This is a genomic window from Rhodococcus sp. B10 (assembly GCF_011770055.1).
Lineage (GTDB): Bacteria > Actinomycetota > Actinomycetes > Mycobacteriales > Mycobacteriaceae > Rhodococcoides > Rhodococcoides kyotonensis_B.
In genome coordinates this window covers 1-52,500 of the sequence record NZ_JAAFYV010000041.1, presented here as the reverse complement: position 1 = coordinate 52,500, position 52,500 = coordinate 1, and the positions used below count along the sequence as shown (strand labels likewise).

Sequence of the window (52,500 nt, the reverse complement as noted above, 5' to 3'; positions counted from 1 at the left end):
TGTTGGGGTGGCGTGGGCGGGGAGTGGTCTATTCCACACTGATGTGCATGAACGAGTGGTTCTCCGAGGTTCCGGTTGGCCGGTGGCGTGTGTCGGCGGGTGCCGGCTGGTGTGGTGGGGGGTCGCGGGTATGAGTGGTGTGTTGGGTGGGCGGGTTGGTTCCGCGGGCCTGGTGGTGGTCGGTGCCGGTGTTGCTGGTTTGCGGGTGGTGCAGGGGGTTCGTCGTGAGGGTTATGACGGGCCGGTTTCGGTGATCGGTGCCGAGACGCATCTTCCGTATGATCGGCCGCCGTTGTCGAAGCAGGTGCTCACGGGTGAGTTGGGTGCTGTGGCGGCGGAGTATCACGGTCGCGATTATTTCCGGGATCTCGGCGTGACGATGCTGACCGGTGCCCAGGTCAGCGCGGTGGATGTGTCTGCCCGGGTGCTGTCGGTGCAGTTGGACGGATCGTCTGTGGCAGAGCAGGTTCCGTTCGATGCGTTGGTGGTGGCGACGGGGGCGCGGCCGCGGCGGTTGCCGTGTGCGGTGCCGCCTCGGGGTGTGCACGTGGTGCGCACTGTCGAGGATTCGGCGGCGCTGTATGCGGAGTTGCTGACGGGCCCGAAGGTGGTGGTTGTCGGTGGTGGTTTCATCGGTGCGGAAGTCGCGTCCAGTGCGCGGTCACTCGGTTTGGATGTGACGGTGCTCGAGGCTGCGCGCTCCCCGATGGAGCGGGCGATCGGACCGGTGGTGGCGAGGTCGCTGAGCGGGTTGCACGAACTCAACGGCGTGTCCTTGCGGTGCGGTGCCGGGGTGACCGGGATTGTCGGCGGTGATCGCGTCGAGGGTGTGGTCCTCGATGACGGGTCGGCGATTGCGGCCGACGTGGTGGTGGTCGGTGTCGGGGTGGTGCCGGACGTCGAGTGGCTTTCCGGTAGTGGTCTTCCGCTCGGTGACGGACTCGAGTGCGATCAGTTCCTGCGTGCTGGTTCCGATGTGGTGTTCGGGGTCGGTGATGCGGTGTCGTGGCCGAATGCGGCGGTCGGCGGGGTGAGGATGCGCTCGCAGCAGTGGACCACCGCTGGTGATCAGGGTGCGCACGCTGCCCGGGTGTTGGTGCACGGGTCGCAGGTTGCGGGACCGTTCGGGCACGACATGTATTTCTGGTCGGATCAGTACGGGGTGAAGATCCAGGGGGCGGGGGTGTTCGCGGGGGACGTCGAGGTTGTCGAGGAGCGGCCGGATCTGTCGCGCCTGGTCTCTGCGTATCGGCAGGGGGAGTTGGTGCGTGGTGCGGTGACGGTGAATGCGCCGAAGCAGTTCCGGCGTCTTCGGAAAATGATCGGTTCTAGAGAGCCGTGGAGTGAGGCGGTCGAGTTCGCCCCTGCTGCTGCGGTTCTTGGTGGAGGTGAGGTTCGGTGAGTTCAGTGTCAGAGATCGAGGTCGGTCTCGATCAGGCCGATTGCTGCGGTTCGGGGATGTGTGCGAACTTGGCGCCGGCGGCGTTCGAGATCGATCCGTCCGGGGTCGCGGTGGTGTTGCCAATGGCGTCGGGTTCTGATCGGGGACAGCTGTTGCGGGCGGCAAAGAGTTGCCCCACAGCTTGTATCACGTTGGTAGAGAACGGCGAAGAGATCGAACTCTTCTAACCAACAAACCACCGGGGGATTGCCAGCAATACCGCACATTAGACAGTTCGGCCACCGGCCGTTCGGCGAACGTGCGGACTTATCGCAACGGCTGAGTCGACCGGCCGCGCCCACAAGCATCATGTCGACAACCCATGCCCCCGGTCGTGAAGAATCGCGCCGGCCTGAAAGAGGAGTCACTCGGGATGGATCTAACTGCAGCGAAGGTATCTCAAATACCTGTTGTCACCGAAAAAGACGTGAAGGCAGCAACCTGGATTTGCTTCTTCGCCTGGACGTTCGCGGTCTACGACTTCGTGCTCTTCGGCAGTCTGCTCCCCAAGCTCGCCGAAGACCACGGTTGGACCGAGTCGTACTCGACCGGTGTGAACACCTGGGTCACCATTGGCACCGCGTTCGTCGCGTTCGGCGTCGGCCCGATGGTCGACAAGCTCGGCAGGCGGCGGGGAATCGTCATCGCCGTTATCGGAGCGGCACTCATGTCCGCGTTGACTGCCGCGGCCGGATGGGTGGTCGGCGTCATCGCCGGTGTCGGAGTGGTGATCCTCATTCTCGTCCGTTCGGTTGCCGGGCTCGGGTACGCCGAACAAGCAATCAATGCAACGTATCTCAACGAGATGTTCGCGCATGTATACACCACTCCAGCCAAGGCGCGCCGCCGCGGACTCATCTACTCAGTCGTGCAATCGGGCTTCTCGATCGGATCAGTCCTCGCTGTCGGCTCGATCTACCTGCTGTTCCCGATCGGCGGATGGGCGCTGTGTTTCGTCGTCGGTGCCTTTCCGGCGCTATTCATGGTCTGGGCCGCGAAGTACCTGAAGGAAAGCCCGCAGTTCACCGTCCGCCACGAGGCGAAAAAGCTCCTCCAGAACGGCCGATCAGACGAAGCCCACGCACTCGTCGAGGCCGCCGGGCTCGATCTGAAAGATCAGTCGGCCCCGCTCGTGTCCGCCTTCAAGCGTGAATCCCTGCGCTCAACTGTCGTCCTCAGCCTGTCCTTCTTCTTGATCTGGTTCGGTGTACTCGCTTTCAGCATTCTCGGAACATCGGTGCTCAACTCCGCTGACGGAAAGAACATCGAATTCGACGGAGCACTGCAAATTCTGATCGTCTCGAACTTCAGCGCCATCGCGGGCTACATGTTCTTCGGCTGGCTCGGCGACCGGATCGGGAGGCGCAACACCATCGCCATCGGATGGATCCTTTGCGGCGCGTGCTTCACTGCGATGCTGCTCACCCCGAACAGCGATTACGGCCTGATCGTAGCCCTGTACAGCCTGGGGCTGTTCCTCCTTTCCGGCCCCTTCGCTGCCCTGCTGTTCTTCGGCGGCGAGAGCTTCCCGGTTCACGTCCGGGCTACGGGCAACTCGATTGTCGCCGCTTCCGGGCAGCTCGGCGCGGTCGTCGCCGGTGCACTCATCACGATGACACTCGCCGGTGGAACTGGTTGGACCAATACCGCGCTGATGTGGGGAGCATTGCCCATCTTCGCTGCCGGCGTTGTCATCCTCGCCGCCCGAAACGTGAAGCCCGGCGAAGTGCGGATCTTCTAGCACCTCGATCGAGGGGCGGATGCACGGGAACGCCTCGCCAACGGGTGTTTCGTATTCGCCCGCGGTGACAGCGCTATTACGACACAAGCAGGAGATCTCATGACGAATTCCACACAAAGTGATCGCACAACATTTCTTCCGCAGAACAACGAAGACGCAACCCGGTTTCTCGACGCGTTCGCGACGATGTCGTCCTTCGGGGCCACCGAAGCCGGCGGCATCGAACGGCAGGCTGCAACCGAGGAACACGGACAAACCCGCTCCTGGTTGGCGGGCTGGCTCACGGAACGAGGATTCTCGGTCCGACGCGACCACGCCGGGAACATGTTCGCCTTGGTGGAGCTGACGCCGGGTGCCCCGTACGTGCTCGCAGGTTCGCACCTCGACAGCCAGCCCCGCGGCGGTCGATTCGACGGCGCTTACGGCGTCCTGGCCGCCGCACACGCTGCCGAACGCGTCGTGTCCCACTACCGCAGTTCCGGTGAGAAGGCCGCGCTGAACATTGCCGTGGTCGATTGGTTCAACGAAGAGGGTTCACGCTTCAAACCCAGCATGATGGGCAGCGCTGTCTTCACCGGCAAACTCGATCGCGATGTGGCACTCGGGACCACCGACACGGAGGGTACGACGGTCCGTGAAGCTTTGACGGCCATTGGCGAGATCGGAACCGAGGCAGTCTTCGGGGATTCCGAATCCGTCGCCTGCTACGCCGAGATCCACATCGAGCAGGGCAAGATCCTTGATAAACAGAGCGTCGAGATCGGGCTGGTTCCGTCGACGTGGGCGGCTAACAAGTACGAGATCTCGGTGCACGGCGCGCAGGCTCATACCGGATCCACGGAGATGGCAGATCGGCAGGACGCACTCTACGGCGCGGCCCTTGCCGTGGCTGCAGTGCGCGAACTCGCGGACCGCTACGAGCTCAAACTCCACACGTCCTGCGGACAACTCACCGTGTATCCCAACTCGCCGGTGGTGGTCGCCCGCGAAGTGCAGATGCACCTTGACCTGCGTTCTCCGGACGACGCCATTCTGGCCGAGGCGGACGACTTGCTGCGTCGACAGTTCGCCGAGATCGAGGTCAAAGCGAATGTGCGAATCGAGAAGCGCCATGCCCACACATGGAAGGCGAACTACTACCAGGGCGAGGGTGTGGAGCTCGCGCGTACCGTCGCCGACGACCTCGGACTGAGCAACATCGAGGTGCAGACACGGGCCGGCCACGACTCGACGAACATGAAGGATCTCGTGCCGACCGTGATGCTCTTCATCCCGAGCGTTGACGGTATCTCCCACAGCGAACTGGAATTCACCGAGGACAAGGACCTGTGCAATGGGGTCGAACTCCTCGCCGAGACCCTGTTCCGAATGAGCCGCGGCGCCCTGACCGGTAGCCCGGCGCAGTAGCCGTCAGCACCCAGAGCTGACCCGGGGTGCGTGCGCCAACGACATCGCACGCACCCCCGCCCATCAGGACATCGAACAGACAGACAGAGCGGACGCAAACCATGGGAAGAACACTGATATCGGGCGGCACGGTGATCAACGCCACCGGCACTCGCAAAGCCGACGTCCTCGTCGACGGTGAGACCATCACGGCCATCCTCGCGCCCGGCACAGACTCCGAACTGGTGAGCCGGAACACTGTCGAGCGGGTCATCGATGCGACAGGGAAATACGTCATCCCCGGTGCTATCGACGGGCACACCCACATGGAGATGCCTTTCGGTGGAACCGAAGCCTCGGACACATTCGAGACGGGCACCCGCGCAGCGGCATGGGGTGGCACGACGTCGATCGTCGACTTCGTCATCCAGAAGTCGGGGGAGAATCCCCTGCAACAGTTCGAGGCCTGGCACAAGAAGGCGGCCGGGAACTGCGCCGTCGACTATGGCTTCCACCAGGTGCTCAGCGACATCCAACCCTCCTCGTTGACAGCAATGGACGAACTGGTCAATGAGGGAGTGACCAGCTTCAAGTTCTTCATGGCATACAAGGGCGTCTTCCTCTCCGATGACGGCCAGATCTTCCGAGGCATGCAGAAGGCCGCGGACAACGGCGCGTTGGTCATGATGCACGCCGAGAACGGAAGCGTCATCGATGTTCTGGTGCAGCAGGCGATCGAGCGCGGCGACACCGCCCCGTACTTCCACGGTCTCACCCGGCCCTGGCAGGCGGAAGCGGAAGCGACCCACCGCGCGATCATGCTTGCTGATCTGACCGGAGCTCCGCTGTACATCGTGCACGTCAGCGCGAAGCAGGCCGTTGAGCACATCGCGGCAGCGCGCGACCGCGGGAAGAACGTGTTCGCCGAAACCTGTCCGCAGTACCTGTATCTCTCGCTCGAAGAGCAACTCGGGGCCCCCGGCTTCGAAGGTGCGAAGTGGGTGTGTTCGACACCTCTCCGGGCACGCGCCGAAGGGCACCAGGCGCACATGTGGCAGGGACTGCGCACCAACGACCTTCAGGTGGTCTCCACCGACCACTGCCCCTTCTGCATGAAGGGACAGAAGGACATGGGGATCGACGATTTCTCGAGAATCCCGAATGGATTCGGGGGTGTCGAGCACCGCCTTGATCTGATGTACCAAGGCGTCGTCATGAGGGAGATCTCGCTGCCGAGATGGGTCGAACTCTGCTGCACTACGCCAGCCCGAATGTTCGGAATGTACGGCCGCAAGGGGGTCATCGAACCCGGTGCCGACGCCGACATCGTCATCTACGACCCCAACGGGCACACCAGCATCGGAGTGGGCAAGACCCACCACATGAATATCGACTACTCCGCGTGGGAGGGATTCGAAATCGACGGCCACGTCGACACCGTCATGTCGCGAGGGAAGATCCTCATCGACGACGGCAAATACCACGGTCGGCCAGGCCACGGCGAGTACATCAAACGTGGTCTCAGCCAGTACCTCATCTAGCACTTACCCACTTGTGACATCGATACAACGTTCAGCACGAAGGGAAAGACAATGGAATTCGGTATAGTGGTTCAATGTAATCCGCCGGCATCGCGGACGATCGAACTGGCAGTTGCCGCCGAGAACCGCGGATTCGACTACTTCTGGACGTTCGACTCCCACCTGCTGTGGCAGGAGCCGTACGTCATCTACAGCCAGATCCTGGCGAACACCCGCAACATCAAGGTCGGACCGATGGTGACGAACCCGCTCACCCGCGACTGGACGGTCACCGCCTCGACCTACGCCACCTTGAATTCGATGTACGGCAATCGCACGGTCTGCGGTATCGGGCGCGGCGACAGCGCAGTACGGTCCCTCGCGGGCAAGCCGTCCACTTTGACGGATCTGCGTAATGCCGTCGGAGTGGTCGGCAACCTCGCCAACGGCCGTACCTCGGAGGTAAACGGCAGCACCGTTCGGTTGCCCTGGGCGGCGAAATCGCAGCTCGACGTGTACGTCGCGGCATACGGGCCCAAGGCGCTCGAGCTGACAGGCCAGGTCGCCGACGGGTTCCTGCTCCAACTGGCCGACCCCGCCATCGCGAAGTGGACCATCGAGCGGGTCAAGAACGCAGCCGCAGATGCCGGCCGCGATCCCGACGACGTCAAGATCTGTGTGGCAGCACCCGCCTACGTGGGCGACGACATCGAGCATCAGCGTGACCAGTGCCGTTGGTTCGGCGCAATGGTGGGAAACCACGTCGCCGACATCGTGTCGAAGTACGGAACCGACGAATCCGGTCGGACGGCAGGTGTTCCGAAGGAACTGACCGACTACATCAAGGGACGTCAGGGCTACGACTACAACGAGCATGGACGTGCGGGCAACTCCCATGCGTCCTTTGTTCCGGACGAGATCGTCGATCGGTTCTGCATCCTGGGCGGGGTCGACAACCACGTCGAACGCCTGAAGGAACTGCAGAAGCTCGGTGCTGACCAGTTCGCGATCTACCTACAGCACGACGGTCAAGATCAGACCATCGCCGAGTACGGCAACCGTGTCATCGGTGCCATCAACGCCGCAGAGAGCGCGATCCTGTGACACCTGAGGAGACATGACATGTGGTCTGTTCTGGTACCCGTCAAGCCGCTCACCGCGGCGAAGAGTCGCCTGGACGTCGGCGACATGCGAAAGCACTATGCGCTGGCTTTCGCCCAGGACACAGTCGCGGCCCTCAGCGGATGCCCGGATGTGGCTGTGATCTTCGCGATCACCGCCGACCCGGTCGTCCGCGAGGCGCAGTCCCATTCCCGAGTAGTTTTCCTCGATGACCTGCATGGGGACCTCAATCGATCGGTAGCGGCAGGGTTGGGTTTGGTCCGCCGCCTGGCGCCGGACACCCACACCGCCGTGGTGATGGCCGATCTTCCGGCCCTGACTCCCGAGGAATTCTCGGAGGTGTGCTTTCTCGCCTCACAGTGCGGCGAAAGCTACGTCTCGGATCGGGAGGGCTTCGGGACGACGGCACTGTTCAGCACCGGGGACCGGTTGCGGCCGAAGTTCGGTCCGGGCTCCGCCGGCGACTACGCCGCCGCCGGATACACCGAACTCGCTGTCCATTCGTATCCCGGTATCCGCCGAGACGTCGATACGGTCGAGCACCTCGAGGCGGCGGCGCGGCTAGGGGTCGGCCGCGCGACGAAAACGCTGATGTCCAAACAGCAACAGTATGTGACGGTCAATTCCTGAAGGTTGGTGCGCCCGCATGTGGGCGCTCCCAATAGCAGAACGCGGTAGTAGATGAATATGAGCGCTGAACCCAATCCGATCCAACCAAATGGATCGGCGATTCGCCGATCGTTGAATCGTGCCCGCAAAGGGCTGCCCCTCAACGTCGACGAGGCGACAGTGCTCCTCCACGCACGAGGTGACGATCTCGACGATTTGTGCACCTCCGCGTCGCGGGTTCGGGACGCGGGCCTGACGGCCGCGAACCGGCCCGAAACGGTGACCTACTCACGAAAGGTGTTCATCCCGCTCACACGCCTGTGCCGGGACAAGTGCCACTACTGCACCTTCGCCGTCAGCCCCCGCCGGCTCCAGTCCCACAACGAGTCCCTGTTCTTGGACCCCGACGAGGTAGTCGACATCGCACGGTCCGGCGCCGCGTTGGGGTGCAAGGAAGCCCTCTTCACCCTCGGAGACCACCCGGAATCCCGATGGCCGGAGGCGCAGGAGTGGTTGGCTTCACGCGGCTACGACTCGACCATCGACTACCTGCGGGCCATGGCGATCCGAGTGCTCGAAGAGACCGGGCTTCTCCCTCACCTGAACCCCGGAGTGATGACCTGGGAAGAGATGGCGCGACTCAAACCCGTCGCCCCATCGATGGGAATGATGCTCGAGTCCACAAGCCGCAGACTCTTCGACGTCAAAGGACAGCCCCACTACGGAAGCCCCGACAAGGATCCTGAGGTTCGTCTGCATACCCTGGCCGTCGCGGGACGACTTAACGTCCCCTTCACCACCGGCATCCTGGTTGGAATCGGTGAAACCCTCCGAGACCGGGTCGAGTCCATCATGGCAATCCGCGCCTCACACAAAGAGTACGGGCACATCCAGGAAGTGATCGTTCAGAACTTCCGAGCCAAGCCGGACACCGCGATGCGGTCAACACCCGATACGGATTTCGACGACTTCCGCGCCACGATCGCCGTCACCCGGCTGCTACTCGGCCCCGCAATGCGAGTGCAGGCCCCACCGAACCTGGTGAGCGAGCACGAATGCCGGGCCCTGCTCGCCGCCGGCATCGACGACTGGGGAGGGGTCTCGCCGCTGACGCCCGATCACGTCAACCCGGAGCGGCCCTGGCCTCAACTCGACGCGCTGACGAAGATCACTGCCGACGCCGGGTACATCCTGCGCGAACGCACGGCCGTCCAACCCGGTTACACGCTGTCCGGTCCGCCCTGGATAGACCCGCGTGTCACACCGCATCTTCGTGCGCTCACCGATATGAGCACCGGGTTGGCCCAGGCCGACGCGATACCGACTGGAATGCCATGGCAGGAGCCTGACGAGGTGTGGGAGTCCCTCGGCCGAACCGACCTCAACACCGAGATCGACGTCACCGGAAGAAACACCGACAACCGGTCCGACCTCGGGTCGGTCTTTGGTGACTGGGATTCCGTCCGGGCCCACACAACGGCAATCCGCGCGCCCGAACGCATCGACCGTGACGTGCATGCGGCGTTGTCCGCCGCCGAGCGCAATCCCGGCGAATGCACCGATGAGGAATATCTCGCGATGGCCACCGCGGAAGGAGACGCACTGACCGCGGTCACCAGCCTCGCCGACGACCTGCGTCACGCTGTCGTCGGGTCGGATGTCACCTATGTCGTCAACCGGAACATCAACTTCACCAACATCTGCTACACCGGATGTCGTTTCTGCGCGTTCGCGCAACGCAAAGGCGACGCTGATGCATTCACGCTGTCCAACTCGGACGTCGCCGATCGCGCATGGGAAGCGCATGTGGCGGGCGCCACCGAAGTGTGCATGCAGGGCGGTATCGACCCGGAGTTGCCGGTGACCGGTTACGCGGACATCGTCCGAGCTGTCAAAGCACGGGTGCCGTCGATGCACGTACACGCGTTCTCGCCGATGGAGATCGTCAACGGCGCCACCCGCGGTGGGCAGTCGGTGCGCGACTGGTTGACCGAACTATCCGAGGCGGGCCTGGACACCATCCCAGGTACGGCTGCGGAGATCCTCGACGACGAGGTGCGGTGGATCCTCACCAAAGGAAAATTGCCGACGCAGACGTGGATCGACGTGGTCACAACTGCCCACCAGGTCGGCCTGCGATCATCGTCGACGATGATGTACGGGCACGTCGATACGCCGAAGCATTGGATCACGCACCTCAATGTTCTGAAAGGGATTCAGGACCAGACACAGGGTTTCACCGAGTTTGTCCCGTTGCCCTTCGTCCATCAGAACGCGCCCCTGTATCTCGCGGGTGCGGCACGGCCAGGCCCGACCCAACGCGACAACCGCGCAGTCCACGCCTTGGCGCGGATCATGCTGCACGGCCGAATCGACAACATCCAGACAAGCTGGGTCAAGCTGGGAGTCGCCGGTACTCAAGCCATGCTCAGTGGAGGGGCCAATGATCTCGGCGGGACCTTGATGGAAGAGACGATTTCGCGTATGGCCGGTTCGCAGCACGGTTCACTCAAGACCGTGGCGGGACTGGAGGAGATCGCCCACGGTATCGGCCGAAGCGCCGCGCAGCGCACCACGACGTACGAGCCGGTCCATAGCATCGCGCACCGCAGTGTAGGGGGTGACGCGTGACCGTTGACGACGATCGCGGCACAAAATGCTCCGTTCGGCTCCGGCCTTCTCTACCACCATGGGGTCCTCGCGAGGCATCACGGTATCGACACACAACACAGCAAAGGTCATAGCAATGACGTTGCCGTCTGTCGCCGACATCATCGCGATGCCCGAGGTGCAATCGGGGCGGCCGCAGGTGCTCGCCGGCCACTCCAAGCTGGACAAGCGCGTCCGATGGGCACATGTCAGTGAACTGGAAGACATTTCATCGCTGCTCAAAGGCGGGGAGCTCATCCTCACCACGGGCATCGCTCTGCCCGAGAACGGGTCCGAGCTGCGCCACTACATCGAGGCCCTTGCGGTCGCGGAGGCGAGCGGCCTCTTCATCGAGACCGGGCGTCGATTCGCCACCGTCCCCGAGGCCATGATTCGGGCATGCGCACGGACGGGGCTCCCTCTCGTGGAGCTACGACGGGAGGTCCGGTTCGTCCACCTCACCGAAGCAGTGCATTCACGCATCGTTCAGCATCAGTTTGACGCCCTCAGTCTGTCCGCCCGAGCTCACGAAACCTTCACTGCACTGTGCATCGAGGGGGCAAGCGTCGCCGAGATCGTGCACGAGACAGCAAAGATGATTGGTTCCCCCGTCGTCTACGAAGATCTGATGCATCGAGTGCTGGCATACTCCGCACTCGATGTGGCAACAGAGGACCTACTCGCGAATTGGACGAATCGGTCACGGTCGATCCGTACCCACGGCCGCCCAGCGGAAGGCGATTCGGAAGGCTGGTCGGTGACGTCGGTCGAAGCACACGGCCAGACTTTCGGACGACTGATCGTGGTCCCGTCCGAAAGCGTCACCAATGAGCAGCAGATGGTCGTCGAGCGCGCGGCAACGGCGCTGACATTGAACCGGCTACTCGCCCGAAACACCGATGAGCTCGAGAACCGCGTGCAGCGGTCGATCCTCACCGACATTCTCGAGCACCGCTACCTCAACGAACGAGACATGCACGCGCGGACACAAGCATTCGGCGTTCCCACCACGCGAAAAATCCTGATCGCCGCCGTCATCCACAAGGTCCCGGGACAACAAGCCGTCCCAGCGCGGGGAACGGCACGGACCGCACGAACCATCGCCGCACAACTGCGCACGAAAGGGATCAAGTCCCTGGTCGCTCCTTCGCCTGACGGAAACATCGACGTGATGATCACGTTGAATACGGCCGAGGAAAAGGAACGGGTCCTCGCTCTGGCCGCCAGTGTCATCCATGTGAATCTCCCCGATGATCATCTGATCGGAGTCGGGACCTTTGTCCGCTCACTCGGTGAACTGGCGCGCTCGTTCGCTGAGGCGCGTCACGTCACACTCGCCGCTCGCGCGCTCGACGGGCAACGCGACTATTTCGAGATGCCCGACGTACAGTTGCGAGGCCTGCTCTTCACCCTCGCCGACGATCCACGACTGCAGGCATTCGTTGAACGCATGCTCGCGCCGTTACTCGATCACGACAACCGTCATGGAACCGATCTTGGCAGCACCCTCGAGGTGTATCTCGCCCACCGCGGAAACAAGTCCAGTGCCGCCGCTGCGGCCCATATCTCTCGACCGGCGTTTTATCAGCGGTTAGCGTCGATCGAACGCACATTAGCGGTGGACCTCGAGTCTGCGGATGTCTGCACCTCGTTGCACGCCGCCCTGATGGCGCTCAACGCCACCTGGCGAACCACCAGGTAGGACGTCTCGGTCGTCCTCGGCGATTGTGACGAGCGCCGAGGACGGCCGTCGCGCTACCGCGCCAGGACTCCCACTGCGGATGCCCGAGAATTCTCCTTCGGGATTACCGTCGTGCCGGTCGCACGGACCACCACAATCGGTTCGTCGAGGATGTCCGCGGCGCTGGGGGAGGCATCGTAGCGGGAGGCGACCACCTTGCGAGCTTCGAACTTGACGGTGCGACTGGTATTTCCGATCTTCTCGACCGTGCCGGCCACCTCGATGAAGTCGCCGGCATACACCGGGGCGAGGAACTGGATATCGGAGTAGCCGACGAACAGTCCTTCGTCGCCGTCCGTCTTGATGGCGATCTCGGTGATCACGTCACCGAAAAGCTTCAGAATCCGGGCGCCTTCGACCAGGTTTCCGCCGTAGTGGGCTTCCTCCTGCCCGATCCGTACGCGCAACGTGGAGGTGAGTTGGTCAGTCATGGTCGTTCTCCTTTGACATGTGATGCGACGAGTTGCCGCATGTGATCTCGTTCGAAAACCGCGTCTACCGCGGTTGCATGGTGTGGGCCGACGATCAGGGGATTGATGTCGATTCCGACGATGTCGGGGTTGGATACTCCCAGATGGGAGACCGCGCACAGAGCAGTGATCACACCGTCGAGGTGGAGTCTTCCGCCGCGTGCGTCGGCAATCATCTTGCCGACGCGGGACGTGGTGATCAGCCGGGCAGCGTCAGCGCGGCTGACCGGACCGACATGTAGGGCGACGTCGTCGAAGAACTCGGTCCACACACCGCCTAAACCGATCAGTGTGGTCGGGCCGAACACTGGATCGCGCTTGTAGCCGACGATCAGTTCTAGTGAGCCCGCGATCATCTCGGCGACGATGATCTCAAGGTCGGTGCCGGACCGCTGCGCCCACGCGAACATCCGCTCCGCTTCGGCACGGATCGTCGCAGAGTCGGTCAGGCCGACCCGGACCAAGCCGAGTTCGGTCTTGTGGATCACACCGGGGGCACTGCCCTTCAATGCCACGGGGCCATCGATCCGCGCAGCAGCGACTAAAACGTCCTCGGTCGTCCGCGCCCGGATTGTCCGCGGTATACGAACTCCTCGTTGCTCGAGCGCCGCAAGTGCCCGGTCCTCGGTGTCGACCTCACCGAGGAGGATATCGTCGGTGCAGGGGCCGCCGAGATCGCTGCGAACGACTCGCGGCGATGCCAATTTCGCCAGAGCGGACAACGCGGTCCGCGCGCCACGTACGAGCGGAATACATCGGGACCGACAGAATGCCTCGACGTCAGGATCCGGGTCCTGGCTCGTCGGGCTGAGGAGAACCGGGAACTTGCCCGTATCACGAGTTGCATCGTCGAGATAGCGCGCAAGGTCGAGCCCGAGTTGCCTCTCGAATTGTCCCGCGGTCCGCTGCTGGTCGATCGAGACGATCACAATATCGCCCGGCTCCTGAGCAACCGTCTCCAGGACAGTCGGGTAAATCGCGGCATACTGATCGGTTCCCCATGGGTCGAGCGGATTTCGGACGTGGAACCGAGGCCACTGTTCGGCAAGCGCATCCACGGTACGGGCTTGGATCGAAGGAAGCTCGAGACCGACATCCTCGACGATGTCGGAAATCATGTTGCCCTCGCCACCGGAGTTCGTCACGATGTGAGCCCGGAGCCCACGGGGTAGCGGTCGGCCGGCGCCCAGAAGTTCACCCACGGAAATCAACTCGTCGAGATCGTCCGCGACAATGGCACCGGCTTGGCGGAGGGCCGCGCTCGTGATTCGAGCACCGGACGCCAGTTTGCCGGAGTGAGCCGCGATGCCGTCCCGGGCGGCTTGGGACCGACCGACGACGCAGACTGCTAGCGGCTTGCCTGCCTCACTGAGACGGCGCACCGCGGCGATGGTCTCATCCGCGTTCGTAATTGTTTCGATGAACGCCAGGACGGCGGTGGTGTGTTCGTCCGTGGCGAAGAATTCGAGGAGGTCCGCGATGGACGTTGTCGCCTCGCTGCCGGAGGAGATGACCGTCGACAGTGGCACACGCCCACCCGAATTCACCATGGCTTCTACGATTGCACCGCTCTGCGCCACCACACCCACACCACCGCGTCGCACGGACTCCGGGACGGTACCGACATACGGCGCCGCACCGGTCACCAAGTCGACGACACCCATACAATTCGGTCCGATAACGTCGAAGTCATAGGTCGCACGCAGGTCACTGAGATGCGCCGACACCGCAAGTGCGGCAGAACCGGAGTCGGTGTAACCGGCGCCCGGAATGACAAACCCGCGGATGCCGAGCGCGAGCCCATGCTCGACGATCGCACCGACCTTGTTGGCGCCTACCTGCACGACTACAAGATCGGGGATCTGGCCGAGGTCGTCGAGTGCGGCAAAAGCCGCAATGCCCTCCACTTTTGCGTGAGTGGGAGTCACAGGCAGAAGGGTTCCAGAGAACCCGAGATTCAGGCAGTTCCGCAAAGCCACGCGCCCGACGAACGATCGAGGTGATGCCCCCACCACGGCGATGGACCGTGGGCGAAGCAACGAGTGAAGCGACATACCGAGAACTATCAGGGAGAAAGGCGTAACTCGGATAGTGGCACTGTGTCAACTGAAGTCAGCGCAAGTTAACAGACTGATAATGGTGGAAGGGGTTCGCGGCACCGAGACTGTCAGGACAGTCGTTTCAGGAAGGTGCTGGTCATGAGTATTCCCGAAGAGTTCCGAGCGTTCGTCGTCGACAAGGACACGGAGGGCGAGGTTCGACATCTCGGTGCCGAGGTCCTCGGCGACGGTGACGTCACCATCAAGGTGAACTGGTCTGGCGTCAACTACAAGGACGGCCTCGCCTCGCGGCCCGGCGGCAAAGTAGCAAGGATTTCACCCCTCATTCCGGGCATCGACCTCGCAGGAACTGTCGTCGATCCGGGGCAGTCAAGTATTGCCACGGGAACCTCCGTCCTGGTTCACGGCTACGACCTGGGCGTCGCACATCACGGCGGATTCGCCGAATATGCCCGCGTACCCGCAGAGTGGGTGGTCCGTCTCCCACAAGGTCTGACTGACAAGGAGGCCATGAGCCTGGGAACTGCCGGCTTCACCGCCGGGCTGAGCGTTGTCGCGCTCGAGGAGCACGGCATTACCCCAGACCGAGGCCCGATCTTGGTCACCGGTGCAACCGGTGGAGTGGGCAGCACAGCTATCGGAATCCTGGCGCGCCGTGGATACGACGTCGTCGCTTCGACGGGGAAGTCTTCCGCGCATTCATGGCTATTCGAAGTCGGCGCCCACAAGGTCGTCGACCGTGAGGAGACATCATCGGCCACCAAGGCGCTGCAACCAGAGCGGTGGGCCGGGGTTGTCGATTGTGTCGGCGGAGATACGCTCGCCTACGCGCTGAGCACCACGAAGTACGGCGGTGCTGTGGCAGCGAGCGGAAACACCGGCGGAACAGCACTGGCAACAACGGTGTTCCCCTTCATTCTTCGTGGTGTTGCTCTCCTCGGCGTCGATTCCGTGCAGTGCCAGCTCGACAAGCGCCAGGCGATCTGGGAGAGGCTCGCAAACGACCTGCGCCCATTCCACCTCGGTACGTCCGGCACCGAGATCGTGGACCTCGACAATGTGGCATCAGCACTGTCGATGATCTTGACCGGAGGAACCCAGGGGCGCGCCCTCGTTCAGCTTTGCAGCTGACAGAAGCTCCCCATCTGGATACCCGGCCGCCCGCCAAATTGCCGTAGGCACACCCACCCCTCGACGAGGTGGGTGTGCTCGCCGGACAGGTCACAACATCACTGCCCACCGTTATCAACGAGGAGACACAGAGATGGTTACGCGGGGCGATCAACCCATCGAGGAGGAACGGCGCGCGTCAAGCGTGGCATGGCCGCGATGTTGAAGGCGGGGTCATCATGGACATCGTCACACTCGACCAGGCGAAGATCGCCGAGGACGCCAGTGCGGTCGCGGTCATGGCGCTCGACGAGCGGGTTCCCGCGGACATCCGCGCCCAGGGCGGCGTGTCCCGGAGGAGCGACTCGGACATGATCGACGGCATTATCTCCGCGGTGTCCATCCCGGTGATGGCGAAGGCCTGCATCTGAGTGCTCGAAAACGCCGGAAGTGTCCGCCGCGAATTTTCCGAGCGCGTCCGCGCAGGTAGAAGTAGCTTTTGAAGACACGATTCTGTTACAAACAGGGGGGCTATCGCAGATTGAGCCGTGAAATACACGTCAGTACCAGTCGCTGCGGTGAGCTCGGCGTGCCGTGCCAACTCTTTCCCTCTGTCCCACGTCACGGACTTGCGAAGATGATCGGGCAGGGGAGTCATAGCCGCTGCCAGGGCGTCGCGGACCGATTCAGATCCGTATCCGGACAACGCCGGCCCGTTCTTGATCACGGGTCCGAGCCCATATCCGGCTTTGCGCGGCAAGTACAGTTACGTGGTAAACCTCTTACTCCGCTCGACCAGCGTGCCGACCGCGGATCTGTTGAGCGCGATGATCAGATCGCCCTCCCAATGCCCCTTCGTGGCCCGGTCCTTGACCTCGGCAGGTCGGGAGGCGATCGTCACTTCGTCGGTGATGAATCCGGTTTTCTGTTTCTTCGCTCGCGCGCGGGGTTTGCGCAGGGGGCGCCCGGTCCGCGGACACGCGACCGACTCTCGTTCGAGCCCGCCGCGGTCTTCGATGTAGAGAGACTGGTAGATCGCTTCGTGTGATATCCGCATCGACAAGTCTTTGGGGAAGTCGATCGGTAGTCGGTTCGCGATCTGTTCCGGGCTCCACCCGCTGGCCTACCGGCGATCCGCACGCCGCGGCTTGTCACGGCCCTTCCACGACGCGAACGGACCACGACATCTCCGTTCTCATCACGGATAACACCGGAGGATAGCTTTTGAACGTAGTCCCGAGAGCTAGCGTGTGGCCGTTCAGGCGCGATCAGTGACCCACGAACGTGTCACAAGAGCCAGACTTCTTGACGGTACAGTAATTGTCCTTCACGCCGGGTACCGGCCGTCGGTTGATCGAACGACTCTGCGCCGGTGTGAATATCGCTCGGGTGACTGGACGGCGCGAAGCGTACGCCTGGCAACAGGGCGGTTTCATGGCCCATTCGATGCGGTCGGACACCGCCCGCCGCCTCTAGCTGCGGATTTTAACGCCGCGGACGACTTGAGCACCTGCGCCGGACGACAGATCCTAGATGCGTTGACCTTTATACTCGGTCGTGATCAAAACGAGTGAGACCTGAACCACGTTCCGATCACTGAGGAGGGCGCGGTGCCGGTGCCCGGTCACGCACGAACTCCTGTCTACAGCACGGACACTTTCCCGGCAAACGATGCTGCACACATCGTGCGATGCGAGGGGCTCACTCTCGGTCGCCGTCTACGCTATAGCGGGCCCCGCTATGGGGGTGCACGCAAGAACAACGGTGAGGTGGCCCAAGCGTACAGCGAAAAGGCACTGCGCCGCGTCTGGCGATACATGCGCTCTTGCGGCGGACGGCCACGATACCTACCCGCCGCCGCTAACGAACTCTGCTCGAAATCGATTGCCGCAAAGCCACCTTCGAGAATTTGCCTGTGGCAGTTTTAGGGATTTCGTTCAGAATAAGCACTTCCTCGGGAATCCACCAGTTCGCTACCCGGCCGCGCAGGTGATCGTGCACATCACGTGGGGACAAGTCGCAGCCGTGCGCCGGCACCACACAGGCTAGGGGACGCTCGCCCCATTTCTGATCCGTGACGGCGATGACGGCAGCCTCGCTGACGCGGGGGTCGGCCATGATCTCGTTTTCGAGTTCGACGGACGATATCCATTCGCCCCCGGATTTGATGAGGTCTTTGGTTCGGTCCACTATCCGTAGGTGGCCGGCTCCGTCGATGGTCGCGACGTCGCCGGTGCGTAGCCACCCATCGGCGGTTGCTGCGTCGAGAGGGCCCTGTCGGCTGAAGTACGTTGCAGCGATGGTCGGCCCCGACACTTGCAGTTCACCTGAGCTTTCTCCGTCCCACGGCGCAACTGTGCCGTCCTCGCGCATCAGCCGAAGCTCAGTGGTCGGCAGCGGCGTGCCCGGTTCCGAAAGAATCTCGAGTGTCTGTTCGGGTGTGAGGTCGGAGTGGACGGTCGATGTTCGTGCGCTTGTGACCACGGGGCTCGTTTCGGTCATTCCCCAGGCGTTTCGCAACGGCAGTCCCACCTTGCTTTCGTAGGTTGCGGATAAGGAAGTTGGCACTGCTCCGCCGCCGCACACGATGTAGCGAAGACTTGATAAGTCTCTACCGTCGAGGTAGGCAAGGCAGGAGCGCCACACGGTAGTCACGGCGGCGGTGAAGGTGACCTTGTTCCTGTGGATCTGTTCGATCAGTTGTTCTGGTCTTGTTGCTGTCCCAGGCATCACCAGATCTGCGCCGCACATCAGTGCTGCGTAGGGCAGTCCCCACGCGTTGACGTGAAACATGGGCACAACAGGCATGATGACGTCAGCTTCGCGTAGTCCGAAGGCGTCTGCTGTCTGAAGCAGGAGTGCGTGTAGCACGATTGATCGGTGGTCGTAGAGAACGCCTTTGGGTTGTCCTGTCGTGCCCGAGGTGTAGCAGAGCGCTGCGGCTGACCGGTCGTCTTCGACCGCAAACGGACGCGGTGCCTCAATGGCCGCGCTCAGTAGGGTTTCGTAGTCGCGAATTCGTGCGTCCCGCGGAATCGGTACGTCTGCACCGTCGTCTACGACTACGATCAGCCGCACGGACTCGAAGCTGTCGACCAGGGGCCAGATGACGGGCAGGATGGAACGATCCACGAAGAGCAGATCATCTTGCGCGTCGTTGACGATGAAGGTGATCTGTTCGGCGAAGAGTCGATGATTGATTGTGTGCAATACCCGGCCCGTGCAAGGCACGGCCATATACAACTCTAGATGCCGCTGGGTGTTCCACCCGAAAGTCCCCACCCTCGCCGCCGCGGGCACGTCGAGTTGGTCGAGTACTCCGGCAAGCAGGCGCACCCTCTTGGCGACGTCACCGTACGTGGCCGTCGTGGTGTACCCGGCCTGTTCTGTAGTGACCCGCTTATGACGGAACTGATGCTCCATCCGGCTAATCAACATCGGCAACGAGAGGGGGCTGTTCTGCATCATTCCGCGCATGAGACTGTTCGGTTCCTTTGGTCAGTTCGTAGCCAGTTCGCAGAGCCTGATCGTCAAGATTGCATAAGCGGGATCCGCTCTCTCGTGATCGATCAGCATGTCTGGTGTGCAAGACACGTCCCAAACGCTCCGCTTTAAGCATATGCTTAACACGCGGTGATGCACAGCATATCTTCCGCCATCCACAGCGCAACGGTTGTGTCACGGTTCCGATCGGGGCATGCACTTACAGAGGAGAGCTTTCGTGACTATTAGGGTGGCTCACACCGGGGAAGCATCGAGCGAGTACTGGCTGTCGGGCCTGCACCCCGACAGTCCACCATCGACGACGGCCTCCAACGCCGCGAACCGGCTGTTGGTCTCCGCTCGCGACGCTTTCTCGACGAACGGCTACCGAGGGACTACCACCCGAGAGATTGCCGCCGGAGCAGGCATGAGCCCAGCAGCGATGTACATCCACTACTCATCCAAACAGGAAATGCTGCTCAAGTTGTGCCTGCTCGGTCACCGTGCGTGCTACGAGAGTCTGCTCGACGCTGCATCTGTCGAAGGTGGACCACGCCAGAAGCTGCGCTCCGCTGTCTACGATTTCACCAGGTGGCACGCTCAGAGCCACGTGGTCGGGCGGATTGTTCAGTACGAGTTGCGTTTTTTGGACCCTGACAATTTTGACCTCGTCGCTGACGTTCGACGCAGCATTCACGCGACGGTTGAGGACATCGTTCGAGATGGCGCCCGTACAGGCGACTTTGCCGTCGGAAGCATCCCCGCGACCACGCTTGCAATCTTGTCCCTGTCGATCGATGCAGTTCGCTGGTTTCCTTCACATGCGGTGTCCGATCCCGAAGAACTGGCGTCTCAGCACGTCTTCCTGGTGGACCGAATGGTCAGCGCAACCCGCTGATCCGGACATCGGCGGCTGCAAATGGAATGTTCCGTATCGCACTCTTGACATGAAGTGTCGTGTGACTCACACTAAGCAAGTGCTCAGTCGCTAAGCAAGAAGTATTGGCTGGCGGCGATAGCCCTCGTACGGCATCGCCACGAGCGCTCGACTGCAACTCGCTTCACCGGATCGACGATTTGAGTATCCCGGTCGTGACCGGTTACGACCCACAGCAAAGGCGTGTGACGTGAACGAATCCACCAGTACCCACCCAGGCCCGTCGGTGACACGAGGCGACGTCACCACCGACGAACTCGCCGATATTGGAGTCGACATTGCAGTCGACTTCCCAGGTTCCACCGCCGCCGACTTTCAGCGGTATCCGGTCCTTTCCGAGGGGGGTTGGTTCATCGTGATTAAGCATCAGCCCAGTTTGACCTCGGTGAGCCGTACACCGTGGACTGCGCTCGGTCCGATCGAGCTGACGTCGAAGAACCTGAACATCTATTGAATCTCATCGGCTCCCTCACCCCTTGTCTCACCGAAATAGGAAGTACACAAACATGATTGGTGTCGACGTCGGAGGAACATTTACAGATGTTGTCTCCATCGAGAACGGCCAGATCAAGACCACGAAGATTTCCACCGATGTACACACCACCGAGCAAGGTGTGCTTGCCGGTGCACGTGAAGTAGCAGTCGATCAAGCTCGGGTCTTCAACCACGCCAGCACCCATGGACTCAACGCAGTCATCACTCGTCGTCTACCCAAGATCGGATTCCTCACCACCGAGGGACACCGAGACATCCTCGACATGGGCCGGACCTGGCGCCCCGCCGAAGGCCTGATGAATCCACAGTGGCGCAGGTCTTACGGCGACGCCAACCGACCTCTGGTGCCGCGCTACCTGCGGCGCGGGATCACCGAACGGGTCACCGCCGACGGCGGGGTGCTCATTCCGCTCGATGTCGAAGCCGTACGCCGCGAACTTCGCGTTCTGCGCGACTGCCACGTCGAAGGTGTCGCGATCTGTCTTTTGAACTCCTATGTCAACGCGCACCATGAGGAACAACTGCGCCAACTCGTCGCCGAGGAGCTCGGCGAGGTACCGGTATCGATTTCGAGCGAAGTATCGCCACTCGCAAAGGAGTTTGCGCGCGCATCGACCACCGTGGTCGATGTCTTCATGCGGTTGATCTATTCGGACTATTCACGACGCCTCGACTCCGGACTGCGAAATCTCGGCTTCACCGGTGACCTCAACTTCGCAGACTGCGCAGCGCAGCTCGTCCACGTCGACGTCGCCATGGAGCACCCGTTCCGTATCGTGTTCGCAGGACCCGCCGCTGGTACGGTCTCGAGCGCGCATTTCGGCAGTTTGATCGGCGCCTCGAATCTCCTGTGTGCAGACGTCGGCGGAACTTCCTGCGACATCAGCCTGGTATCGGACGGAAAACCATTCGTCAACACCACATTCGAGCTCGAGCATGACCTTCTGGTCAACGCCCTGTCCAACGAGGTCACTGCAATCGGCGCGGGCGGAGGCAGCCTGGTGACCATCGACGCCGCGGGTGAGCTGAAAGTCGGCCCGGGTAGCGCCGGATCCGATCCGGGACCGGCGTGCTACGGAACCGGCGGCACGCAGCCGGCCACGACCGACACTTGCCTCTTGATGGGTGTGATCGACCCCGACGGATTCGCAGCCGGGCGGATGAAGCTCGATCCCGAGCTATCGCGCCAGGCATTCGAGAACCTCGACTCCGCTCTGTCGTTCGAGCAGAAAGTCAGCTACGCCTTCAACATCGCGATCAACAACATCGCCGAAGGCCTGACCAACGTCGCGATTCAGCACGGAGTCGACCCACGCGATTTCTCCCTCGTCGCCTATGGGGCCGCAGGCCCGATGCTGCTGCCCGCAGCGTTGAGCTTGGTGCACGCCGCCGAGGTGATAGTGCCCCCGCACCCGGGTCTGTTCTCAGCCCTTGGACTGGTCAGCACCGACTTGGTATACGCCGACAGTCGAAGTGCCTACACATTGTTGACCCCAGACGTCGCGGAGTCAGTGGACAAGATTTTCCAGTCGATGGAGCAGAAGCTCTCCGAGCAGGTACGCGACGAAGACCGCAGCCGCGTCGAATACCAACGCAGCTTCGACGGCAGACTTGCCGGGCAAACCTGGGAAACGCCGTTCATCGACGTGCCCAGCGGCGCAATCGACCCCGACGCGATCGCGACGATGGTCGGCAATTTTCACGACACCTATCAAGAACGGTCGGGCAACCGCTTCGAAGCGCTTCCGGTTCAGGGCGTGACGTATCGGGTCCAAGCTGTCGTACGAGCCGAGAAGGTCCAGTACCCCACGCTTCCCGAACGCCCTGCGGGCGAGGGGCCCACCCCGACCAGATCGATCATCATCAACTACCTCCGCGAGGAACCACTCGACGGGTTCGAATACGACCGCGCGTCCTTGCTTGCAGGCGACACCATCGAAGGTCCTGCCGTGATCCGAGAACCACTGTCCACGACGTTCGTCGTACCGGGGCAGACAGCGACAGTGGGACCGCACGCCGAACTTCGAATCAGGGAGCAGTGAGAAACGACATGAGCGACACATCGAAACAAACGGATCTCAAATCTCTGTCGGAGAACGAATTCGCCGACAAGTATCACTGCGACCGATTCAGCGCATCGGTTCTCTCGGCCCGCATGCGGTACGTGGTCCAGCACATGTGCACCGGACTGCTCAACAACGCCTTCTCGGTCATTCTGCGTGATTGGTACGACTTCGCAGCCGTGATCTCGGGGCCCCCTGCCATGAACTACCCCACCTCCGCTGTGAGCAACAGTCTCGCACTGTTCTTCGGCAGCATCTCCGAAGCGGTCCGCAACACCGTGGAAGAGTACGGAGTCGAACTCCTCCAACCCGGTGACGTACTGATCTGCAACGACCCGTATCGCGCAGGCACGCATGTCAACGACGTCTGCTTCGTCCGCCCGGTCTTCTCCGGTGGGGAGATCGCATCGTTCGTGACATTGCGCGCTCACCAACTCGACATGGGCGGAATCGTTCCGGCTGGATTCAGCGGAACCAAGAAGAACGTATACGAAAATGGTCTGGTCATCGCCCCGATGTTGCTCTATCGCAACGACAAACCCATCGCTCAGTCGTTCAACCTCATCTTCGACAATGCGCGCTACGGGGAATTGCTGCTCCCGGACATCAAGACAATCTTCCAGAACCTTCTGCTGGGCGAGAAGCTCATCCTCGAATCCATCGATCGCTACGGCATTGACGCTTACCTCGGATCGATCGGTTATAGCACCGACGTTTCGGCCGAAGCTATGCAGTCGGCACTCGAAAGCCTGCCCGACGGTGATTACGATGCGGAAGAAGGTATCGACTCCGACGGCATCGACGACACTCTCGAGTACACCGTCAAACTGAAGATTCGCAAGCGCGGCCCCAACATCGAGCTGGACTTCAGCGGAACATCACCTCAAGCCCGGACCAGCATCAATTGCGGTGCACTGGATACCAAGACTGCTGTCGGTGTCGCACTGAAATTTCTCATCAGCCCACACGTACCGTTCACCTCCGGTGAGTACCGAAATATCGACATCGTGCTTCCCGCGGGAACGTTCATCAGTGCCACCCCACCGGACGGCGCGGTGTTTCTCTACTTCGACAGTTCCGGAGTCGTATTGTTGGCGATTTTCAAGGCGTTGGAAAAAGCCCTCGGTGATCGAGCGGTCGGAGGCGATTACGGCTCACTCAACCTCCACAACGCCAACGGTGTGTTCGAGGACGGAACCCCCTGGAACACCACCGCGCAATGCGGCGGCGAGCACGGACCGTGGGGTGCAACGATGGCCGGCGACGGCGACAGCTATTCCGTCCAGTATCAGCTCAACAACCTCGATCCAGCTACCGAAGCCATCGAAGCGGAAACCCCCGCGGTCGTGCTTCGTAAGCAGTACCAAGTCGATAGCGGCGGCCCAGGCAGACACCGTGGCGGCGCGGCGGTGCTGAAGGACACGCTTTATCTGACAGCGGCCGAACATTTCTCGAGTCCACTGCACACGAAGTCGGCCAGCGGATCCGGGGTCAACGGCGGGAATGCAGGAGCTACGGGCGCGGTGTGGCTGTTCGACAACGACAGCACCGATGTCGTTCGCCACCAGAAGCTCCTCGGCACCACCGACGAGGTCTATGCCTCGTCGGTTCCGGTGGGCGGAGTTGTCGATCCCGTCACGAAGGTAGCCGTCGAAAGTGGCGAATATGCCCACTTTGCCAGTACCCCGGTCTGGAAGACACGACCCAACGCACTGTTCCGCTATCTGACCAACGGCGGAGGAGGGTGGGGAGACCCGTTCGATCGTGATCCCGCGCTGGTTCTTGCTGACGTACGCAACGAGTACGTCAGCATCGAAGGCGCGCGGCGTGACTATGGCGTCGCGATCGTCGGTGACCCCCTCTACGCCCCTGAGCAGTTGGCCGTAGTGGAGTGGGAAACAGCGAAACTCCGACAAGAACGTACCTAAACACTCACGTCGCTCCGCCGTCCCCGTTTCGCACACCAGAGCGCGAAACGGGCACGGCGCCTGCACTCTCGGCGAGCCGTAACCGAAGGGCAATCCACATGGTCGACAAAACCGCTCTCGTGGGTGCCTTGCGCAGCGAGGGCACTGCGATCGAGAACATGGTTCGCGGGTTGCCCGCGGAATATTGGTCCCGGCCAACACCGGCTCCGGGGTGGACAATCGCCCACCAGATCGGACATCTGACCTGGACCGACCACGTCAGCTCGCTGTCCATCGAAACACCCGAAGCTTTCGCGGATATCGCTGCCGCATACGCCGCAGCGCCGACGGGATACGTCGATGACGCAGCATCGGCATATATCGGCGACGATGTAGACGACCTCCTTGAGACGTGGTCCGAGGGACGCCGCCATCTCGCCGATCTCCTCGATGCCCACCCCGGAGGGACGAAGCTGGCCTGGTTCGGTCCGCCGATGAGTAGTGCCACTATGACGACGGCACGTCTGATGGAGACCTGGGCCCACGGCCAAGACATCGCCGATGCACTGTCGTTGCCTCATCCCGCAACTGCCGCACTCGAGCACATTGCGCACCTGGGAGTTCGCACCAGGGGCTTCGCTTACACCAACCGCGGTCAGCCGGTACCCGCCACCGACGTGTACGTCACACTTGCCGGTCCGAACGGCGAACACTGGGAGTGGGGGCCGTCTGGGGCACCGGACGTCGTCGAAGGCACAGCCGAAGACTTCTGTCTTGTTGTCACCCAACGCCGCGCACCCGCCGACACCGGACTACGGACCACCGGGAGTGCAGCCCGGTATTGGCTGACCATCGCCCAAGCATTCGCGGGGGAACCGACCGCGACCCGCCGTAGTGCACTTCCCACTGCCTTGCCGTCCTCACGGCCCGGGGACCACGCATAGCTAACAGAATCGAGCACCCCAACATGACCAACTTGTCGTTCGACTACAACGGCCGATCTGTCCTCGTCACCGGGGGAGCGCGCGGAATCGGATTCGAACTTGCGTCGCTGTTCGCTCGCGCAGGAGCCGACACCACTATCGTCGACAGCGACAGCACGGTGACTTCGAGCGCCGCTGCGACGATCGGTGCGGCACCCGCGATAGCCGATGTCACAGACTCCGCCCAGGTCGAGGCAGTTGTTGCCGACATCATTACGCGCACCGGACGTGTCGATATCTTGATCAACAACGCTGGCATTCTGCGTGACCGCGTGGTGTGGAAGCTCTCCGACGAGGACTGGAATGCGGTCATCGACGTTCATGCGGGTGGAACCTTCCGGTTCACCCGAGCATGCGTTCCGCATTTTCGGGCCCAGTCGTACGGCCGCGTAATCAATGTTGTGTCCTACAGCGGTTTACGTGGCAATACTGGGCAGGCGAACTACGCCACCGCTAAAGCGGGCATCATCGGATTCACCAAGACGGCCGCCAAGGAGCTTGCCGGATTCGGTGTCACGGTCAACGCGATTTCACCGAACGCCGAAACACGTATGGTTGCCTCGATCCCGCAGTCGAAGCGGGAGGAGTTGACGGCGGCGATTCCGCTCGGCCGCTTCGGGAGCCCCTCCGAGATGGCTGCCGCAGTCGGATTTCTGGCGTCCGAGGAGGCCGGCTACGTAACAGGGGTAGTCCTGCCTGTCGACGGCGGCGTCTCTATCTGACTCCTCGACTTTTGGGCTGCCCACCGCAGCCTTGGCGTAGTGGAACGGCGGAGCTCACCAAGGCTGCAGTGATCGGTGGTGATGATGCAGATCAGTAGGTATAGAAGCCTTGTCCGCTTTTGCGGCCCAGTCGTCCAGCTTCGACCATTCTGCGTAGCATCGGCGGCGCGGCATGCTGAGGTTCTCGGAATTCGTCGTAGAGCGACTCCGTGACAGCCAATACGACATCGAGGCCGACGGTATCGCTGAGTCGAAGTGGCCCCATCGGGTGTGCGCAGCCGTTGACCATGCCAGCGTCGATGTCGTCTGCAGTCGCGAAACCTGACTCGAGCATCCGGATCGCGGAGACTAGATAGGGCACCAGTAGTGCGTTGACGATGAATCCTGCGCGGTCACCAGATCGAATTGTCTTCTTGCCCAGCCGGTTCGTAGCATAGTCCGTTACCGCTGCGACAACGTCGTCCGAGGTCCGTAAGCTCACCACGATTTCCACCAGCGGAAGTACGGGCACGGGGTTGAAGAAATGGACACCGACCACCCGCTCGGGCCGAGATGTCGCGTTGGCGATACGGATGACCGGGATCGAGGAGGTGTTGGTCGCCAGAATCGTGGTGTCGGGGACGATATCGTCCAGGCGCGTGAAGAAGTCGACTTTGACCTGCTCGATCTCTGGTGCGGCCTCTATCACCAGTTCGCGGTCCGCGAAGTCGCCGAGATTCAGGGTCACGTCGACTAGGTTGCGCGCGGCGTCCGCGGCGCCCTGGGTGAGCCGTCCACTGTTCACCGCGCGAGCGAGCGAGGTGTCGATGCGCTGCGATGCTGCTGCCGCCGATGCAGTGTCTCGTTCGAGCACGAGAACTGGATCACCGGCTCTGGCAACGACTTCTGCGATTCCAGCCCCCATCGTTCCGCCGCCGATGACCCCAACCTTGTACATGCGTCCGTTCTCCTTCGAGTGTGTTGTGCAGCTATGGCAGTGCCCGTGCGCGCCTCGGGCAGCTCGTCAGAGCTCAAAGAGCCCAGCAGCGCCCATGCCACCGCCGATGCACATGGTGATCACGACGTACCTGCTTCCCCGCCTGCGGCCTTCGAGCAGTGCATGTCCGACCGCTCGTGCGCCGGTCATGCCGTACGGATGCCCGATCGAGATGGCGCCTCCGTCGACGTTGAAGCGATCGGGGTCGATTCCGAGAAAGTCGCGGCAATACAGCGCTTGAGAGGCGAAGGCCTCGTTGAGTTCCCAGAGATCGATGTCGTCGATCTTCAGATCGTGCTGTCGCAGCAGTTTGGGGATCGCGAAGACCGGACCGATGCCCATTTCTTCGGGGCCGCATCCCGCGACAGCCATACCCCGGTAGGTTCCCAAGACATCGAGTCCGCGTTGTTCAGCCTGCGCGCGCTCCATCAGTACCGACGCCGAGGCGCCGTCGGAGAGCTGGGACGAGTTGCCGGCAGTGACGCTGGCGTGGTCGCTGACCTCGCCGTCCTTCAGCACGGTCCGCAGTGCATTCAGACCGTCCAAAGTCGTCGACGGGCGATTGCCCTCGTCGAGGCTCAATGTGACGACTTCTTCGTGTGTTTCGCCGGTCTGTTTGTCGGTGACAAGGTTCGTTGCTGTGGTAGCGACGATTTCAGCATCGAAGTGGCCTGCGGCCTGTGCCGCAGCAGTGCGCTGTTGGGAGAGCAGCGCGAATTCGTCCTGCGCCTCCCGCGTGATGCCGTATCGTTGGGCGACGATCTCGGCGGTGTGCAGCATCGGCATGTACGTCTGGGGAAGTTGCTCCATCAGCCAGGGATCACGGGCGCGGTAGGTGTTCGCATGGTCGTTCTGCACGAGCGAGATCGACTCGACTCCACCTCCGATTGCGACGGTCATTCCGTCGGCGATGATCTGCTTGGCCGCGGTGGCGATGGCCATCAATCCGGAGGAGCACTGACGGTCGATAGTCATACCGGGCACGGTCACGGGAAGCGATGCCCGCAGTGCGGCCTGGCGGGCGATGTTGAGCCCGGAAGCGCCTTCTTGCATAGCGCATCCAAGTACGACGTCGTCGATGTCGGCGGGATCGACTCCGGCTCGTTCGACTGCTGCGGTGATGGCGTGGGCAGCGAGTTCTTGCGGTGAGGTGTTGTTGAACGCACCGCGGTAGGCCTTGCCGATCGGGGTTCGGGCGGTCGAGACGATGACAGCTTCGCGGGACACGAGTGATGCCTTTCGGTCAGAGGGATGTCGGCGCTGAAAGCGCGGAACGGCGGGCGTTTCCGAGGGCGACGAACTGATCGACTGCAGCAGCATCGTCGATGGAGTCGATGCTGAGCACGTCGTCGCGAGCGGCTCCCTGCAGGATGCGCTTGAGTGGTACTTCGATCTTCTTGCCCGTGCGGGTGTGCGGCAGGGATCGGACGGCGATCACCTCGTCAGGGACGTGTCGCGGTGAGGCTTGGGTCCGGATGACTTTTCTGATCTCGGCGACGAGTGCGTCGTCGAGTTCGATTCCGTCGGCGAGTACGACGAACAGTGGCATCCAGTAGCTGCCTTCGCTTTCGTCGACTCCGACAATGAGGGATTCGACGATCTGCGGGAGCTTTTCGACTGCTTGGTAGATCTCGGAGCTGCCCAGGCGTACGCCGTGGCGATTGAGAGTCGAGTCGGACCGGCCGTGCATGACCACGCTGGCGTCGGTGGTGATTGCGACCCAGTCGCCGTGTCGCCACACTCCGGGGAAGTGTGCGAAGTAGGCGTCGTGGTAGCGGGCTCCGGTCGGGTCGTTCCAGAAGAACACCGGCATCGACGGGATCGGCTTGGTGATCACCAGCTCGCCGACCCCTCCGATCAGCGCGTTGCCGTCGCTGTCCCATGCCTGCATGGCCATTCCGAGTCCGCGTGCGCTGAGCTCTCCGGGCCATACCGGGGTTGTGGGGGCGCTGCAGGCGAACGCGGTGACCGCGTCGGTACCGCCGGTGGTCGACGACAGTTGTATGTGGGGACCTACGTTGTCGCGTACCCAGTGGTACGAGGCGGCGGGCAGTGTCGATCCGGTGGAGCCGATGGTGCGCAGTGCGCTCAGTTCGAAGCTGTCCTTGGGCACCAGCGCTGCCCGTTCGCAGGCTTGTAGGTGACCGGGGCTGGTTCCGAGGAAGGTGACGTGGTGGGTGTCGGCGATGCGCCAGAGTGTGCCGACGTCGGGATAGGTGGGGTTGCCGTCGTAGATGACAGCGGTGGCCCCGGTCAGCAGGGAGGACACCACGACGTTCCACATCATCCAGTTGGTGCTGGTGTACCAGAACAGTCGCTCGCCCGTTCGTAGGTCCATGTGCAGACCCAGCAGCGAGAGTAGTGAGAGCAGTACACCGCCGTGACTGTGTACGATGCCCTTCGGCAGTCCTGTTGTCCCCGAGGAGAACAGTACCCACAGCGGGTGGTCGAATGGCACTGCTCTGTAGTGGGGGGCGGCCTCGAAGTCGACAACGTCGTTCCACCGGGTGACGTCGGTGTACTCCTCGCCGGCGAAGGCGTCCGGGGTGTGATGGTCCACCACGATGGTGTTTCGGACGGTGGGCAGGCCCCGTCGAATCTTGGCCAGCTCGTCGCGACGGTCGTAGTGGCGGCCGTTGTAGCTGTATCCGTCGGCGGCGATCAGGACGATGGGTTCCAGTTGTCCGAATCGGTCGATGACCGCTGTCGCCGCGAAGTCCTGCGCGCACTGCGACCAGATCGCGCCGACCGAGGCCGCGGCGAGAAATCCGATGACTGCATGTTGGCCGGGCGGAAGGTACCCCACGACCCGATCGCCCTGCGCGACACCGTATTGACGCAGTGTCACTGCCAACGCGGCCACGCGTGAACGCAACTCGTTCCAGGTGACAGTAGTTTCCCTGCCGTTTTCCTGAATGCAGATCAGGGCAGCGGAGTCGGTGTGTTCGTTGGTCAGCGCATACTCGGCGTAGTTGACGGTGGCACCGGCGAACCATTGCGCTCCGGGCATCGTCTCTTCGGCAAGAGCGCTTGTGTACGGGGTGTGTGAGTGGATGTCGAAGTAAGTCCACACCGCTTCCCAGAAGTCCCCGATATTGTCGGTCGACCAGGTCCACAGGCCGGTGTAGTCGAGCGGGTCACCGACGTCGGCGGCGAAACGCTTGTCGGCGAAGATGGAGAAATCGGCCAGTGTCGACGCCCCGGCCTGATCGGGATCCGGTACCCAGATTGGCTGTGGCCGATCGTCGTTGGGTGGTGTGGTGTTCATGAGCGGGTCGCCTTTCGGTCGCTCGCCACCGGAGCCGACCGAGGATGCGTCGGGCGGTTCGGGTGTGTTTCGCGGGTGGTTCAGGGATGCGTGGTCGCAGTGGCTGCGATGAGGTGGCGTTCGAGCCTTTCGGCGGCTGCTCGGCGACTTTCCGGTGTCCAGGACAGCAGTCCCGATCCAGTCTTGGCTCCCAGGTGTCCTTCGCCGATGAGCTTGGAGAGCAACGGCGAGGCGTGGTCGTCGTTGTTGAGGGTGGGGAAGAGGTAGTTGTGTACCGCGGCGGCCAGATCGAGCCCGACGTAGTCGGCGTTCTCGAGCGGACCCATCACGGCGAGACGGAGCCCGAAGCTGTTGCGCGCTACCAGGTCTACAGTTTCCGCGTCGCAAACGCCCTCTTCTACCATTGAGATCGCCTCGCGCCACATTGCATGCTGGAGGCGGTTGCCGATGAATCCTGGGATGTCTCTGCGAACGTGCACGGGTATCTTGCCTGCGGCGGTGAGGATGTCGAAGATCCAGTGCGCGGTGTCGGCCGCGGTGCTTTCACCGTGCACGACCTCCACCAGCGGCACCAGATGCGGGGGATTGAACCAGTGCGTCCCGACTACGCGTTGAGGGTCGACCGTCTCGCGTGCGACATCGCTGATCTTGAACACCGAGGTGTTGGTGGCCAGGACGGCGCGAGGCAGGAGTGCGCCGAGGTTGGAGAACAAGTTCTGCTTGAGTTCGAGAATCTCCGGGACTGCCTCGATAGCGAGGTCGGCGCCGGTCACCGCGTCTTCGAGCGAGGATGCCAGGCGAATTCGGCCTGCAGCGGCGGTGTCTCGTCCGAGGCTGCTCAGCTGTGCACGCACCCGCTCGTGGACTACCTTCAACGCCGCGTCCGAGGGGTCGTACACGGTGACCGCGGCGCCGGCGGCCGCGAATACCCCGGCGATGGAGTGCCCCATCAAGCCTGCCCCGACCACGACAACGGTGAGACTTTCGATGTTCTCTGGCCGGTCGTAGAATCCGGGCTGGCTCATGGTGGTGTCCCTTTCGATTGGCACTGATGCGGCCGTACATGGTCTTGATCGCATCGCTGCGCTGTCGTGCTCTGGATCACGATATCGACAATCGTGCGCCTCGCACGATGGAAGAATCTAACTCCGAATCGGCCGATTCATGTGAAAAATTGACACCACAGGGTCTGGTTCACAAGTGCTGGACTGGCTGAGAGGGCGCCGGTGCAGTGTCGGCCGACGGTGGGATTGGATCGGTGAGGTCGGACGGTGTCCGGGCGAATAGTCCCAACCGGGGCAGCGGAAGTTCGCGGCCACCTGTGATGCCGTCGGGTCGAAGTAGAAGGACGAGCACGAGGACTGCGGCTACGACGAGTTCGCGGGTGCCGGAGGGAAGGCCGATCGACAGACCGAGAACGTCGCCACCTCCTTGCCATTGTTCGAAGACGTAGGACACTGCGCTGATCGCGGCAGTACCGGCTACGGCTCCGAACAGGCTTCGGCTGCCGCCGAACACGAGCATCGCCAAAGTGATGAACGTGACCGACAGGAAGAAGTCGTTGGCCGAGAAGCTGCCTACCGAGTGGCCGTAGAGGCCACCGGCTATTCCGAACATCAATGCGCTGAGGGTGAAAGCGATTCGGCGTTCGCGAGCAACATTGATTCCGACCGCGCGGGCGGCGACTTCGTCTTCGCGGGCTGCTCGTACGCGCAGCCCGAACCGGGTCTGTTGGTAAACAAAGGCCACGACGATGGCGATCAGAGCCCATCCGAGCATCAGATTGACATTGGTGTCGGTAGGTATGCGGGTGAGATTTCCGCCGCCGCTCGATCCGGGTTTCCAGTTGGCGAAGAACGTGTGCACGATCAGCAGCAGGGCAAGCGTGCCGATCGAGGCACCGATGCCGGTCAGGCGCATCAGCGGAATCGAGACGATGTAGGCGAGGACTGCGGCGACGGTTCCACCCAGCACGATCGCGACCGTCGTTCCCAGGGTCGTGTTCTGAAACAGGGCGGGCGCGTTCGGAATGATGACGCCTTTGGCGATCTGGGGGATGGTGAACATTCCGCAGATGTAGGCCCCGACGGCCATGAAACTCACCTGTCCGAACGAGACGACACCGGAGTTGCCGACGAACACCGACAAGCCGACCACCATGATGAGGTTGATCAGGGCGATGATCAGGACCTGATCGAGGCCGGGGCTGTGGCCGGCCAGCGCCAAGCACACCACGGAGACACCGATGCACAGCCCGAGGGCGGGCCACATGCGGCCGGTAAGTCGGCGTGTAACTACTCGAGCTCTGTTCATCATCAGACACGTTCCTTGGCGAAAGCGGGGGGAAGTAGACCTTGGGGGCGGGCGAGCAGCATTGAGATGACGAGAACGAAGACGAAGGCGTCGCGGTAGACCTTGAGCGGATCCGGCAGGGCGGTCTGCAGAAGTACTGTCACGATTCCCAGGAGCAAGCCGCCCACGGCCGCGCCGGACAGCGACCCGATACCGCCGACGACCACGGCAATGAAGGCGATGATGACCGGCTGCACGCCGAAGTCGGGGGTGACGGTGGCGGTGCTCACGGTCAGCAGGACTCCAGCTACTGCGGCCAGGGCGCCGCTGATAGCAAAGGCATAGGCGATGACCCGATTGGCTTTGACTCCGAGCAGGCGAGCCATGGCGAAGTCTTCGGATGCGGCGCGCAGTTGTCGACCGACTCCGGTCTTGTTGAACAGCACGGTCAATGCCGCGACAATCACGATGGTTGCGCCGATGGTCACCAGATTGAACACGCTCACACGGACGCCGCCGATGGAAATGCTGTTGATCAACGCGGAACCGAAGTCGAGGGTCTTGGGTCTGCTTCCTTCGATCATCAAGATGCCGTTCTGCATGAAGTAGCTGACGGCGAAGGAGACGATGAGCAGAGTGGTCGGGGGTGCTGCGCGTACCCATCTGAAGACCAAGGAGTCCATGGCCAATGCGGCGAGGACGGTGACAATCACCGCTACGACGAGCACGATCGGCCAGTAGAGCCCGACCACGAGGACCATTGTGTAGCCGGTGACGGTCATCAATTCGCCGTTGGCGAAGTTGACAATTCGGGCGACGCCGAAGATTACTGCGACGCTGAGCGAAAACAGGGCGTAGAGCGCACCGAGGCTCAGGGCATCGATGCCGCTTTGAACGAACGTGGTCATCAGGATTCCTCGGTGTGTGGGGAGAGCCCGAAGTAGGCGTCGAGTGCTCCGACGTGGTCGTGGTCTTCTTCTGCTGTAATGGAGCCTTGACGCAGGAGAAGTGCGCGGTCCGCGATTGCTGCTGCACGCCGGGCGTTTTGTTCGACGAGAACGACTCCGATTCCGTCGCGTCGAAGCTCGTCGAGCAGTGCGAAGATTTCGTCGATCACTTTGGGAGCCAGCCCGAGTGAGGGCTCGTCGAGGAGAAGGATCGACGGTTTGGCAATCAAGGCACGGGCGATGGCCAGCTGTTGCTGTTCGCCGCCCGAAAGAAGTCCCGCCGGTCCGCTGGCCCGAGCGGCAAGGATCGGGAAGCGGTCCATCAAGTCGCGGATGTCGCGGTGCGCTGCGGGCTTGTCCTTGCGTGAGGCAGTTGCCACCTGGAGATTTTCACGCACGGTGAGGCTGGCCAAGATGCGGCGACGTTCGGGCACAAGAGCGAGTCCGCGAGCGACGCGGGTCTCCGGCGGCAGGGTAAGCAGAGCGGCACCGTTCACAGTGACGGTGCCGCTCACCCCGCTGCGCAGTCCGCCTGCGATGGCGAGCAGGGCACTGGACTTGCCTGCCCCGTTGGCACCGACAATGGTGACGATTTCGCCCTCGGCGCAGCTGAAGCTGATGCCTCGAACAGCCGCGACGGGCCCGTAGGTGACGGACAGATTCTCAACTGTCAGCATCGTCGACTCCTAGATATGCTGCGATGACTTCTGGGTGGTCGCGGATCTGCGCCGGTGTTCCGAGAGCCAGCGGTGCCCCCTGTGCGAGAACGAGAATGCGATCACTCAGGCGCATCACCAGAGCCACGTCGTGTTCGATGAGCACGATGGCTGGGTTGTGGGTTCGACGGATCGAGTCGATGGCGTCGCCCAGTTCGATGGTTTCCTGCTCGTTCAGACCTGCCGCGGGTTCGTCCATCAGGATCAGCTGCGGCTCCATCGCCAGGCACCTCGCGATGGCGAGGCGGCGTTGGTCGCCGTAGGGCAGGCTTCCGGCTGTGGTACGGGCTCGGTCCGCCAGTCCTAGGACTTCGAGCGCCTCGGCGGCGTGGGCTCGGGCTTTCTTGCGGCCTGCTCGGCTCAAGGCCGCAACTTCGATGTTCTCCTCGACGGTGAGGTGGTCGAAGAGGCGGACACCCTGGAAGGTTCGAGCCAGGCCGTGATGAGCTCGTTCGGTTGCCGACATCGTGGTGGCGTCGGTTCCAGCGAGGTGCACCGACCCGGTGGTGGGTCGCTGAAAACCGCTGATGACGTTGACCAGAGTAGTTTTGCCTGCCCCGTTCGGTCCGATGAGTCCAAGTAACTCACCTGGTGCTACCTCGAACTCGACTCCGGAGAGCGCTTTGAGACCGGAAAAAGTGACGCTGACGTCCCTGACAGCAAGGCTTGCGGTGGTAGTGCGGGCCGAAGACGGGTCGGTGATGGTATTCATCGCGGTCAGTTGCCCAAGTGGAGGTCGACGGTGCCCTCGACCGGGAGAGTTTCGGTGTACGCGGGCTTTCCGGCGGTGTATTCGATGATCGCCAGTGGGCGGTCAGCGGGAATGTGCAGTTCCGGAGTGAAGGTCGTCGATCCTGCCATTAGCGATTCATCGGTGAGTGAGTCGAGTTGTTCGGACAAGGCTGCACCGTCGGTGCTTCCGCCGGCCTTTTCGATGGCACCGAAGATCAGTTCACCAGCGGAGTACCCGCCTACGGCTGCGTCGGTCGCCGGTCCTGCTCCTGTGGCCTCGGTGAACTTGGCAATGAAGTCGTTGACCTTCGGGTTGGGGTCGTCTCCGTAAATCGAGGCGGTGGAGGCCGTGTAAAAATTACTCAAGTCGGGGACCGCATCGAGCCAATAAGTTCCGGCCATACCGATACCGGAGAGGATCGGCAGATCGATTCCTGCAGCGCGGATCTGGCGCACGGCGGTTGCCCCGCCCGGGGTGTACGAGCACAAGGCGATGGCCGTGGCACCGGAGGACTTGATCTTGGTGATCTGCGATGCGATCGACTGGTCTGAGTTGTTGAACGAGTCCTCTTGCGTCTGCAGTCCCAGATTGGCGGCTTGATCTCGGAACCCTTGGCAGACCTCGGTGGAATAGTCGAGTGATTTGTCGTCGAGCAAGAACGGGGTGGCCCACCCCTTGTCTTTCGCGAGTTGCGCCAGCGTTGCCCCTTCGAGGTACGTCGCCGGTGCCACGGTGTACGCCTGAGGGCCGATTCCTTGCGCGCCGTACTTCGGGGACGCGGCACCGATGCTGACGTTGAGGATGCCCTGGTCTTGAGCGGCGATACCGGCCGGGGACCCGACATCGAAATTAGCGCTGGTCAGCAGGACTTGCGCCCCCTGATCGATCAGGGTTTCGGCGGCTTTCTTCGCTCCGGCCGCGGTGGAGGTGGTGTCTTCCTGGATAAGTTCGATCTGACGTCCGCCGATGCCGCCTGCGGCGTTGACCTCGTCCATCGCGATCTTGAATCCGGCCATGTCCGGTTCGTCGAACGAGGTCATGAAACCCGATGTCGCTACGGCTGCACCGATGATGATCGGACCGTCCTGCGATCCGCTCGTCGAGGTTGCTGCGTTGGGGTCGGTCGAGCTTCCACACGCCGCAAGCGTCAGGCAGGACACCGCGACAGCGGCAAAGACCGGGATCCGGATTTTCATCATGCTGCGAACTCCTCGAATCTCGTGATCGGCTTCACGCCGCACAAGAACTGTGAACTGGACCACTTAATGGGTCAGCGAAACGTACCGCCGCATTCGTCGATCCGAGAGGGTAGGAAGTACCACTTCTGTACGGTTCTCAGTGTGGAAATCGAGCACACCCGTCCGTCGAACGCACTCGCCATGCCCAGCCTGAGCATCTCGAAGCCGCAGGACAGTCCAGCGCAGTCGTTATCCGACGTCGTCGAGCACCGTCAGCGCCGTGAGCGCGAGCTGGCCAGCCTGTATGCCACCGCCCGAGCTCTCACCGCTCTGGGCGAGGTCGACACCGTCCTGACTTCGATCGTGCGGCACGCGCACGAACTCATCGGAACGGACGTCACATACCTGTCGGTGTTCGACGATCCGTATTCGGAACTGACGCTGCGCGCTGTCGAAGGATCGCTGTCGCCGGAATTCAGAACCGCCCACGTGCCAGGGAACACCGGGGTGGGAGGTCGTGTCGTGGAAACTCAGTCAGCGTTCTGGGTCAGCAACTACCTCACGGACCGGTCGCTGACGCACGACCCGGGTTTCGATGCAGTTCTGCAAGCCGAAGGTATCGTGGCGCTGCTGGGTGTACCGCTGCGCGACGGAACACGAGTGTTCGGCATCCTCTACGCTGCCGACCGCGTCGAGCGCCCCTTCGACATCGACGAGGTAGCCCTGCTCAGCGCCTTCGCCGACCACGCCGCAGTCGCACTGCAAAACGCTCGTCTCTACGAGGAAAGCACCCGCGCTCTCGCTGATCTGCGGGACGCTTATGCGACCATCGAGCGCTCGGCGGCCGTTCACGAAGCGTTGACGCGGGTCGTGCTCACCGGCGGTGGCGCACGGGAAGTCGCGCAGTTGCTCGTGACCTCGCTGGGTGGGCGGGTCGCGATCTACGACCGGGACGATCATCTCTTGGTCACCACCGACAACGTCCGCGGGAAAGCGGACGCACCGTCGGACGGACTGAGCGGCGCGCAGTCCGACAGCCGAAGGACCGGTCGATGCGTGACCGTGCACGACGTCGACGCGGATCCGGAACCGCAGTTCCACAGCCTCGTAGCCATCCTTGCCGGCGACACTTACCTCGGAGCGGTGGTTCTCACGCACCTGCACAGCCCCAGCGCTGTCGAGCAGCGCACCCTAGAACGCGCATCACAGATTCTGGGCCTGATGACGCTGAAACAGAACGCCGTTGTCGAGGCCGAGGAACGCGTACGGGGCGAGCTGTTGACCGAGGTGATCACCTCACCTCGGCCTATCCCAGCCGAGCTGGCGACACGAGCCGCATCTCGACACGTGCAGGTCGAGAACTTCACCGCACTTGTTGTGGCAGAGGGTTTTTCACGCCGTTCGGTAGATCTGACCCGGAGACTGCACACCTTCTCCGCCGAATGGTCCGGCTTGGCGGGAGAGTATTTCGGTACATCGACGATGCTCATCGTCGCCGACGACCTCGACGGCGCCGCGGTCGCCATTCAACGACGGTTGCGCGCAACTCTGCACGAACCGATTCTGGTGTGCGCGACTCCTGTAACGGGCGCGAACGATGCGTTGACACGGCCCTTCACCATCGCATCGCGATGCCTGAAGATTCTGCGTGCCACCGGAATAGATGACCGCGGAACGACCAGTGCACATCTGGGCCTGTACGCAACCTTATTCGATCCTGATCGAGCAGAAGACCTGGCAATCCTTCTTGCCGACAACCTCGGTGCGCTGCTCGACTACGACACCCGGCGCGGTACTGATCTGGTCGGAACACTGGCGGTCTATTTCGACAATTCTGCGAACCTGACCAGAACTGCGAAAGCGCTGCATGTGCACATGAACACGTTGATCAAGAGGCTCGACCGCGTCGGCGCGGTGATCGGTGAACGATGGCAACAACCCGACAGCGCACTGTCGTTGCAGGTCGCCGTCAAACTGCATACCTTGACCGGGGTTCTCGGGCCGTCGCCGGTGAGGTGACTGGTCGGCCCACCCTTCACCGGCGTCGGTTGCGAGGCGTTCAGACGCCGCTACGGCCTGCTCCGACCAGTACGAACAGCATGGTCGCAGGGCGGTCGCTTCTGTTTTCCCACTTGTGCCGTGTTCCTCGTTGCACAACACACGTGCCGGGGAGGATCTGTTGCTCAACGTCATCGTCAAGACGAAGCCACATCTCTCCCTCCAAGCACAATCCGTAGTCGACGGAATCGGAGGTGTGAAAGCCCGGGTTCTCCGGCTCGAACGCTCCCATCAATCCAGGTAGCTGTCGCTCGGCATCGGCATTGAGTTCGTCGACATCGCCCGATGGCTCAGGCAAGGCAGATAGTGGCGCCCACCGCACGAGCAGGAAGCGCGTGCCGCCGGTCTCTGGCCAATAAGGGACAGATCCTGCGCTGTCGGGGGTCACTGGTCGCCCGTGGTGGTCGGTGGCCCAGATCGGGAAGAAGTCCAATCCGGCCAGAGCTGCCGGCGCGACGGGCTCGAGCACGTCGTTCTCTGCGATCACAGACCTCTTCTGCGCGTCGTAACCGGTGACGATCCGACGAATATCCACTACTGCCTCATTCTCTCGATGGGTTGCCGATGCTCACGAACCTGTGACGCACGACATATCGGTAACTTTATGCACGTGGCATGCCGGATGTGCATAGCTTTTTTCACTACTGCCATCCCGCGCTAGGTGGATATGTTCGCTACACGCAGGGCTAATCGCCACACCCTGCTGTTCGCAGCTACAGATGAGGCGGGCCACTCGAAAGGTGCATCGCGGACACGATCGGCCACTTACAGGGGTAAAAAATGACACCCAAATCCTTTGAATGGTGGTGGACTTTGCTCTCACGTCCGTCATGAGGCGCCGATACCGTGACCTACACCACGCAGTGAGGTGCGCAAGGTGAACGTCACACGCGACGACTACATCATCGGCTGAACCTCATGGATGCTTCCGCCCCCGAGAGGACCACACTCATGACCGCACCGATACCGCCGATACCGCTCGACGCGATCGAACGCCTGTACAAGTCAGCCACCCAGAAGGTGTGGGTCCGACTAATCCCCGTACTGATGTTCGCGTATGTGCTGAACTTCCTCGATCGCACCAACATCGCGCTGGCGAAAACCCGTCTCGATGTCGATCTCGGGATTTCGGCGGCGGCATTCGGCTTCGGCGCAGGTCTGTTTTTCATCGCCTACTGCGTCCTCGAGATACCGAGCAACCTCATGCTGCACAAGTTCGGTGCTCGGCGATGGATCAGCCGCATCGTCATCTCGTGGGGTGCAATCTCGACGCTAACGATGTTCGTGCAAGGCGAAACCAGCTTCTACATCATGCGGTTCCTCCTCGGCGTCGCCGAGGCCGGTTTCTACCCTGGAATGCTGTTCTACTTCACCCTGTGGTTCGCCGCCCGTGACCGCGCTGTCGCCGTCGGCATGCTCTTGGTCGCCCCGCAAGTCGCCACAGTGTTCGGCAGTCCGCTCGGCGGGGCCATCATGACCCTCGACGGCGCGCTTGGACTGTACGGCTGGCAGTGGCTTCTACTCCTCGAAGGCATTCCCACCGTCCTGTTCGGATTCTTCCTGTGGTTCTACCTGCCCAACGGCCCCAAGGATGCTCGCTGGCTTACCGGCGACGAGAAAGAAGCTCTACTAGCCAAGACCACCGTCGCCGGTGAAGAAAAGCACTCTGTCCGTCAAGCCCTTGCCTCGGTGTTCTCCAGCGGGGTTTTACTCTCGATCGCTGTCATCTACTTCGTCACCCAACTCTGCGTCTACGGCATCACCTTCTTCATGCCCAGCATTGTCGAAGCCTCGGGAGTATCGGGAACCTTCGCAATCGGCGCGATCTCAGGTCTACCCGCAGTCGGTGCGCTGATCGGTGTACTCATCTACCCCCGACTCTTCCGTAAATACGCCAACCCCATACGTTTTGTTGCCGTGGCAATGGTCGGGGCAGCCGTTTCGACGTTCGTCGCCGCCAACTCAGGACATGTCGTCAGCTTGATCGCCCTGGCCGTTATGCAGTTCTTCGTCACCGGCACAGCCCCTATTCTTTGGTCGGTTGCCATGAGCCGAATCAGTGGCGTTCAGTCGGCCGCAGGTTTGGCCATGATCAACTCCATCGGACTTCTCGGCGGTTTCTTCGGGCCGAATTTGTTCGGCATCGCTGAATCACGGACCGGAGACCCATCCTCGGCCATCGGACTCCTGACGATCGCGGCCATCGTGGCCCTCGGTATCGTGGTCCTCCTACGCCAGCTGCTACGGAGAACCCCTCCCGTGACCACAGTCGCCGCCGTTGTTGCGAAGAAGTCCAACACCGACACCACGACAGCCAGAAGCTAGTCACCACTTCCTCACCGCTTTCGGCTCTGCGTCGATCAACGCTCGCGGAGCCGAAAGCAGTTCCGTTAGGCTGAGTGCGCATATTTTGAAGGAGAACTCACGTGTCCGATCGAGTTCGAGTTGGTGGTCTGCAGGTTGCCAAGGTTTTGTACGGCTTCGTCGAGGGCGAGGCGCTTCCGGGTACCGGTGTCGATTCCGAGCAGTTCTGGAGTGGCGCGGAATCGGTGATCACCGATCTGGCTCCGAAGAACAAGGCGCTTCTCGCGGTTCGTGACGAAATCCAGGGCAAGGTCGATGCATGGCACGGCGAGCACGCCGGCCCCGATTACGACCGCGGCGCATACAAGGCATTCCTGAAGGAGATCGGCTACCTGCAGGGCGAGCCTTCCGACTTCTCGATCAGCACCTCGGGTGTCGACACGGAGATCACGTCCACTGCTGGTCCGCAGCTGGTGGTTCCGGTGCTCAACGCCCGGTTCGCGATCAATGCGTCCAATGCTCGGTGGGGTTCGCTCTACGATGCTCTCTACGGCACCGACGCAATCTCCGAGGATGGCGGCGCGGAGAAGGGCAGCAGCTACAACAAGGTGCGCGGCGACAAGGTCATCGCATTCGCCCGCGAATTCCTCGACGAGGCAGCTCCCCTGTCCTCCGGCTCGCATGTGGGTTCGACGAATTACGTCCTGCAGTTCGACGAGGCGCCTGCAGCCTCGTTGACGGTGACTCTCGCCGACGGGTCGACGGTCGGATTGAAGGATCCGGCGCAGTTGCTCGGATGCCAGGGTTCCTCGGATGCGCCGACTGCCATTCTGTTGGTGCACAACGGGTTGCACTTCGAAATTCAGATCGATCCCGAAAGCCCGATCGGAAAGACCGACGCCGCGGGCGTCAAAGATGTTCTGCTCGAATCCGCGGTGACCACGATCATGGACTTCGAGGATTCGGTCGCCGCGGTCGATGCGGACGACAAGGTGCTGGGCTACCGAAACTGGCTCGGGTTGATGCGCGGTGATCTCACCGAGGAAGTGTCCAAGGGCGGCAAAACCTTTACCCGCACCCTCAACGCGGACCGCACCTATACAGCGGTCGACGGCAGCGAACTCACCTTGCACGGCCGGTCGCTGTTGTTCGTCCGCAACGTCGGTCATTTGATGACTTCCGACGCAATTCTCGACGCGGACGGCAACGAGGTCCCCGAAGGCATTCTCGATGCCCTGTTCACTTCTCTCACTGGGTTGCATTCGATCGCTGCGGGCAACGTCCTGAAAAACAGTCGGACCGGGTCGTTGTACATCGTCAAGCCGAAGATGCACGGACCCGACGAGGTCGCGTTCACCGCGCAATTGTTCGGGCGGGTCGAGAAGGTCCTAGGACTGCCCGAGAACACCCTCAAGGTCGGCATCATGGACGAGGAACGTCGCACCACGGTCAACCTGAAGGCCGCAATCGAGGCGGCGAAGGAACGGGTGGTGTTCATCAACACCGGCTTCCTGGACCGCACGGGCGACGAAATCCACACCTCGATGGAAGCCGGCCCGGTCGTGCCGAAGGGTGAGATGAAAGCCCAGAAGTGGATCAAGGCGTACGAGGACTTCAACGTCGACACCGGTCTCGCGGCAGGCCTGGAAGGCAGAGCGCAGATCGGCAAGGGCATGTGGGCGATGCCGGATCTGATGCACGACATGCTCGAGCAGAAGATCGGCCACCCGCAGGCCGGCGCGAACACCGCATGGGTGCCCTCACCGACGGCAGCAACACTGCACGCCTTGCACTATCACAAGGTCGATGTCTTCGCCCGCCAGGAAGAGATCGCGAAGGCCAAGCGGGCCAGCATCGACGAAATCCTCGAAATTCCACTGGCACCGTCCACCGATTGGTCCGAGGAGCAGAAGCAGAAAGAACTCGACAACAGTTCACAGTCGATCCTCGGGTACGTCGTGCGGTGGATCGACCACGGCGTCGGTTGTTCGAAGGTGCCCGATATCGACGATGTCGCACTGATGGAGGACCGCGCGACACTGCGCATCTCGAGTCAGTTCATCGCCAACTGGCTCCGCCACGGCATCGTCACCGAGGACCAGGTACGTGCGTCGCTCGAGCGGATGGCACCTGTGGTGGACCGCCAGAACAGCTCGGACCCGACGTACAAGAATCTCGCGCCGGACTTCGAGACCAACATCGCCTTCCAAGCGGCCAGTGACCTGATCTTCCAGGGCACCAGCCAGCCCAACGGCTACACCGAGCCGATCCTGCACCGCCGCCGCCGCGAGTACAAAGCAGCCAACAGCTGAGCTGCGCTGAGGTCGACCCCTGCGCAGTGTCGACTTCAGGGCTGGGCCGATCTGGCGACCCTTCTTGATTGCTTCGAAGACGTCGGGGTCGACGGTCTCCTTGATCGGTGTGGGCTTGCCACGTCGCCACTGGCCGTCGGTGGTGATGACGAGTTTGGCTTCGGTGTCGTCGATGCGGGAGCGCAGTGCGGTGAGCCGAGTCGGGCGCACGTGAGGTGAGCCGAGTCGGGCGCACGTGAGGTGAGCCGAGTCGGGCGCACGTGAGGATGGAGACGATGGCTTCGGGGATCATCGGTATGTAGATCGCAACGCGGTCGCAGGCGACGAGGCCCAGGTCGGAAAGGGTGTTGGCGGCCTGGCTGACCTTGGCGAGCAGGTCGGAGTAGGTGACGTCGCGGCTGTCGCCGGGCTCGCCCTCCCAGCGGATGGCGACCTGGTCGCCGTGTCCGTCGGGCACGTGGCGGTCGACGCAGTTGTAGGCGACGTTGAGCTCGCCGTCGGCGAACCACTTGGCGACGGGGGCATCGGCCCAGTCCAGTACCTCGGTGAACGGGGTGCCAGTGAAGGCGGCGTGCCTGCTCGGCCCAGAACGCCAGACGATCGGTCTCAGCGTCGGCGTAGAGGTCGGCCGTCGCGTTCGCCTGAGCCCGGGTTGCTGGGGTGGAGGGGATAGGACTCGACTCCCGGCTGCGCCGACGGGCTGGTACTCACGGTGCGAGAAGATTCCTTCGTGCGGGTTCTACCGGGTTAGGTGAGCATGCTGAGACTCGGGGCCGCGGACAAAGTGGTTCCGCGCGGCGGCACCAAGGGGTGGTGCCGCCGCGCGAGATGGTGGAATCTTCAATCGGTCAAACCGAGTAGCGGCACAATGTCTCGCCACCGTCGATCTTGACCAGATCTCCGTGGATATAGCTCGATTCATCGGAGGCGAGGAAGACGGCGAGGTTCGCAACGTCCACGACCTCTCCCCAGCGCTTGAGCGGGATCGACTCGGTGAAGGAGTCGTCGAAAGCTTTGTCGTCGAACAGCTCTCGCGTTAGAGCCGTCTTCGCGTAGGTGGGGCAGATCCCGTTCACCCGGATCTGGTCCTTGCCGTACTCGATGGCCAGGCAACGGGTCAGGTTCGCTGCCGCACCCTTCGAGATGTTGTACACCGACTGATTCGGATGTCCCTGAAGCCCGGCTGTAGATACAATGTTGACGATGTTTCCGCCGTCCCCCTGGGCGAGGAACTGTTTGATGGCCTCCTGGGAGCCGAAGAAGGTGCCTTTGGCGTTGACGTCGAAGCAGATGTCGAGATCGGCTTCGCTGAACTCGTGCAGGCGTTTGCCTGCACGGAATATGCCGGCGTTATTGATGAACACATCGAGCCGGCCGAACTCGGTGACGGTCTGCGCGACCAATGCCGCGACCTGGTTGGACTTCGTGACGTCAGCCTGGACGAAAATTGCCTCACCGCCGGACTTCTGGATTGACTCGGCTGTAGTCAACGCGGCGTCGTCCTCGAAGCCGCCGGTGGTGGGCTGTTCGTGAATGTCGCTGATAACCAGTTTGGCGCCCTGCGCCGCACATGCTTTGGCAATTCCGCGGCCCAGGCCGGACGATGATCCCGTGACGACGATGACTTTGTTGTGTAGACGATTGGTCATGGTGAGGTGGTCCCTTCATACAAGCTGGAAAAACGAAAAATCGATCAGGAGGTTGCGCGAGGCACTCGCGACGTAGCGCTCGTTATTGTGCGAGGTGCTCGAGGAACCATTCGCGAGCCAAACCACTCGACTGCTCGAATCCCTTGGTGTAGATGTCGAAATGCCCTCCCGGTAATACTGCGATCTTTTTGGGCTCACGTGCTTTTTCGTAGGCAGCGATCGCCAGATCGGTTGGGGTGAGGACGTCGTTCGCCGCCGGGAGCAGCAGAAGTGGCGTCGGACTGATGTAGGCGATGTAGTCCGCTGGCACATATTCGCCGAGCAACTCGACGCTACGCAGGGTCACCTCGTTCTTCCACGACGGTGCCAGGTTCTTGTGGCCCTCGGTGAACCACTGATAAGAGTCGGGCGTCGGCAGTGCCGATGGTGCGTATGGATCCTCGGCGACGACCGGGACCATGGCCGGTGCCTCTCCTTTGAACCGGGCCAGTCGATCTGCATCGAACTGCTCCTGGAATCCGCCGATGAAGTCCGGGCGGACCAAGCGACGCAGGTTCTGATAGCCGTCGACCAAGGCCCCCTGGCTGACAACAGCTTTGACTCGACGATCGATCGCGCCGACCACGAGAACGTGGCCGCCTGAGTAGCTGCTTCCCCAGACTCCAATGTGGTTCGAGTCCACCTCGGGCAAAGTAGTGGCGTAGGTGATGGCGTGGCGGTAGTCGCGGATTTGAGCCCAGGGGTCGATCTCCTGACGTGGTTCGCCGTCGCTGGCACCGAAGTTGCGGTTGTCGAATACGAGCGCATTCAGTCCCGCTGCGGAGAACACCTCGGCATACCGGTCGAGGTACATTTCTTTGACGGCCGAATAACCGTGTGCCAAAACGATTGTTGGGCGCGGAGCACCATCGGAATCTTCTGCGGTGTAGAACCATCCACGCAGCGTGGTGCCTTCTGCACTGAACTCGATATCGCGGCGAGTCATTGTTGATCTCCTTCGGTGGGTTTGCATTTAGCCCGAAGGGAGTACTGCAACTCACCGACGGGCTGGTGTGACTCCAGTCTCACTCAGTGGGGCTTTGTGGGCGATAACACGTGGGCCATCTTTTTGTATGTTTGCGACACGGCCGGCGAAATAGGCTTCTCGAAATTCTCTGGGTGTCGTTCCGTAGGTTGTTTTGAAAGTGCGGCTGAAATGGCTGCCGTCCGAGAATCCCCACTTGCTGGCGATTGCCCCGATGGACTTACCGGCCTCCGCGAGCTCACCGCGAGCCCGCGCGAGCCGACGTATGCGGATGGTTTCGCTCACCGTCTGCCCGGTTGCGTTGAACGCGCGATTGACCGTACGCACAGACACCCCGTGCGCGGAGGCGATGACGCTGGGGCTGAGATGGCCATCGAGAAGATTGTGTTCGATGAAGCGATCGATGGCGTCGCGCAGAGCTGATCCGATGCCTGATGAGGCGACAACGGGGGAATCGGAACGCACAGCACCGATCAACAGTTCGAGTGTGGCATTGCGGGCCGCGGCGACCGCAGACTGGCTCAAGTGCGGCAGGCTGCAGGCAAGGGTGTCAAGATAGCCCGTCAACAGCTGCGTTGCAGCAGAGTCTGCGCGCAAGGTGACGCCGGGATGCGCCCATGCCTTGCCTCCGACCTCGTCGAGTGCGGCGCGAGGAATGACGAGGCTCCGTTTTGACAGTTTCTCCCACACAGTGAAGCGGGCAGTCTTGGTACTGTCCCATACCACTGCATCACCCGGACCGAGTGTGACGGTGACGTCGTCCTGGGTGACCGTCTCACGTCCGGCACGATTGATCAGCACGACGAAGAATTCGCCTTCAGTTTCGGCAACCTGGCGTCGCTGCCGGGTTCCCGAACATGGATCGCATTCGCAATCGACGAGGGCGAGATCATGGATCCACCAGCGTCGAACGTAGGCATCGAACGGCTGCGAGGATTCGTCAGGGACCGCCACCGACCATGGCAGATGTGTCGTGGAGAGCATTTGCTCCCATCGCTGCACACGGTCACCGGCGCTTTCGTCGGCCGTCGGCGCTGACAGCCGATACTCGTCGTCTCGTCTCGACATCGTTCTGCTCCCGTCGTGAGCATCAGTGCTCACTCATCAAGAATTACGGTACCGCTGATACTCGCCGGTCAAAGGGGCACTGGTGCGTATCGGCGCGGTGCTCTTCTGTGTTTTAGGCCAGCCTGTGCGGCGGACGACGCCTTTTGCTAGAACTAACGCGACAAGCTTCCGGAGATCCGCGACAGTTTCGCCCGATGACGGGTGGTGGCGGACTTCAAATAATCACACCGAAGCGATAGCCTCAGCATGGACGAGTGGAGAGCAGCGTCGTCACCATCTCGACGCCGACAAGCCGGGTTGCTGTCTCCGTGGACCGGAAGGCCAGCAATTCGGAGATAATCAGCAGGTCTTGGGCGAGATCCCTGCTGAAGATCGGCTCGTAGTGGGCTATACGGTTGCCTAACTTGCGGATTCGTTCGAGATCTTAGTAGATCCGAGGCAGTTGCTGTCGGACAGAGTGTGCGGAACGATTTTGGGGAAGGCGCGTCGCAGGCCGGGACCCATAGGCGGGCATCGTTGCGGCTTGTGAACATCTTCTGCCAGGACGCGACTTAAGTCGATACAGCTTGACTTCCGTTAGCCACCGAATAATAATTGTTAGGTGGCTAACGATCGTGAGTCAGTCGGCGCATGGGCAAAGCGCTACTACGTCACCGGTCGGTCGCTGGTCGACTCGATTCTGCGCCCGTTCGACTTGGGCTGGACACAGTGGCACGTTCTGAATGTGCTGGTAAATCAGGGGCCGACCATGCAACGCGATCTCGGAGTCCTTCTCGAGATCGAGCGACCGACCATGAGCGGCGTGGTCACTGCGCTCGTGCGCAAAGGTTTCGTCGACCAAAGCCCCAGTGCCACGGACCAGCGTCAACGGATACTCCACCTCACCGACACTGGAAAAGCTCTCTGGGAATCGCTGCCGAACCCCATCGAGATCGTTCTGACAATCGCATTCGAAGACGCGGACGATGCAGATTTAGCGATTGCTCGCCGGGTTCTTCGAGACGCTACCCATCGCATCGTCCATTACCAAGAAAAAGGAACCAACCTATGACGATTCTCGTCACCGGCGGCACAGGCCTCGTGGGCAGCCGCCTCATTCAGCGACTGGTAGACGCGGGTGTCGAATGCCGCGTGCTCGTTCGCCCGGGTAGGCCCGCACCCGCTGGCGCAACCGCAGTCCAGGGAGACATTCTCGATCCCGGCACACTCGAAGCCGCCGTAGACGGAGTTACGGCCATCATTCACCTCGCCGCGGTTCTTCGGACTCCGGATCCCGACGAAATTCTGCAGGTGAACCTGGAGGGCACACGCAACCTGATCGATGCTACCTGCGCGCACGCGCCGCATGCACGTCTCGTCATGGCAAGCACTGGTCTGGTCTACTCCGAGGTCGACCGTCCTCGACCGGCGCGTGAGGACGACGTCGCAGATTCAGCGCAACCGTATCCGGCGAGCAAGATCGCTGCCGAGGAGTTGCTGCGCGAGAGCGGCCTGACGTGGTCGGTGTTGCGCTTCGGGTTCGTTTACGGCGACGGTGATGGGCACCTCGAACAACTTCCCCGGCTTGCCGCGATGCTTAACTGGCATCCGGCTCGTGCGGTGAGCCTCATTCATCACCGCGATATCGCTGGGCACGTCGATCTGGCTCTCGCCGGAGCGTTCGACAACCGCATCGTCAACGTCACCGACGATGCGCCCACGACCGTGTACGAGCTCGCTGCGCTCGTCGGAGCCCCAATAGAAACCACCGACGAACCTTTGCGTAACCCATGGGCGGGTCGACTCGACGGCACGTTGGCAAGGAAGCTGGGGTTCACTACGCGGCTTCCCACAGTTCACCAGGCAGTCCTGGAGAACGCCATCTAACTCCTGATCAGACGCTCGGTCTTTTCGATCACCGCCTGGTCGGCGGATGGGCTCGGCTCCGCTGGATGATTTCTGGCATCATTACCACTTTGTAGTAGCCGATGTCCTCTACTTGACGTCAGCTGACTCCGGTGCAGAACCGAGCCGATGGGACCGAAAGCAAGAGCACAAGGGGTTCGGCGGTCAGTAGTTCGTGGACGCGGATGAAGTGCTGCGTTGTAACTGTTGACACCGAGTCCACATACGTATGCGTCGGCGTTGGCTTTCAAGATGTCGGCGGTGGTCTGGCCGTACGAGGCACTGCATGGTTGCGGTCAACTTGCCGCTTTCTGGTCGCTCCGCAATTAAGATCGTAAATTCGGTTCGACAAGACTGGGTTTCGCGCGCCCAGACAACATTGCACGACTTCACCCTGACGCGGCCCGCTGTGCTCGCTAGATCAGCTCGTTGAGTCGTGCAGCAGCTCGGACAGCCTGCTTGGGTCGGAGAAGACGCTCATGTGCCACGAGTCGCGCAGCACGGAAAACGTTGAACGCTGCAGTCGCTCATGCATCGCCTTCATAGAGACCGTATCGGAGACTGCGTCATGTTCCGCGGCCACGACCTGAACCGGGCACGTGATCGACTGCGTCCGCATCGAACAGTCGAAAACCGCTATAGCGCGGAGAGCCGACGCCCACGACGCCGGATCAGCCGTGTCCAACGTTCGACGGGCGTACGAGACGACGGAATCGTCGCGAGCGAGGTCCTCAGGCCCGAACCACCGCTGCAGCGCACCATCGACATCGACCGCGCCTGCTGCAACAGCGTCTGCCGCACTAGCGAAGGCTGGAAAAGGCGTATCCTGGGTGCACAGCAGTGTCATCCGTGCAACGAGATCCGGCCGAAGCAGTGCGAGCTCGAGCGCGACCTGGCCGCCGAACGAGTGGCCGACTACGTGCCACGACCGATCAGGTGGAAGTTGTGCGGCCACCTCGCCCGCCAAACGTGCTGGAAGCCCGCTGGGGTCGGCAACGCTCGGCGGGATGATGTCGGGCGCGAGTACTAGCCCACGTTCGGAAAGCGTGGCCCGCACCTCGCTCCAGACGGCAGGAGTCAACGGAGTTCCGTGCAGCAGAAGCCAGGCCGAGTCATCCATTCCAGTTCCTGATCTTGTCGAGGTCTTTACCGATGCGGCGGATGTCGTCGTCGACGGACACGGCCTTACCGCTTGAACCTGCGGCATCGACGATAGCGACCACGCGGGTGATGTCGTCGACGACTCGCTCCAACTGCAGAGTGTAGGGAAGTAACTGCATTGCAGCAGTATTCACCGGCGGCGGCGCTGTCAGTGCGCGTTCTGCGCTGTGCCGCGCCAGGTGTGCAGATCGGTACGCGTCGTCCCGGGTCCGCTGCAACGCCGGACCCGACCCTCCCCCGGCCGCGGCGAGGTACACCTCGGCCGAGTCGACGGCCTGTTGCCGCCGCTGACCCTCCGAGAACCTACGCGTACCCGGCCACAGAAGGTAACCGATGACGATGGCGATGAGTGCTCCGAGCGCGGTGTCGAGGAGCCTCACCAACGGTAGGACGTCGTCGACCGACCCGGTGGACGACGACGTCAACAACGCGGCCGCCGTCACTCCGGTCATATTCAGTCCGTACGGCTTCGGTGCCAACAGGATGGCGAATGCCAACGCGACCGCAGCACCGACCGCAACCCCGACACCGGTAGGTACAACAAGGAGAACGACGGTTGCCACCGCAGCGCCCACCAACCAAAACGAGTGACTCGTGCCGCGCAGCGCCACGCTCACTGCCGTCGCAACGCCCATGCACACACCCAGCCGCGCTCCGGCGTCGAACACATCCCGCGATAGCACTGATCGCAGTCCCGAGGCCGCGCGCTCGGCTACCGGCGGCGTCGCCGCGCCCGGAAGCCCTCTGGGCACCTCGGAAAACGCGTCGACCAGGGCATCCCAACCCGGCGTCATCGGAGCCTGTTCGTCGAGTGGGGCCGTGACACGAGTGCCGGACCGAGTCGACTCGGCTGCATCGCGTAGCGCAGCGACGGCCGCAGCGGGAACGCCGGCGTGTTCGGCGTAGAGGGTTGCTGCTGCGTACCCCGCCAACTCCGCCCGAGTATTGCGTCGTCCTGCCCGGGCGGTGGCCGACGCCGCGGCGAGGCGAGCTCGGCAGCCGGCGGCGTCGGGTCCGCCGATTGCCTCACACAGGTCGGCTGCCACATTGAACACCGACGCTGCGGCGGAAGAATCGCGGGTGTCGAACAACTAAGGCCGCAACCAATTCCGTTCACGGTAAGTGTCAAGCGCTATTGTCCAAAGATCGCACGACGGCAGTACGTCTTGCGGTCGAGGGACCGCACGCGGTCGCCGATCAGTTGCAACGCGCTCTTGTCGAACTTGCGGCAGCGACCGCGGTGACTCCCCGTTATCTTTTAGGTGGTCCTTGAAACCGAGGGCTGCGGTCGCCAGACCTGGTATGACTTCTTGCCCCTGTCATTAATGATCCGGGGGGTGGTGTCGCCGGGTGTGGTGGCATCGATGAACCGCTGATAGGGACAGGGCCGCTGATCGTGAGTAGGTCTCTTCATAACGTGGGTGTCGGGTATCGATGTCGGATCGGCGACCGGCGGTACACCGGACGAAGGACTGCTTCATGGACACGAGTTACGCCGTGTTTTGCGGCATTGACGTGGGAAAATCCGAGCATCACGCTGTCGGTCTCGCCGTCGACGGCACCCGCCTCTACGACAAGGCCCTGCCCAACGACGAGGCTCGACTACGCACAGTTTTCGACCGCCTCGCCGCGTACGGACCTGTGTTGATCGTGGTCGATCAACCCAACACGATCGGTGCGCTACCGGTCACCGTCGCCCGCTCCTGCGGTCACCGAGTGGCGTACCTTCCGGGCCTGTCGATGCGCCGAATCGCAGATCTGTATCCAGGGCAGGCGAAGACCGACGCGCGCGACGCGTTCATCATCGCCGACACGGCCAGGACCATGCCGCACACGCTGCGACGGGTCGACACAGGCGATGACACACTCGCCGAGCTCGGTGTTCTGATCGGTTTCGACGACGACCTTGCCGGCGAAGCGACCCGCGTCAGCAACCGAATCCGGGGACTACTGACCAGCATTCACCCCGCGCTCGAACGAGTACTCGGACCGCGAGTCACGCACCCCGCCGTGCTCGAAATCCTCTCCCGGTGCGGTGGCCCCGCCGGCATCCGCACCGCTGGCAAGCGCAAGCTGACCGCCATCGCAGTGAAGAACGCCCCACGAATGGGCGCCCGACTGGTCGCGGAAATCTACACCGCTCTCGAGGCCCAGACCGTCGTAGTCCCCGGGTCCGCGGCTGCCGAGACTGTCCTACCAAAACTTGCAGATTCCCTCAAAGAGACGCTGCAACAACGTAAAGCAATCGGTCTGGACGTGGAGAGGATGCTCGATGCCCACCCTCTTTCCTCGGTCCTGATCTCGATGCCAGGCGTCGGAATCAGGACAGCAGCACGCATCCTTCTCGAAGTCGGTGACGGTTCGGAGTTCGGCCGGACACATCGGTGCCGAGCATGAATTCCGGTGCCCAGCCGCCGAACCCGCCGGTTCGGACGAGAGTATCGGCCTCGACCGCACGTCTCGCCGTCGCCAACATCAGCAGCAGTGCGAT

General features: G+C 62.1%; 39 protein-coding genes and 5 pseudogenes. 23 read left to right on the top strand and 21 right to left on the bottom strand.

Annotated features, from left to right (window positions below; translation table 11 throughout):
• Positions 1-130 precede the first annotated feature (130 nt).
• The 9 genes from RhoFasB10_RS22470 to RhoFasB10_RS22430 all read left to right on the top strand — a co-directional run bounded on the left by RhoFasB10_RS22470 (position 131) and on the right by RhoFasB10_RS22430 (position 12,170).
• Complete coding sequence (locus RhoFasB10_RS22470) at positions 131-1,402, top strand: FAD-dependent oxidoreductase (protein WP_167678658.1); 1,272 nt, start codon at positions 131-133, stop codon at positions 1,400-1,402.
• Positions 1,403-1,407: 5 nt separating this feature from the next.
• Positions 1,408-1,629, top strand: a complete 222-nt coding sequence (locus RhoFasB10_RS22465) for a ferredoxin (RefSeq protein WP_167678657.1) — start codon at positions 1,408-1,410, stop codon at positions 1,627-1,629.
• 239 nt (positions 1,630-1,868) lie between these two features.
• Positions 1,869-3,182, top strand: a complete 1,314-nt coding sequence (locus tag RhoFasB10_RS22460) for an MFS transporter (protein WP_206031235.1) — start codon at positions 1,869-1,871, stop codon at positions 3,180-3,182.
• Between the two features lie 99 nt (positions 3,183-3,281).
• Positions 3,282-4,589: a M20 family metallo-hydrolase gene (locus RhoFasB10_RS22455; protein ID WP_167678653.1), complete on the top strand. Its 1,308-nt coding sequence runs from the start codon at positions 3,282-3,284 to the stop codon at positions 4,587-4,589.
• Positions 4,590-4,690: 101 nt separating this feature from the next.
• Positions 4,691-6,109 (top strand): dihydropyrimidinase, encoded by a 1,419-nt coding sequence (gene hydA, locus RhoFasB10_RS22450; RefSeq protein ID WP_167678651.1) that lies wholly within the window; start codon positions 4,691-4,693, stop codon positions 6,107-6,109.
• A gap of 51 nt (positions 6,110-6,160) precedes the next feature.
• Positions 6,161-7,192 (top strand): TIGR03842 family LLM class F420-dependent oxidoreductase, encoded by a 1,032-nt coding sequence (locus RhoFasB10_RS22445; protein WP_167678649.1) that lies wholly within the window; start codon positions 6,161-6,163, stop codon positions 7,190-7,192.
• Positions 7,193-7,210: 18 nt separating this feature from the next.
• On the top strand, positions 7,211-7,840 hold the full coding sequence (gene cofC / locus RhoFasB10_RS22440) for a 2-phospho-L-lactate guanylyltransferase (RefSeq protein WP_167678648.1): 630 nt from the start codon (positions 7,211-7,213) through the stop codon (positions 7,838-7,840).
• A gap of 51 nt (positions 7,841-7,891) precedes the next feature.
• Positions 7,892-10,450, top strand: a complete 2,559-nt coding sequence (locus RhoFasB10_RS22435) for a bifunctional FO biosynthesis protein CofGH (RefSeq protein WP_167678646.1) — start codon at positions 7,892-7,894, stop codon at positions 10,448-10,450.
• 115 nt (positions 10,451-10,565) lie between these two features.
• Positions 10,566-12,170, top strand: a complete 1,605-nt coding sequence (locus RhoFasB10_RS22430; RefSeq protein ID WP_167678644.1) for a PucR family transcriptional regulator ligand-binding domain-containing protein — start codon at positions 10,566-10,568, stop codon at positions 12,168-12,170.
• Between the two features lie 53 nt (positions 12,171-12,223).
• On the opposite strand, the gene RhoFasB10_RS22425 is transcribed toward RhoFasB10_RS22430, so the two are convergent.
• Together RhoFasB10_RS22425 and RhoFasB10_RS22420 are read right to left on the bottom strand one after the other, a co-directional pair.
• On the bottom strand, positions 12,224-12,640 hold the full coding sequence (locus RhoFasB10_RS22425; protein ID WP_167678642.1) for a hotdog domain-containing protein: 417 nt from the start codon (positions 12,638-12,640) through the stop codon (positions 12,224-12,226).
• Positions 12,637-14,733, bottom strand: coding sequence for an acetate--CoA ligase family protein (locus RhoFasB10_RS22420; protein WP_167678640.1), 2,097 nt, complete (start codon positions 14,731-14,733; stop codon positions 12,637-12,639). Before RhoFasB10_RS22420 ends, RhoFasB10_RS22425 begins: the two co-directional genes overlap by 4 nt.
• 144 nt (positions 14,734-14,877) lie before the next feature.
• Here RhoFasB10_RS22420 and RhoFasB10_RS22415 point away from each other — a divergent pair, with 144 nt between their 5' ends.
• Entirely contained in the window at positions 14,878-15,870 is a 993-nt protein-coding gene (locus RhoFasB10_RS22415; RefSeq protein WP_167678638.1) for an acryloyl-CoA reductase, read from the top strand.
• Between the two features lie 189 nt (positions 15,871-16,059).
• Positions 16,060-16,271, top strand: a pseudogene (locus RhoFasB10_RS22410) (pyridoxal 5'-phosphate synthase lyase subunit PdxS); the annotation flags it as partial.
• A gap of 167 nt (positions 16,272-16,438) precedes the next feature.
• On the opposite strand, the pseudogene RhoFasB10_RS22405 reads toward RhoFasB10_RS22410, so the two are convergent.
• Together RhoFasB10_RS22405 and RhoFasB10_RS22400 are read right to left on the bottom strand one after the other, a co-directional pair.
• Positions 16,439-17,029: pseudogene (locus tag RhoFasB10_RS22405) on the bottom strand (IS30 family transposase); the annotation flags it as partial.
• A 680-nt stretch (positions 17,030-17,709) separates the two neighbouring features.
• Positions 17,710-19,326: a long-chain fatty acid--CoA ligase gene (locus RhoFasB10_RS22400; protein WP_167678636.1), complete on the bottom strand. Its 1,617-nt coding sequence runs from the start codon at positions 19,324-19,326 to the stop codon at positions 17,710-17,712.
• Positions 19,327-19,546: 220 nt separating this feature from the next.
• On the opposite strand from RhoFasB10_RS22400, the gene RhoFasB10_RS22395 reads away from it, so the two are divergent.
• From RhoFasB10_RS22395 to RhoFasB10_RS22370, 6 genes are all read left to right on the top strand, one after another.
• Positions 19,547-20,230, top strand: a complete 684-nt coding sequence (locus RhoFasB10_RS22395) for a TetR/AcrR family transcriptional regulator (RefSeq protein ID WP_277345904.1) — start codon at positions 19,547-19,549, stop codon at positions 20,228-20,230.
• A 229-nt stretch (positions 20,231-20,459) separates the two neighbouring features.
• Entirely contained in the window at positions 20,460-20,723 is a 264-nt protein-coding gene (locus tag RhoFasB10_RS22390) for a hypothetical protein (RefSeq protein ID WP_206031234.1), read from the top strand.
• Between the two features lie 52 nt (positions 20,724-20,775).
• Positions 20,776-22,806, top strand: a complete 2,031-nt coding sequence (locus tag RhoFasB10_RS22385; RefSeq protein ID WP_167678632.1) for a hydantoinase/oxoprolinase family protein — start codon at positions 20,776-20,778, stop codon at positions 22,804-22,806.
• An 8-nt stretch (positions 22,807-22,814) separates the two neighbouring features.
• On the top strand, positions 22,815-24,755 hold the full coding sequence (locus RhoFasB10_RS22380; protein ID WP_167678630.1) for a hydantoinase B/oxoprolinase family protein: 1,941 nt from the start codon (positions 22,815-22,817) through the stop codon (positions 24,753-24,755).
• Between the two features lie 98 nt (positions 24,756-24,853).
• Positions 24,854-25,678, top strand: coding sequence for a TIGR03084 family metal-binding protein (locus tag RhoFasB10_RS22375; protein WP_167678628.1), 825 nt, complete (start codon positions 24,854-24,856; stop codon positions 25,676-25,678).
• Between the two features lie 23 nt (positions 25,679-25,701).
• Positions 25,702-26,439, top strand: coding sequence for an SDR family NAD(P)-dependent oxidoreductase (locus RhoFasB10_RS22370; protein WP_167678626.1), 738 nt, complete (start codon positions 25,702-25,704; stop codon positions 26,437-26,439).
• A gap of 91 nt (positions 26,440-26,530) precedes the next feature.
• Here RhoFasB10_RS22370 and RhoFasB10_RS22365 read toward each other — a convergent pair whose 3' ends face one another.
• The 9 genes from RhoFasB10_RS22365 to RhoFasB10_RS22325 all read right to left on the bottom strand — a co-directional run bounded on the left by RhoFasB10_RS22365 (position 26,531) and on the right by RhoFasB10_RS22325 (position 36,570).
• Positions 26,531-27,376, bottom strand: coding sequence for a 3-hydroxybutyryl-CoA dehydrogenase (locus RhoFasB10_RS22365; RefSeq protein WP_167678624.1), 846 nt, complete (start codon positions 27,374-27,376; stop codon positions 26,531-26,533).
• A 66-nt stretch (positions 27,377-27,442) separates the two neighbouring features.
• Entirely contained in the window at positions 27,443-28,642 is a 1,200-nt protein-coding gene (locus RhoFasB10_RS22360) for an acetyl-CoA C-acyltransferase (protein WP_346764462.1), read from the bottom strand.
• A 16-nt stretch (positions 28,643-28,658) separates the two neighbouring features.
• Entirely contained in the window at positions 28,659-30,683 is a 2,025-nt protein-coding gene (locus RhoFasB10_RS22355) for an acetoacetate--CoA ligase (RefSeq protein WP_167678620.1), read from the bottom strand.
• Between the two features lie 80 nt (positions 30,684-30,763).
• The gene (locus tag RhoFasB10_RS22350; protein WP_167678618.1) at positions 30,764-31,708 is read right to left on the bottom strand and encodes a 3-hydroxyacyl-CoA dehydrogenase NAD-binding domain-containing protein; all 945 of its coding nucleotides are present in this window, start codon (positions 31,706-31,708) and stop codon (positions 30,764-30,766) included.
• Between the two features lie 169 nt (positions 31,709-31,877).
• Positions 31,878-32,999: a branched-chain amino acid ABC transporter permease gene (locus tag RhoFasB10_RS22345; protein ID WP_167678616.1), complete on the bottom strand. Its 1,122-nt coding sequence runs from the start codon at positions 32,997-32,999 to the stop codon at positions 31,878-31,880.
• Positions 32,999-33,883 (bottom strand): branched-chain amino acid ABC transporter permease, encoded by an 885-nt coding sequence (locus tag RhoFasB10_RS22340; RefSeq protein ID WP_167678614.1) that lies wholly within the window; start codon positions 33,881-33,883, stop codon positions 32,999-33,001. The genes RhoFasB10_RS22345 and RhoFasB10_RS22340 overlap by 1 nt, the downstream gene beginning before the upstream one ends.
• Positions 33,883-34,599: an ABC transporter ATP-binding protein gene (locus RhoFasB10_RS22335; protein WP_167678612.1), complete on the bottom strand. Its 717-nt coding sequence runs from the start codon at positions 34,597-34,599 to the stop codon at positions 33,883-33,885. Before RhoFasB10_RS22335 ends, RhoFasB10_RS22340 begins: the two co-directional genes overlap by 1 nt.
• A complete protein-coding gene (locus RhoFasB10_RS22330; RefSeq protein WP_167678610.1) occupies positions 34,586-35,350 on the bottom strand; it encodes an ABC transporter ATP-binding protein in 765 nt (254 codons plus the stop codon). The genes RhoFasB10_RS22335 and RhoFasB10_RS22330 overlap by 14 nt, the downstream gene beginning before the upstream one ends.
• Positions 35,351-35,355: 5 nt before the next feature.
• A complete protein-coding gene (locus RhoFasB10_RS22325) occupies positions 35,356-36,570 on the bottom strand; it encodes an ABC transporter substrate-binding protein (RefSeq protein WP_167678608.1) in 1,215 nt (404 codons plus the stop codon).
• Between the two features lie 141 nt (positions 36,571-36,711).
• Between RhoFasB10_RS22325 and RhoFasB10_RS22320 the strand changes: the two genes are divergently transcribed.
• A complete protein-coding gene (locus RhoFasB10_RS22320; protein WP_206031233.1) occupies positions 36,712-38,568 on the top strand; it encodes a GAF domain-containing protein in 1,857 nt (618 codons plus the stop codon).
• A gap of 40 nt (positions 38,569-38,608) precedes the next feature.
• Here RhoFasB10_RS22320 and RhoFasB10_RS22315 read toward each other — a convergent pair whose 3' ends face one another.
• Positions 38,609-39,094 carry a cupin domain-containing protein gene (locus RhoFasB10_RS22315; RefSeq protein WP_167678607.1) on the bottom strand — a complete coding sequence of 162 codons (486 nt, stop codon included), beginning with the start codon at positions 39,092-39,094 and terminating at the stop codon, positions 38,609-38,611.
• A 560-nt stretch (positions 39,095-39,654) separates the two neighbouring features.
• On the opposite strand from RhoFasB10_RS22315, the gene RhoFasB10_RS22310 reads away from it, so the two are divergent.
• Together RhoFasB10_RS22310 and RhoFasB10_RS22305 are read left to right on the top strand one after the other, a co-directional pair.
• Complete coding sequence (locus tag RhoFasB10_RS22310) at positions 39,655-40,932, top strand: MFS transporter (protein WP_206031232.1); 1,278 nt, start codon at positions 39,655-39,657, stop codon at positions 40,930-40,932.
• A 101-nt stretch (positions 40,933-41,033) separates the two neighbouring features.
• Positions 41,034-43,223 carry a malate synthase G gene (locus tag RhoFasB10_RS22305; protein ID WP_167678605.1) on the top strand — a complete coding sequence of 730 codons (2,190 nt, stop codon included), beginning with the start codon at positions 41,034-41,036 and terminating at the stop codon, positions 43,221-43,223.
• A gap of 87 nt (positions 43,224-43,310) precedes the next feature.
• Here the strand turns inward: RhoFasB10_RS22305 and RhoFasB10_RS22300 are convergent.
• The 4 genes and pseudogenes from RhoFasB10_RS22300 to RhoFasB10_RS22285 all read right to left on the bottom strand — a co-directional run.
• Positions 43,311-43,894: pseudogene (locus RhoFasB10_RS22300) on the bottom strand (acetyl-coenzyme A synthetase N-terminal domain-containing protein); the annotation flags it as partial.
• Between the two features lie 177 nt (positions 43,895-44,071).
• A complete protein-coding gene (locus tag RhoFasB10_RS22295; protein ID WP_167678603.1) occupies positions 44,072-44,872 on the bottom strand; it encodes an SDR family oxidoreductase in 801 nt (266 codons plus the stop codon).
• Positions 44,873-44,954: 82 nt separating this feature from the next.
• Positions 44,955-45,857, bottom strand: coding sequence for an alpha/beta hydrolase (locus RhoFasB10_RS22290; protein ID WP_167678660.1), 903 nt, complete (start codon positions 45,855-45,857; stop codon positions 44,955-44,957).
• A 51-nt stretch (positions 45,858-45,908) separates the two neighbouring features.
• The gene (locus RhoFasB10_RS22285) at positions 45,909-46,964 is read right to left on the bottom strand and encodes a helix-turn-helix domain-containing protein (protein ID WP_167678601.1); all 1,056 of its coding nucleotides are present in this window, start codon (positions 46,962-46,964) and stop codon (positions 45,909-45,911) included.
• 601 nt (positions 46,965-47,565) lie between these two features.
• Here RhoFasB10_RS22285 and RhoFasB10_RS22280 point away from each other — a divergent pair.
• Together RhoFasB10_RS22280 and RhoFasB10_RS22275 are read left to right on the top strand one after the other, a co-directional pair.
• Positions 47,566-48,015: a MarR family transcriptional regulator gene (locus RhoFasB10_RS22280; RefSeq protein ID WP_167678599.1), complete on the top strand. Its 450-nt coding sequence runs from the start codon at positions 47,566-47,568 to the stop codon at positions 48,013-48,015.
• A complete protein-coding gene (locus tag RhoFasB10_RS22275) occupies positions 48,012-48,830 on the top strand; it encodes an NAD(P)-dependent oxidoreductase (protein WP_167678597.1) in 819 nt (272 codons plus the stop codon). The genes RhoFasB10_RS22280 and RhoFasB10_RS22275 overlap by 4 nt, the downstream gene beginning before the upstream one ends.
• 439 nt (positions 48,831-49,269) lie before the next feature.
• Here RhoFasB10_RS22275 and RhoFasB10_RS22270 read toward each other — a convergent pair whose 3' ends face one another.
• Positions 49,270-49,968, bottom strand: a complete 699-nt coding sequence (locus RhoFasB10_RS22270; protein ID WP_167678595.1) for an alpha/beta hydrolase — start codon at positions 49,966-49,968, stop codon at positions 49,270-49,272.
• A complete protein-coding gene (locus RhoFasB10_RS26840) occupies positions 49,961-51,055 on the bottom strand; it encodes an FUSC family protein (protein ID WP_167678593.1) in 1,095 nt (364 codons plus the stop codon). The genes RhoFasB10_RS22270 and RhoFasB10_RS26840 overlap by 8 nt, the downstream gene beginning before the upstream one ends.
• 433 nt (positions 51,056-51,488) lie before the next feature.
• Between RhoFasB10_RS26840 and RhoFasB10_RS22260 the strand changes: the two are divergent.
• A pseudogene (locus RhoFasB10_RS22260) lies at positions 51,489-52,379 on the top strand (transposase); the annotation flags it as partial.
• Here the strand turns inward: RhoFasB10_RS22260 and RhoFasB10_RS26515 are convergent.
• A pseudogene (locus RhoFasB10_RS26515) lies at positions 52,375-52,500 on the bottom strand (D-glycerate dehydrogenase); the annotation flags it as partial. The pseudogenes RhoFasB10_RS22260 and RhoFasB10_RS26515 overlap by 5 nt on opposite strands.

What these genes read in the sequence shown, in the direction of transcription:
- RhoFasB10_RS22330 (WP_167678610.1), bottom strand. Translation starts at nt 35,350, where the DNA reads ATGAATACCATCACCGACCCGTCTTCGGCCCGCACTACCACCGCAAGC.
- RhoFasB10_RS22340 (WP_167678614.1), bottom strand. Translation starts at nt 33,883, where the DNA reads ATGACCACGTTCGTTCAAAGCGGCATCGATGCCCTGAGCCTCGGTGCG.
- RhoFasB10_RS22445 (WP_167678649.1), top strand. Translation starts at nt 6,161, where the DNA reads ATGGAATTCGGTATAGTGGTTCAATGTAATCCGCCGGCATCGCGGACG.
- RhoFasB10_RS22290 (WP_167678660.1), bottom strand. Translation starts at nt 45,857, where the DNA reads ATGACTCGCCGCGATATCGAGTTCAGTGCAGAAGGCACCACGCTGCGT.
- RhoFasB10_RS22375 (WP_167678628.1), top strand. Translation starts at nt 24,854, where the DNA reads ATGGTCGACAAAACCGCTCTCGTGGGTGCCTTGCGCAGCGAGGGCACT.
- RhoFasB10_RS22350 (WP_167678618.1), bottom strand. Translation starts at nt 31,708, where the DNA reads ATGAGCCAGCCCGGATTCTACGACCGGCCAGAGAACATCGAAAGTCTC.
- RhoFasB10_RS22335 (WP_167678612.1), bottom strand. Translation starts at nt 34,599, where the DNA reads ATGCTGACAGTTGAGAATCTGTCCGTCACCTACGGGCCCGTCGCGGCT.
- RhoFasB10_RS22310 (WP_206031232.1), top strand. Translation starts at nt 39,655, where the DNA reads ATGTTCGCGTATGTGCTGAACTTCCTCGATCGCACCAACATCGCGCTG.
- RhoFasB10_RS22370 (WP_167678626.1), top strand. Translation starts at nt 25,702, where the DNA reads ATGACCAACTTGTCGTTCGACTACAACGGCCGATCTGTCCTCGTCACC.
- RhoFasB10_RS22415 (WP_167678638.1), top strand. Translation starts at nt 14,878, where the DNA reads ATGAGTATTCCCGAAGAGTTCCGAGCGTTCGTCGTCGACAAGGACACG.
- RhoFasB10_RS22270 (WP_167678595.1), bottom strand. Translation starts at nt 49,968, where the DNA reads ATGGATGACTCGGCCTGGCTTCTGCTGCACGGAACTCCGTTGACTCCT.
- RhoFasB10_RS22435 (WP_167678646.1), top strand. Translation starts at nt 7,892, where the DNA reads ATGAATATGAGCGCTGAACCCAATCCGATCCAACCAAATGGATCGGCG.
- RhoFasB10_RS22400 (WP_167678636.1), bottom strand. Translation starts at nt 19,326, where the DNA reads ATGCGCGGAATGATGCAGAACAGCCCCCTCTCGTTGCCGATGTTGATT.
- RhoFasB10_RS22425 (WP_167678642.1), bottom strand. Translation starts at nt 12,640, where the DNA reads ATGACTGACCAACTCACCTCCACGTTGCGCGTACGGATCGGGCAGGAG.
- RhoFasB10_RS22365 (WP_167678624.1), bottom strand. Translation starts at nt 27,376, where the DNA reads ATGTACAAGGTTGGGGTCATCGGCGGCGGAACGATGGGGGCTGGAATC.
- cofC (WP_167678648.1), top strand. Translation starts at nt 7,211, where the DNA reads ATGTGGTCTGTTCTGGTACCCGTCAAGCCGCTCACCGCGGCGAAGAGT.
- RhoFasB10_RS22275 (WP_167678597.1), top strand. Translation starts at nt 48,012, where the DNA reads ATGACGATTCTCGTCACCGGCGGCACAGGCCTCGTGGGCAGCCGCCTC.
- RhoFasB10_RS22295 (WP_167678603.1), bottom strand. Translation starts at nt 44,872, where the DNA reads ATGACCAATCGTCTACACAACAAAGTCATCGTCGTCACGGGATCATCG.
- RhoFasB10_RS22345 (WP_167678616.1), bottom strand. Translation starts at nt 32,999, where the DNA reads ATGATGAACAGAGCTCGAGTAGTTACACGCCGACTTACCGGCCGCATG.
- RhoFasB10_RS22420 (WP_167678640.1), bottom strand. Translation starts at nt 14,733, where the DNA reads ATGTCGCTTCACTCGTTGCTTCGCCCACGGTCCATCGCCGTGGTGGGG.
- RhoFasB10_RS22325 (WP_167678608.1), bottom strand. Translation starts at nt 36,570, where the DNA reads ATGATGAAAATCCGGATCCCGGTCTTTGCCGCTGTCGCGGTGTCCTGC.
- RhoFasB10_RS22385 (WP_167678632.1), top strand. Translation starts at nt 20,776, where the DNA reads ATGATTGGTGTCGACGTCGGAGGAACATTTACAGATGTTGTCTCCATC.
- RhoFasB10_RS22380 (WP_167678630.1), top strand. Translation starts at nt 22,815, where the DNA reads ATGAGCGACACATCGAAACAAACGGATCTCAAATCTCTGTCGGAGAAC.
- RhoFasB10_RS22430 (WP_167678644.1), top strand. Translation starts at nt 10,566, where the DNA reads ATGACGTTGCCGTCTGTCGCCGACATCATCGCGATGCCCGAGGTGCAA.
- RhoFasB10_RS22455 (WP_167678653.1), top strand. Translation starts at nt 3,282, where the DNA reads ATGACGAATTCCACACAAAGTGATCGCACAACATTTCTTCCGCAGAAC.
- RhoFasB10_RS22395 (WP_277345904.1), top strand. Translation starts at nt 19,547, where the DNA reads ATGCACTTACAGAGGAGAGCTTTCGTGACTATTAGGGTGGCTCACACC.
- RhoFasB10_RS22285 (WP_167678601.1), bottom strand. Translation starts at nt 46,964, where the DNA reads ATGTCGAGACGAGACGACGAGTATCGGCTGTCAGCGCCGACGGCCGAC.
- RhoFasB10_RS22355 (WP_167678620.1), bottom strand. Translation starts at nt 30,683, where the DNA reads ATGAACACCACACCACCCAACGACGATCGGCCACAGCCAATCTGGGTA.
- RhoFasB10_RS22470 (WP_167678658.1), top strand. Translation starts at nt 131, where the DNA reads ATGAGTGGTGTGTTGGGTGGGCGGGTTGGTTCCGCGGGCCTGGTGGTG.
- hydA (WP_167678651.1), top strand. Translation starts at nt 4,691, where the DNA reads ATGGGAAGAACACTGATATCGGGCGGCACGGTGATCAACGCCACCGGC.